This is a genomic window from Mesorhizobium sp. WSM4817, assembly GCF_055811135.1.
This window is the reverse complement of the sequence record NZ_JBVVQQ010000004.1, coordinates 112699-170369: the sequence shown is the minus strand read 5'-3', so window position 1 is coordinate 170369 and position 57671 is coordinate 112699. Positions and strand designations below refer to the sequence as shown.

The 57671-nt window shown below is 63.4% G+C and carries 48 protein-coding genes and 1 pseudogene (2 of these 49 only partly in view); 26 read left to right on the top strand and 23 right to left on the bottom strand.

Annotated elements, in window-relative coordinates; genetic code table 11:
* Nucleotides 1–617 carry the end of a hypothetical protein gene (locus AC0L2K_RS07865; RefSeq protein WP_473531042.1) on the top strand. The gene continues 877 nt to the left of window position 1, outside the view, so the window shows 617 of its 1494 coding nt (coding positions 878–1494); the start codon falls outside the window, past its left edge; the stop codon is at nt 615–617.
* Nucleotides 618–641: 24 nt separating this feature from the next.
* Here the strand turns inward: AC0L2K_RS07865 and AC0L2K_RS07860 are convergent, their stop codons facing one another.
* Nucleotides 642–941 (bottom strand): DUF3572 domain-containing protein, encoded by a 300-nt coding sequence (locus AC0L2K_RS07860; RefSeq protein ID WP_473531041.1) that lies wholly within the window; start codon nt 939–941, stop codon nt 642–644.
* A gap of 249 nt (nt 942–1190) precedes the next feature.
* Between AC0L2K_RS07860 and AC0L2K_RS07855 the strand changes: the two genes are divergently transcribed.
* Entirely contained in the window at nt 1191–1547 is a 357-nt protein-coding gene (locus tag AC0L2K_RS07855; RefSeq protein ID WP_287247952.1) for a response regulator, read from the top strand.
* A gap of 33 nt (nt 1548–1580) precedes the next feature.
* Nucleotides 1581–2954: a PleD family two-component system response regulator gene (locus AC0L2K_RS07850; protein ID WP_023801084.1), complete on the top strand. Its 1374-nt coding sequence runs from the start codon at nt 1581–1583 to the stop codon at nt 2952–2954.
* Between the two features lie 389 nt (nt 2955–3343).
* On the opposite strand, the gene rpmG is transcribed toward AC0L2K_RS07850, so the two are convergent.
* The 7 genes from rpmG to topA all read right to left on the bottom strand — a co-directional run bounded on the left by rpmG (nt 3344) and on the right by topA (nt 11725).
* Nucleotides 3344–3511 (bottom strand): 50S ribosomal protein L33, encoded by a 168-nt coding sequence (rpmG, locus tag AC0L2K_RS07845; protein WP_006201775.1) that lies wholly within the window; start codon nt 3509–3511, stop codon nt 3344–3346.
* A 243-nt stretch (nt 3512–3754) separates the two neighbouring features.
* Entirely contained in the window at nt 3755–4210 is a 456-nt protein-coding gene (locus AC0L2K_RS07840; protein WP_287238068.1) for a hypothetical protein, read from the bottom strand.
* A gap of 105 nt (nt 4211–4315) precedes the next feature.
* Nucleotides 4316–5491 (bottom strand): MFS transporter, encoded by a 1176-nt coding sequence (locus AC0L2K_RS07835; protein WP_287238069.1) that lies wholly within the window; start codon nt 5489–5491, stop codon nt 4316–4318.
* Nucleotides 5492–5512: 21 nt separating this feature from the next.
* Nucleotides 5513–6247: an NUDIX hydrolase gene (locus tag AC0L2K_RS07830; RefSeq protein ID WP_287238070.1), complete on the bottom strand. Its 735-nt coding sequence runs from the start codon at nt 6245–6247 to the stop codon at nt 5513–5515.
* Nucleotides 6248–6320: 73 nt separating this feature from the next.
* Nucleotides 6321–6755, bottom strand: coding sequence for a DUF983 domain-containing protein (locus AC0L2K_RS07825; protein ID WP_473531133.1), 435 nt, complete (start codon nt 6753–6755; stop codon nt 6321–6323).
* Nucleotides 6756–6772: 17 nt separating this feature from the next.
* Nucleotides 6773–9079 carry a ribonuclease R gene (gene rnr / locus AC0L2K_RS07820; RefSeq protein WP_473531040.1) on the bottom strand — a complete coding sequence of 769 codons (2307 nt, stop codon included), beginning with the start codon at nt 9077–9079 and terminating at the stop codon, nt 6773–6775.
* Nucleotides 9080–9085: 6 nt separating this feature from the next.
* Nucleotides 9086–11725: a type I DNA topoisomerase gene (gene topA / locus AC0L2K_RS07815; protein WP_287238072.1), complete on the bottom strand. Its 2640-nt coding sequence runs from the start codon at nt 11723–11725 to the stop codon at nt 9086–9088.
* A gap of 420 nt (nt 11726–12145) precedes the next feature.
* Between topA and AC0L2K_RS07810 the strand changes: the two genes are divergently transcribed.
* From AC0L2K_RS07810 to AC0L2K_RS07795, 4 genes are all read left to right on the top strand, one after another.
* Entirely contained in the window at nt 12146–12892 is a 747-nt protein-coding gene (locus AC0L2K_RS07810) for a cytochrome c biogenesis CcdA family protein (RefSeq protein WP_128172328.1), read from the top strand.
* A gap of 346 nt (nt 12893–13238) precedes the next feature.
* Nucleotides 13239–14600, top strand: coding sequence for a bifunctional UDP-N-acetylglucosamine diphosphorylase/glucosamine-1-phosphate N-acetyltransferase GlmU (gene glmU / locus AC0L2K_RS07805; protein ID WP_473531039.1), 1362 nt, complete (start codon nt 13239–13241; stop codon nt 14598–14600).
* Between the two features lie 157 nt (nt 14601–14757).
* The gene (glmS, locus tag AC0L2K_RS07800) at nt 14758–16581 is read left to right on the top strand and encodes a glutamine--fructose-6-phosphate transaminase (isomerizing) (protein ID WP_027155143.1); all 1824 of its coding nucleotides are present in this window, start codon (nt 14758–14760) and stop codon (nt 16579–16581) included.
* Between the two features lie 79 nt (nt 16582–16660).
* Nucleotides 16661–17419 carry a DUF502 domain-containing protein gene (locus tag AC0L2K_RS07795; RefSeq protein ID WP_236374336.1) on the top strand — a complete coding sequence of 253 codons (759 nt, stop codon included), beginning with the start codon at nt 16661–16663 and terminating at the stop codon, nt 17417–17419.
* On the opposite strand, the gene recG is transcribed toward AC0L2K_RS07795, so the two are convergent.
* A complete protein-coding gene (recG, locus tag AC0L2K_RS07790) occupies nt 17371–19482 on the bottom strand; it encodes an ATP-dependent DNA helicase RecG (protein ID WP_473531038.1) in 2112 nt (703 codons plus the stop codon). The two genes, AC0L2K_RS07795 and recG, sit on opposite strands and share 49 nt — an antisense overlap.
* Nucleotides 19483–19792: 310 nt before the next feature.
* On the opposite strand from recG, the gene AC0L2K_RS07785 reads away from it, so the two are divergent.
* From AC0L2K_RS07785 to AC0L2K_RS07770, 4 genes are all read left to right on the top strand, one after another.
* Nucleotides 19793–20080, top strand: a complete 288-nt coding sequence (locus AC0L2K_RS07785) for an FAD assembly factor SdhE (RefSeq protein ID WP_128172334.1) — start codon at nt 19793–19795, stop codon at nt 20078–20080.
* A gap of 13 nt (nt 20081–20093) precedes the next feature.
* On the top strand, nt 20094–23591 hold the full coding sequence (gene mfd / locus AC0L2K_RS07780) for a transcription-repair coupling factor (protein ID WP_473531037.1): 3498 nt from the start codon (nt 20094–20096) through the stop codon (nt 23589–23591).
* 306 nt (nt 23592–23897) lie between these two features.
* A complete protein-coding gene (locus AC0L2K_RS07775) occupies nt 23898–25271 on the top strand; it encodes a class II 3-deoxy-7-phosphoheptulonate synthase (RefSeq protein ID WP_473531036.1) in 1374 nt (457 codons plus the stop codon).
* Nucleotides 25255–25473, top strand: a complete 219-nt coding sequence (locus AC0L2K_RS07770; protein ID WP_473531035.1) for a dihydrofolate reductase family protein — start codon at nt 25255–25257, stop codon at nt 25471–25473. Before AC0L2K_RS07775 ends, AC0L2K_RS07770 begins: the two co-directional genes overlap by 17 nt.
* Here the strand turns inward: AC0L2K_RS07770 and AC0L2K_RS07765 are convergent.
* Together AC0L2K_RS07765 and AC0L2K_RS07760 are read right to left on the bottom strand one after the other, a co-directional pair.
* Nucleotides 25470–26258: an RES family NAD+ phosphorylase gene (locus tag AC0L2K_RS07765; protein WP_473531034.1), complete on the bottom strand. Its 789-nt coding sequence runs from the start codon at nt 26256–26258 to the stop codon at nt 25470–25472. The genes AC0L2K_RS07770 and AC0L2K_RS07765 overlap by 4 nt on opposite strands.
* Entirely contained in the window at nt 26218–26592 is a 375-nt protein-coding gene (locus AC0L2K_RS07760) for an antitoxin Xre/MbcA/ParS toxin-binding domain-containing protein (protein WP_473531033.1), read from the bottom strand. Before AC0L2K_RS07760 ends, AC0L2K_RS07765 begins: the two co-directional genes overlap by 41 nt.
* Nucleotides 26593–26827: 235 nt before the next feature.
* On the opposite strand from AC0L2K_RS07760, the gene AC0L2K_RS07755 reads away from it, so the two are divergent.
* The 3 genes from AC0L2K_RS07755 to AC0L2K_RS07745 all read left to right on the top strand — a co-directional run bounded on the left by AC0L2K_RS07755 (nt 26828) and on the right by AC0L2K_RS07745 (nt 28380).
* Nucleotides 26828–27247, top strand: a complete 420-nt coding sequence (locus tag AC0L2K_RS07755; protein ID WP_473531032.1) for a GFA family protein — start codon at nt 26828–26830, stop codon at nt 27245–27247.
* 93 nt (nt 27248–27340) lie between these two features.
* On the top strand, nt 27341–27700 hold the full coding sequence (locus AC0L2K_RS07750) for a diacylglycerol kinase (protein ID WP_091593617.1): 360 nt from the start codon (nt 27341–27343) through the stop codon (nt 27698–27700).
* A 98-nt stretch (nt 27701–27798) separates the two neighbouring features.
* Nucleotides 27799–28380: a hemerythrin domain-containing protein gene (locus AC0L2K_RS07745; protein WP_287173985.1), complete on the top strand. Its 582-nt coding sequence runs from the start codon at nt 27799–27801 to the stop codon at nt 28378–28380.
* A 3-nt stretch (nt 28381–28383) separates the two neighbouring features.
* Here AC0L2K_RS07745 and AC0L2K_RS07740 read toward each other — a convergent pair whose 3' ends face one another.
* Both AC0L2K_RS07740 and AC0L2K_RS07735 read right to left on the bottom strand, forming a co-directional pair.
* The gene (locus AC0L2K_RS07740; protein WP_473531031.1) at nt 28384–28971 is read right to left on the bottom strand and encodes a DedA family protein; all 588 of its coding nucleotides are present in this window, start codon (nt 28969–28971) and stop codon (nt 28384–28386) included.
* A complete protein-coding gene (locus tag AC0L2K_RS07735) occupies nt 28968–29531 on the bottom strand; it encodes a DUF1003 domain-containing protein (protein WP_128169008.1) in 564 nt (187 codons plus the stop codon). The genes AC0L2K_RS07740 and AC0L2K_RS07735 overlap by 4 nt, the downstream gene beginning before the upstream one ends.
* 89 nt (nt 29532–29620) lie before the next feature.
* Here AC0L2K_RS07735 and AC0L2K_RS07730 point away from each other — a divergent pair, with 89 nt between their 5' ends.
* The 4 genes and pseudogenes from AC0L2K_RS07730 to gltX all read left to right on the top strand — a co-directional run bounded on the left by AC0L2K_RS07730 (nt 29621) and on the right by gltX (nt 36125).
* On the top strand, nt 29621–30334 hold the full coding sequence (locus tag AC0L2K_RS07730; RefSeq protein WP_473531030.1) for a DNA-3-methyladenine glycosylase I: 714 nt from the start codon (nt 29621–29623) through the stop codon (nt 30332–30334).
* A 145-nt stretch (nt 30335–30479) separates the two neighbouring features.
* Entirely contained in the window at nt 30480–32225 is a 1746-nt protein-coding gene (locus tag AC0L2K_RS07725) for an NAD+ synthase (protein ID WP_473523130.1), read from the top strand.
* Nucleotides 32226–32747: 522 nt separating this feature from the next.
* Nucleotides 32748–34555 (top strand): annotated as a pseudogene (locus tag AC0L2K_RS07720) (ABC transporter ATP-binding protein).
* Between the two features lie 196 nt (nt 34556–34751).
* Entirely contained in the window at nt 34752–36125 is a 1374-nt protein-coding gene (gene gltX, locus AC0L2K_RS07715; RefSeq protein WP_023801111.1) for a glutamate--tRNA ligase, read from the top strand.
* On the opposite strand, the gene AC0L2K_RS07710 is transcribed toward gltX, so the two are convergent.
* The 5 genes from AC0L2K_RS07710 to AC0L2K_RS07690 form a co-directional block, all read right to left on the bottom strand.
* Nucleotides 36043–37197, bottom strand: coding sequence for a DUF2865 domain-containing protein (locus tag AC0L2K_RS07710; protein WP_023801112.1), 1155 nt, complete (start codon nt 37195–37197; stop codon nt 36043–36045). The genes gltX and AC0L2K_RS07710 overlap by 83 nt on opposite strands.
* Nucleotides 37198–37523: 326 nt before the next feature.
* Nucleotides 37524–39866 (bottom strand): NADP-dependent malic enzyme, encoded by a 2343-nt coding sequence (locus AC0L2K_RS07705; RefSeq protein WP_473523132.1) that lies wholly within the window; start codon nt 39864–39866, stop codon nt 37524–37526.
* A 366-nt stretch (nt 39867–40232) separates the two neighbouring features.
* Nucleotides 40233–40607, bottom strand: a complete 375-nt coding sequence (locus AC0L2K_RS07700) for a type II toxin-antitoxin system VapC family toxin (protein ID WP_128172347.1) — start codon at nt 40605–40607, stop codon at nt 40233–40235.
* Nucleotides 40607–40825, bottom strand: a complete 219-nt coding sequence (locus tag AC0L2K_RS07695; protein ID WP_287238085.1) for an AbrB/MazE/SpoVT family DNA-binding domain-containing protein — start codon at nt 40823–40825, stop codon at nt 40607–40609. The genes AC0L2K_RS07700 and AC0L2K_RS07695 overlap by 1 nt, the downstream gene beginning before the upstream one ends.
* 70 nt (nt 40826–40895) lie before the next feature.
* A complete protein-coding gene (locus AC0L2K_RS07690) occupies nt 40896–41051 on the bottom strand; it encodes a hypothetical protein (protein WP_287238086.1) in 156 nt (51 codons plus the stop codon).
* Between AC0L2K_RS07690 and AC0L2K_RS07685 the strand changes: the two genes are divergently transcribed.
* Entirely contained in the window at nt 41050–42003 is a 954-nt protein-coding gene (locus AC0L2K_RS07685) for an alpha/beta hydrolase (protein WP_473531029.1), read from the top strand. The two genes, AC0L2K_RS07690 and AC0L2K_RS07685, sit on opposite strands and share 2 nt — an antisense overlap.
* Nucleotides 42004–42151: 148 nt before the next feature.
* On the opposite strand, the gene AC0L2K_RS07680 is transcribed toward AC0L2K_RS07685, so the two are convergent.
* A complete protein-coding gene (locus AC0L2K_RS07680) occupies nt 42152–43099 on the bottom strand; it encodes a LysR family transcriptional regulator (protein ID WP_287238088.1) in 948 nt (315 codons plus the stop codon).
* A gap of 139 nt (nt 43100–43238) precedes the next feature.
* Here AC0L2K_RS07680 and AC0L2K_RS07675 point away from each other — a divergent pair, with 139 nt between their 5' ends.
* Nucleotides 43239–44207, top strand: coding sequence for an MBL fold metallo-hydrolase (locus AC0L2K_RS07675; RefSeq protein WP_128244837.1), 969 nt, complete (start codon nt 43239–43241; stop codon nt 44205–44207).
* 353 nt (nt 44208–44560) lie between these two features.
* On the opposite strand, the gene AC0L2K_RS07670 is transcribed toward AC0L2K_RS07675, so the two are convergent.
* The gene (locus AC0L2K_RS07670; RefSeq protein ID WP_287238089.1) at nt 44561–45466 is read right to left on the bottom strand and encodes an alpha/beta hydrolase; all 906 of its coding nucleotides are present in this window, start codon (nt 45464–45466) and stop codon (nt 44561–44563) included.
* A 151-nt stretch (nt 45467–45617) separates the two neighbouring features.
* Nucleotides 45618–46397 carry an SDR family oxidoreductase gene (locus AC0L2K_RS07665; protein ID WP_473531028.1) on the bottom strand — a complete coding sequence of 260 codons (780 nt, stop codon included), beginning with the start codon at nt 46395–46397 and terminating at the stop codon, nt 45618–45620.
* Between the two features lie 119 nt (nt 46398–46516).
* Here AC0L2K_RS07665 and AC0L2K_RS07660 point away from each other — a divergent pair, with 119 nt between their 5' ends.
* Together AC0L2K_RS07660 and AC0L2K_RS07655 are read left to right on the top strand one after the other, a co-directional pair.
* Nucleotides 46517–47347 carry a UDP-2,3-diacylglucosamine diphosphatase gene (locus AC0L2K_RS07660; protein WP_023801125.1) on the top strand — a complete coding sequence of 277 codons (831 nt, stop codon included), beginning with the start codon at nt 46517–46519 and terminating at the stop codon, nt 47345–47347.
* A gap of 237 nt (nt 47348–47584) precedes the next feature.
* On the top strand, nt 47585–48802 hold the full coding sequence (locus AC0L2K_RS07655) for an MFS transporter (protein WP_473531027.1): 1218 nt from the start codon (nt 47585–47587) through the stop codon (nt 48800–48802).
* On the opposite strand, the gene dgcA is transcribed toward AC0L2K_RS07655, so the two are convergent.
* Nucleotides 48773–49756 (bottom strand): N-acetyl-D-Glu racemase DgcA, encoded by a 984-nt coding sequence (gene dgcA / locus AC0L2K_RS07650; protein WP_473531026.1) that lies wholly within the window; start codon nt 49754–49756, stop codon nt 48773–48775. The genes AC0L2K_RS07655 and dgcA overlap by 30 nt on opposite strands.
* A 100-nt stretch (nt 49757–49856) precedes the next feature.
* Between dgcA and AC0L2K_RS07645 the strand changes: the two genes are divergently transcribed.
* From AC0L2K_RS07645 to AC0L2K_RS07630, 4 genes are all read left to right on the top strand, one after another.
* The gene (locus AC0L2K_RS07645; RefSeq protein ID WP_023801127.1) at nt 49857–51044 is read left to right on the top strand and encodes an ABC transporter permease; all 1188 of its coding nucleotides are present in this window, start codon (nt 49857–49859) and stop codon (nt 51042–51044) included.
* Between the two features lies 1 nt (nt 51045).
* A complete protein-coding gene (locus AC0L2K_RS07640) occupies nt 51046–51864 on the top strand; it encodes an ABC transporter ATP-binding protein (protein ID WP_023801128.1) in 819 nt (272 codons plus the stop codon).
* A gap of 14 nt (nt 51865–51878) precedes the next feature.
* The gene (locus AC0L2K_RS07635; protein WP_473531025.1) at nt 51879–53252 is read left to right on the top strand and encodes an MlaD family protein; all 1374 of its coding nucleotides are present in this window, start codon (nt 51879–51881) and stop codon (nt 53250–53252) included.
* 115 nt (nt 53253–53367) lie between these two features.
* Complete coding sequence (locus AC0L2K_RS07630) at nt 53368–53982, top strand: ABC-type transport auxiliary lipoprotein family protein (RefSeq protein WP_473523212.1); 615 nt, start codon at nt 53368–53370, stop codon at nt 53980–53982.
* A gap of 157 nt (nt 53983–54139) precedes the next feature.
* On the opposite strand, the gene AC0L2K_RS07625 is transcribed toward AC0L2K_RS07630, so the two are convergent.
* Nucleotides 54140–57671, bottom strand: the 3' end of a protein-coding gene (locus AC0L2K_RS07625) for a kinesin (RefSeq protein ID WP_473531024.1). Its footprint extends 3644 nt past the window's final position; 3532 of the gene's 7176 nt are visible here — the last part of the coding sequence; its start codon lies off the right edge, out of view — the gene reads right to left on this strand; its stop codon occupies nt 54140–54142.

Below are 57671 nucleotides of genomic sequence, written 5' to 3'. Positions count from 1 at the left end.
TCGGGACGGACGGCATCGCCCAGAACGGAGCAATCAACTACTCGATCAGGGCCGCGGGACTGAAGATCCCTGACAATCTCGCGCCCGCCTGGAGCACGGCGCTGCTGCCCACCGATGTCAATCTGAGTTTCGGCGGCGCCAATATCGATCTCGACAGCATGGCGAAGAAGGCGATCGAAGCCTTTGATCTGAACAAGAATCCACCGCTTCCGGCCGACTTCGGCGATACCTTGACCGCTGATTTCATGGCCAGGATGCCGAAATTTGTCATCGGCCACAGCACGGTGAAAAACGGCGATATGGAAATCGCGATGGAAGGCGAGATGACCTTCGCCGGCATGAAGCCGGAGGCCAATGTGACCATCGATGTCGCAGGCTATGACAAGATCGTGGAAAGCCTGCAGGCGGCAGCGAAGTCGGAGCCGGAAGCCGCGCAATATGTGCCGGTGGCGCTTGCGATCAAGGGATTCGGCAAGACGCTGCCGGACGGCCGCATCGAATGGGTCGTCAACGGCAAGCCGGACGGTTCGGTCACCGTCAATGGTGTCATGGTGAAACCGGCCGATCCGGTTGCGGATGCTGACGGCGACGACGGCGAAGAAGAAACGACGCCGTAGGCGTTTTCGCGATCCGGTCGTCGCTTATATCGAATGCTCATGATCGTCGTCGCCAAGCGGCAGCGCCCGCAGCGCCTTGCCGACGGAAGTCGGCGGCGTGCCGGTTTCCGCCGCGAACCGCATGAGCGTCGGCTCGTGGGCGAGGATGAACTGCAGCACGCCGGCCAGGAATCCCGGCTCGCCGGCGGCCTGGCGGATCGAATGCGCCTCGATGCCGGTGATCGCCAGGAAGCGGGGCAGAAGTTCCGGATCGGCGGCGACGAAGCCCAATGCCTTCACGGCAATGGTTTCCGCTTCCTCGCGCATTGACGCTGCGTTTGCCATCTCTACCTTCTTGTGGGTTGAATGAGTCTGTTTTTGGCAGTAATCGCAAGCGTCGCCTGCGGCAAGCCATCTGTCTCTGCAATGCGGAGTTCGCGGTGAAATCCGAAGCTTTTCCGGCAGCCGGTTTCCGTTTCGTCAATTATCTCGCGGTAGAGTTGAGCAGGGTTTGGTGCGTACCGGCGAGGGCGCATGGCGGCATCCTTCGAGCGGAAGGCAGGCCGGGACGGGAATTTGATGCCTAAGAAGGTCATGATCGTCGAGGACAACGAGCTCAACATGAAGCTCTTTCGCGACCTCATTGAAGCGAGCGGTTACGAGACGGTACGCACGCGCAACGGTCTGGAAGCGCTGGATCTGGCGCGACTGCACAAGCCGGACCTCATTTTGATGGACATCCAGCTGCCCGAAGTGTCGGGGCTGGAAGTGACCAAATGGCTGAAGGAGGACGACGACCTCCATGTCATCCCGGTCATTGCCGTCACCGCATTCGCGATGAAAGGCGATGAGGAGCGTATCCGCCAGGGTGGCTGCGAAGCCTATATTTCCAAGCCGATCTCGGTGCCGCGTTTCATCGAAACCATCAAATCCTACCTGGGCGACGCCTGATGCGCCCTTCCAGCCGAGCCGGAGCTTTATGAGATGACTGCACGGATCCTCGTCGTCGACGACATCCCTGCCAATGTCAGGCTGCTCGAGGTCCGGCTGCTTGCCGAATATTTCGAGGTGCTGACCGCCACCAACGGGCCGGACGCGATCGAGACCTGTGAAAACGGCAAGGTCGATGTCGTATTGCTCGACGTGATGATGCCTGACATGGACGGGTTCGAAGTCTGCCGCCGGCTGAAGAGCGATCCGGCGACGTCGCACATCCCGGTCGTTATGATCACCGCGCTCGACCAGGTTTCGGACCGGGTGCGTGGCCTCGAGGCCGGTGCGGACGATTTTCTGACCAAGCCGGTCAACGATCTGCAATTGATGACCCGCGTCAAAAGCCTGGTCCGGCTGAAGACTTTGACCGATGAGCTGCGCCTGCGCGCCTCGACCACGCGCAATATCGGCATCGAGGAGCTGTTGAGCCGCAACTTCGCGTCCGCGGACACCACGCCGAAGGTTCTGCTGATCGACGAGCGCAAATCCTCCATTGAGCGCGTCCAGAAGATGCTGCGCAGCAGTGCCGACTTGGACATCGCCACCGATCCGCATGCGGGCTTCTTCCAGGCCGCCGAGACGCCCTATGAATGCGTGATGATCTCGACGGGTTTTGCCGATTTCGATCCGCTCAGGCTCTGCTCGCAACTGCGTTCGCTCGATCGCACCCGTTTCGTGCCGATCATCCTTCTGGCGGAGCAGGGTGAGGAGGGACGCATCGTCCGCGGCCTCGAGCTTGGCATCAACGATTATCTGATGCGTCCGATCGACCAGCACGAATTGACCGCGCGGCTGCGCACGCAGGTGCGCCGCAAGCGCTACAACGACCAGTTGCGCGCCAGCGTCACCCAGACCATCGAGATGGCGGTGACCGACCCGCTGACGGGATTGCACAATCGCCGTTACCTCGACAGCCATCTGCAGACACTGTTCGACCGCGCCGTGGCGCGGCGGCGGCCGCTGTCGGTGATGATCACCGATCTCGACCGCTTCAAGACCGTCAACGACACGCATGGCCATGACGGCGGCGACGAGGTGCTGCGTGAATTCGCGCGGCGGCTGCGCAAGAATGTGCGCGGCATCGATCTCGCCTGCCGCTTCGGTGGCGAGGAGTTCGTCGTGGTGATGCCGGACACGGACGGCGCCGTCGCCGAAAAAGTGGCGGAGCGGATTCGCGCCGAGATCGCCCAGATGCCGTTTGCCGTCGGTCAGGACGGCAAGACGATCGAGGTTACCGTCAGCGTCGGCGTGTCGTCGGTGCTGAAGGGTGTCGACTCGGTTGCCGGGCTGATGAAGCGGGCCGACCTCGCGCTCTACGAAGCCAAGAGCGCCGGCCGCAACCGGGTCGTCGCCAAGGCGGCGTAAAAGTCTGATTATCCTGTCAATGTGACAGGGTTAGGAATTTACCTTAACGCAAGCGATTCGCCGGGCTTGGTTAAGAAATTGTTGATTTTCACAGGCTGTTGCGCAAATGTGCAGGCCAATGACGGGATCGGCGCCGGGGTAGATCGCCGGATCGATCCGAAGAATACCCCATGATTCAGGTCCGCCGCATCTCCTGGGTCCGTGGGGTCGGCCGGCCGGCGCTGGCACATAGTGGCCTCCTCGTACCGCTGCCAAACGCCGGCCGGCCCCCAAACCTCAAAATGACATCAAGTCTCTGCGCCAAGCATTGGAAATGCTGGACTTTTCGAGCGTTGAAAACAAAAAAGCCGCCCACGGGGCGGCGTTTTTGTCTCAAGCAGGAAAGCAGATTACTTGATCTTGGTTTCCTTGAACTCGACGTGCTTCTTGGCGACCGGATCGTATTTGCGGAACGACAGCTTGTCGGTCTTGGTGCGGCTGTTCTTGCTGGTGACGTAGAAGAAACCGGTGTCGGCGGTCGACAGAAGCTTGATCTTGATGTTTGCGGCTTTGGCCATTGTATCAGTCCATTATGTTCGTGGAGTCTTGGCCGCTGGAGCACGGGAAAACACCCGGACGCGGGAAACTTGGCGCGACACATAAACAACGCGCCCGGAAAGTCAACCCTGTGAGGCGACCTCTTCCTTCTCCCCTTGTGGGAGAAGGTGGATCGGCGCGCAGCGCCGAGACGGAAGAGGGGTGTTGGACGGAGTGCTGTCGGTGCCAAGCCGGAGCACCCCTCATACGGCAGCGTTCCGATTCTACGCATCTTCTTTAACTGGAGCGGCCTTCTTCCAGTCTCCCGTGGTGTTCCACCAGCGGTTCGGGTTCGAGCGGTCGTCCAATCCCTTGGAGCGGCTGGCGAGGATCGGCTGGATGCGGATCACCGGCTCCTGATAGGTGTGGACCTGGAAGATCGCCTCGACGATGCGGGCGGCCAACGCCTGGTCGTCGGGCAGCTCGAACGACACTTCCACCGTGCCATGCCGTCTGAGCAATTCGGTCTCGGCGCCGGCGGCAGCACCATCGAGCGCCCGGTAGCGCTCGATGCCGTGCGCCGACTGGTAGGCATTGCTGTCGTATTTGCCTGTGGTGAGCGGGGCGATCGCGACCACCGCTTCCATGATACGGTCGACATCGGAAGCCGGCGCCTGGAAGGTCACAAGCAGCAGCAATTCCATCCGCAGCGATTTCGTTTCAAACCCGGAGTCGATCATGGCGGCATCCTCAAATTCGTGGCGTGTTGCTGACAATCTACCCAGGTGCTGCTGACACGGTTATGTCAGCAGCCTTGCGCCACCTGAGGCATCGATCGGGTCTTTCTACAGGATTTTTCGGATAAGCCTGGCGCCGACCAGCGCGATATAGAAGGCGAAGAACAAGCCGAGCGCCCAGCCGAAACCGGAGGGGCCGAAAAGGTCCATGCCGATGCCGATCGCCTGCGGGCCGAGCACCATGCCGACACCGTAGCAGAGCACGAAGGCAGCGTTGGCCGAGGCCAGGTCGTGGCCGGAAAGCTGCGAGCCGAGATGGGCCAGGCCGATCGTGTACATGGCCGCGACGACGCCGCCCCAGACGAACAGAAGCGCCGCCATCAGATGCCAGTTCTGCGCGAAGTGCGGCATGAAGATGGTGCCGGCAAGCCCGATGGTTGCACAGGCCAGAAGCAGATAACGGCGGTCGCTGACACGGTCGCTGATCATGCCGAGCGGGATCTGCAACAGCACGTTGCCGAGGCCGATCATGGTGAGCAGGAGGGCGGCATCGGCCTCTGAGTAGCCGATGCGGTTGCCATAGACGGGAAACAGCGCAAAGCCACCGGTCTCGACCGCGCCGAACACCAGCACCGCAGCGGTCGCCGTCGGCACCAGCCAGATGTAGCGCAGGAAGTTGCTGGTTTCGCCGTTGGAGACGATCATCGGGCTCTCGTTGCGTGCCGCCAGAACTGGAATGGCGGCCAGCGTCACCAGCGCCATGATGACGCCGAAGGGCAGGAAGCCGGCGCTGCCGAGTTGGGCGAACAGCCACGGCCCGGCGGCAAAGCCGAGCGACAGCACGGTGGCGTAGATGCCGAGGACGAGACCGCGCCGGTGCGGCGGCGCCGACGTGCTGATCCAGAATTCCGACAGGATGAAAAGCACCGTCAGCGCGATGTGCAGCAGGACGCGCAGCGGAAACCACATCCAGAAGTCCGGTGCGAAATGGAAGCCGACAAAGGCCAGCACTCCGGTGGCGATCATGGCGAGCATCGTCCTGGCGACGCCGAACCGCATCGCCAGCGGGGTGGCGAGCGGTGCGCCGGCGATCGAGGCCAGGCCGGCGACAGCGGTGTTGAAGCCGATCATCGACGCCGAATGGCCACGCGTTTCGAGAATGACGCTGAGCAGCGGCATGCCGAGGCCGATGGCGATGCCGACGACGCTGATCGACGAGATCGCCGCGATCATTGGCAGCCAATGGACGCGTTCTTCGACCTCTTGCTGGGTATCGACTGTCATGGGATGTGAATGCTCTATGTTCTACAGAATTTCGCGAACGAAGCGATTGCCGACAAGCCGGTAGAACGGCACGGAACCACCGGGGCGCAGCAGCGGATCGTCGACGAGCCGCTTTTCCAGCTCCCCCAGGATAGCCCTGGTGATGTCGGGCACATCAGCTTCTCTGGCCTTGGCGAGCGGCAGCCAGACCAGTTCCTCCAACTCATTGGTCGGACCGCCGTCCGGCAGCTCCACCGCAACGTCTTCACGCCAGGCGCTGAAGAAGCGCGTGTCGAAGCGCCGCACCCGGTTCGGCGGGGTGATGGCGCGCGCGATGAAGCGCAGCGCTTCCAGCGACGGCCTTACGCCGTGCTCGGCAAAACCCTGCCAATCGCGCCTGGTCGTGGCGAAGGCGCCCTTCTGGCCGATCAGCAGGCCGGCTTCTTCATAGGTCTCGCGAATCGCCGACAGGGCGATGGCGCGGGCGCGGGCCGGGCTGGTGCGGCCGACGCCGGCGGTCAGCCTCGCCTGCTCCTCAGGGTGCAGCGCTGTGGCAACGGGAATTCGGCTGTCGGCCGGATCGGTACGGCCACCGGGAAAGACGAATTTCCCCGGCATGAAGGCGTGACGGGCGTGGCGCCTGCCCATCAGCACCAGGAACTCGGCGCCCTTGCGGTCGAGCAGGATCAGCGTCGCGGCGTCGCGCGGGCGTATAGGCCTGGCGTCGAGCGCGATCGGCTCAACCTTGTCGACTTCCGCCTTGATCATAACGTCCATGCGCACGACCTAGCGGAATCTTCTTCGATGCGAAAGTGGCGTCCAGCCATGCCGATTTGCGCCAGCCTCGGTTTCAAGCCTCGGGATGCGGCTCGATCAGATCTTCTTCCCCGCCGAAGCCGTGCATATAGAACGCCCATTGCAGGCCGATGACGGCGCCCTTGACCGGCTGCAGCAAGACGATCGCCATGAGGATGGTCAGCGGCACCCAGATGGCAACGTGCTGCCAGGTGGACAGAGTGGAGGTCGCTTCGACACCCATGAAGGCGCCGAGCACGATGTGGCCGACGATGGCCACCACCAGATAGGCCGGCAGGTCGTCGGCGCGGTGGTGATGAAGCGCCTCGCCGCAGTGGTCGCATGTATCGACGGTCTTGACGAAGGCACGAAAAAGCTTTCCCTCGCCGCAATGCGGGCAGCGCCCAAGCGCGCCACGCTTCATCGCCGTCCACAGCGGGCGGGCGATCCGGCCCGAGTGCTGTTGGCCGCCGAAAACCTGTTCGTTCATTTTCAGATCGCTTGGCATTACCGTCTCCTGCCGCGCGAGCCTGGACGCGGTTGCGACGCACGGGCGCGGCCCTTGGCCTTGTGAAACGACCGTTTGGAGCCGGGCAGCGGCTTTGGGTCGGTCAGCATCTCGAAACGCATCGCGCCGGCCATAGGCGCCACCTCGATCAGGCGAACCTCGACGCGGTCGGCAAGCTGATAGCCCTTGCCGGTGCGTTCTCCGAAAAGCGATCGGGCAGTTTCGTCGTATATATAGTAATCGCCGCCCAGACTTGACACCGGAATGAAACCATCTGCGCCATACTGCGGCAATTGGACAAATAGTCCCGATTTGGTGACGCCCGAAATGCGTGCATCGAAGCGATCGTCGACACGCTCTGCCAGATAGGCGGCGATCAGCCGGTCGACCGTGTCGCGCTCGGCGGCCATGGCGCGGCGCTCGGTGGCTGAGATCAGCGCAGAAACTTCTTCCAGCCGCTCCGCTTCATCCTGCGTCAGTCCGCCTGCACCGAAGCCGAGCGCGGCAATCAGCCCGCGATGCACGATCAGGTCGGCATATCTGCGGATCGGCGAGGTGAAGTGCGCATAGCGTTTCAGGTTGAGGCCGAAATGACCGATATTGCTTGGCGAATATTCGGCCTGCATCTGCGTGCGCAGCACCACCTCGTTGACCAGCCCCTCATGGTCGGCGCCGCGGACGCGATCCAGGATGCCGTTGAACTGGTTTGGCCGCATCTGGGCGCCGCGCGCCAGCGAAAGGCCAAGCGTCTGCAGGAATTCACGCAGCGATTCCTGCTTGGCCAGCGAAGGTGCGTCATGGATGCGGTAGACCAGCGCCTGTCGTTTCGCCTCCAGCGTCTCGGCCGCCGCGACATTGGCCTGGATCATGAATTCTTCGATCAGCTTGTGCGCGTCGAGCCGCTCCGGCACGACGACGCGGTCGACGGTGCCATCCTCCTTGAGCAGGATTTTCCGCTCCGGCAGTTCGAGCTCAAGCGGCTGGCGCGTCTCACGACCGCGCTTCACCACGGCATAGGCGTCCCACAGCGGCTTCATCACCGTGTCGAGGATCGGGCCGGTCTTGTCGTCCGGCGCGCCGTCGATCGCGGCCTGCGCCTGGCGATAGGCGAGTTTTGCCGCCGATTTCATCATGATGCGATGGAACGAATGCCTGAGCTTGCGGCCATCGGCCGAGAAGGTCATGCGGACCGCCAGCGCCGGGCGGTCCTGGCCTTCGCGCAGCGAACAAAGGTCGTTGGAGATACGCTCCGGCAGCATCGGCACGACGCGATCCGGGAAATAGACCGAGTTGCCGCGCTTCAGCGCCTCGCGGTCGAGCGCGGTGCCATAGCGCACATAAGCGGCGACATCGGCAATCGCCACGGTAACGACCACGCCGCCGGGGTTCTTCTCGTCCGGATCTGCTGTCGCGAACACGGCGTCGTCATGGTCCTTGGCGTCGGCCGGATCGATGGTGACCAGCGGCAGCTCGCGCCAGTCTTCGCGGCCGGCCAGCGTCGCCGGTTTGACCGCCTCCGCCTCGGCGATGACGTCTGCCGGGAAAATATGCGGAATGTCGTGCGCGTGGATGGCGATCATCGAGACCGCCTTTTCGCTGGTTAGCGAACCCAGCACCGCCAGCACCTTGGCCTTGGGCAGCCCATAGCGGGAGGCCCGCGCCGGCTCGACCTCGACAAGATCGCCGTTCTTGGCGCCGTTCTGGAATTCCTTGTCGACGACCAGCTCCGGCTGGCGTCTTTCGACAGGCTCGATGCGGAAGGTACCGTCCTGCAGCACGCGAAAAACCCCGAGAACTGCATCGGTGCGCTTCTCGAAGATCTTCATCACCCGCCCGGTATAGGCAGGGCCGGTCGAGTCATCGGTTGGAAAGGTCTTGGCCAGCACGCGGTCGCCAATGCCCGGTGTCGGGCCGCCGCCGCCGCGCGAAACGCGTATCGCTATGACAGGAGGCTCGCCGTTGCCCACGGCTTCGGTTGGGTGCGCCAAAAGCACGCCGTCGGCGTCGCGGCCAAAGATGTCGAGCACGGCGACATGGGCGAGGGCGCCGACGCGGGCGAGCCGCTTGCGCTCCTTGGTCAGCAGGCCCTCATCCTGCAAGTCGCGCAATACGTCCTTCAGCCAGATACGGTCCTCGCCGCGCAGCGCGAACGCCTTGGCGATGTCGCGTTTGCCTGAGCGATCCGGATTTTCGGCGATATAGCGCAGGATTTCGTCGCGGGACGGCCGGTAATCATCCTTAACCTTGGCCCGGGTGTCGGCGGTGCGCAGATCGCCATGACTTCTTCCGGATACCCTGCGCGCCACGATGCACTATCCCTTTTTGTTGGCCACTTTCTTGGCCGCCATTTTTTGGGCCGCCGGTTTTTTGGCCGCAGGCTTTTTGGCAGGTGCGGCCGCTTTGCGGAAGGGCTTTCTGCCGCCATTGCCGCCCTTGGCTTCCTTCTCGGCAATCAGCGCCACCGCATCCTCGATCGTCACCGACTGCGGGTCCTTGCCCTTCGGCAGCGTCGCATTGACCTTGCCGAAATTGACATAGGGCCCGTATTTGCCGTCACGCACGACGATCCTGCCGCCGCCCGCCGGATGCTCGCCAAGTTCCTTCAAGGCGGCGGGCGTGCCGCCATTGCGACCGCCGGGGCCCTTCAACTGCTTCTCGGCGATCACCGACACGGCGCGGTTGAGACCGATCGAGAACACGTCCTCGATATTGTCGAGATTGGCGTAGGTGCCGTCATGCAGCACGAACGGGCCGTAGCGCCCCAGCCCGGCCGAGATCATCTTGCCGGATTCCGGATGCTTGCCGACGTCGCGCGGCAGCGACAGCAGGGCGAGGGCTTTTTCGTGGTCGATCGAATCGACGGTCCAGCCTTTGGGCAGGCTGGAGCGCTTGGCTTCCTTGCCGTCGCCGCGCTGGACATAGGGCCCGAAACGACCACTGCGCAGCGTGATTTCCTCCGCCGTGTAGGGGTCCTTGCCCAGCACCTTGGTGCCGTCCTCGCCATTGCCGTTTTCGGCATTGGGGTTGGCGGCGTCGCCGAGCTGGCGGGTGAAGGAGCATTCGGGATAGTTCGAGCAGCCGACAAAGGCGCCGAATTTGCCGAGCTTCAGCGACAGGTTGCCGGTGCCGCATTTCGGGCAGATGCGGGGGTTCGAGCCGTCCTCCCGCGCCGGAAACACCAGCGGCGCCAGTTCCTCGTTGAGGGCGTCGAGCACATCGGTGACGCGCAATTCCTTGATATCGGCGACGGCGCCTGAAAAATCCTTCCAGAAATCGCGCAGCACATCCTTCCAGGCGAGCTTGCCGTCGGAAATCTCGTCGAGTTTTTCCTCGAGCGAGGCGGTGAAATCATATTCGACATAGCGCTCGAAGAAGCTTTCGAGGAAGGCCGACAACAGCCGGCCCTTGGCCTGCGGCAACAGCTTGCGCTTGTCCATGCTGACGTAGTCGCGGTCCTCCAGCGTCTTCAGGATCGCCGTGTAGGTCGACGGCCGGCCGATGCCGAGCTCTTCCAGCTTCTTGATCAGCGAGGCTTCCGAATAGCGCGGCGGCGGTTCGGTGGTGTGCTGGGTGGCGTTGATCGCCTCGCGCTCGAGTTGTTCGCCGGCACGGATCTCGGGTAGACGGCGGTCTTCCTCGTCTTCCGCATCCTCGTCCTTCTGGTCGGTATAGGCGGCAATGAAGCCATCGAAGCGAACGACCGAACCGACGGCGCGAAGCTCCGCGTTGCGGCCGCCGTTGACCGCCTCGATCTCGACCGTGGTACGCTCGATCTCGGCCGGCTGCATCTGGCTGGCGATGGCGCGTTTCCAGACAATCTCGTAAAGCCGCGCCTGGTCGGCATCGAGATATTGCCTGACCGAAGCCGGCGTGCGCATGAAATCGGTCGGGCGGACCGCTTCGTGCGCTTCCTGGGCGTTCTTGGCCTTGGTGGTGTAGTTGCGCGGCTTTTCGGGCAGGTATTTTGGGCCGAACTCTTTTGCGATCGCATCGCGCGCGGCTGATATCGCCTCGGGCGCCATCTGCACGCCGTCGGTTCGCATATAGGTGATCAGGCCGGTGGTCTCGCCGCCGATGTCCATGCCTTCATAGAGCCGCTGCGCCACCTGCATGGTGCGGCTTGCCGAAAAACCGAGGCGCGAGGAGGCGGCCTGCTGCAACGTCGAGGTGGTGAAGGGCGGGCCTGGATTGCGCCTGGTCGGCTTGGCTTCGACCGACAGCGCCTTGAAGGTCGCGCCATCCAGCATCGCCTTGATGTTGTCGGCCTGCGCCTTGTTCGAAATGTCGAGCTTTTGCAGCTTCTTGCGATCGAAGGCAGTCAGCCGCGCCTCGAAATTATCCTTGCGCGGCGTGCCGAGAATGGCGGCGATCTGCCAGTATTCCTCGCGGATGAAGCGCTCGATTTCCAATTCGCGGTCGCAGACGAGGCGCAGCGCCACCGACTGGACGCGGCCGGCAGAGCGGGCGCCCGGCAGCTTGCGCCACAGCACGGGCGACAGCGTGAATCCGACGAGATAGTCGAGCGCGCGGCGGGCGAGATAGGCGTCGACCAGCGGCGCATCGATCTGGCGCGGATTGGCCATCGCTTCCAGCACCGACGATTTGGTGATGGCGTTGAAGACGACGCGGCTGACCGGCTTGTCCTTCAGCGCACGCTTCTGCTTCAGCACTTCAAGGACATGCCAGGAAATGGCTTCGCCCTCGCGGTCCGGATCGGTGGCGAGGATCAGGCCGTCGGCGTCCTTGACCGCCTTGGCGATGTCGGCAAGACGTTTGCTCGAGGCGGTGTCGACAGCCCAGGACATGGCAAAATCCTCGTCCGGACGCACCGAGCCATCCTTGGCCGGCAGATCGCGGACGTGGCCGAACGAGGCCAGGACCTTGTAGTTCTTTCCGAGGTACTTGTTGATTGTCTTCGCTTTGGCCGGCGATTCGACGACGACGACGTCCATGAGGTCTCATATCAGCTGTGGTGCGGCAGAAGAATTCCGCTGCGCGCGACGAAATCTCGTATAATTGTCGCTCACATGGCCGTGCTTTTGCATCCGGTCAAGGGGAGGCGCCCAAAATGCAGTCCTGCATTGAGGGGTGCGTCATGTGATATCCGCAATCCTGGATAGCGAGAGCGGCTGCCCTGATCGTTGGACAAACCGGCAATGAATCCGGGAGAACGGGACAAATACTTCCGCGGATATAAGAGAAACATCGATCACGCGCCAGCCCTGGTTTGAAGAGACGGCCGGCACGATGCGACGTTGACGGGCGAGACAGGCGTGGCGCAAGCGGCCGTCTGCGACTTGCCACGCGATGGTGATTGGCGGATCGGCGTGGTCGCCGCTATATGGCAGCGCAATCCATCAGGAGTTTCGGGAATGGCATTGGATATCGGCTATGTCAGCGCGGTCGGGGCGGGGGCGATCTCGTTCTTGTCGCCTTGCGTGCTGCCGCTGGTGCCGCCCTATCTCTGCTATATGGCCGGCGTGTCGGTCGACGATTTCCGCGGCAATGCCGGCGTCACCGCCAAGGCCGACGCACGCGGGGCGCTGCTTTTTGCCTCGATCGCCTTCGTTCTCGGCTTCTCGACCGTCTTCGTGGCGCTGGGCGCCGGCGCCTCGACCATCGGCCGGCTGCTGCGCGTCTGGCAGGAGCCGCTGGCGATGGCGGCTGGCGTGCTCATCATCCTGATGGGGCTGAATTTTCTCGGCATATTGCGCATCCCGCTGCTGTCGCGTGAGGCGCGCTTCCAGTCGCAGGGCAAGCCGGCCAGTATCGTTGCCGCATACGTCATGGGGCTGGCCTTCGCCTTCGGCTGGACACCCTGTATCGGACCGGTGCTGGGGCCGATCCTGACGCTGGCCGGCGGCCGCGAGACGGTGGGCGAGGGCGCGGCTCTGCTTGCCGCCTATTCGCTCGGCCTCGGCATCCCGTTCCTGGTCGCGGCGCTGTTTTCCGGCGCCTTCATGCGCTTTCTCGCAAAATTCCGCGTCCATCTCGGCCGCGTCGAAAAGGCAATGGGCGCGCTGCTGGTCGTCGCGGGCGTGTTTTTTCTGACCGGCGGCGTGCAGGCTGCATCCTACTGGCTGCTGGAGAATTTCCCGGTGCTGGGGCAGTTGGGATAGGTACAGCGATCGCAACTGGCTTGGCCGGCAGGACAATCGCTTCAGGTCTGCGCTGCCCCTCATTGCCCTGCCGGGCATTTCTCCCCGTATAGTGACGGGGAGAAAGACGCCTTCGCAAAGGATTTCGCCAATCTCCACCGTTGCAGAAAGCGAGCCGAGGTTGCGGCCAGCCCCCTTCGCCCCGTCACTATACGGGGAGAAGGTGCCGGCAGGCGGATAAGGGGCAGCGCCGACTTCGAAAATTGGACCGCCGCACCGTCTCACCGGAATTTAACCGCATTGGTGCAGCATTGCGCCAACACTAGACATGCCTTGATCCCCAACCCTTTTCAAATGGTCGCATTCCATGAGCCAGAGAACCTGCCTGTCCGTCATCCTCGCCGCCGGCGAAGGCACGCGCATGAAAAGCGCTGTGCCAAAAGTGCTGCACCCGATCGCCGGCCTGCCGATGGTCGCCCATGTCGTCAAGGCTGCGGAAGCGGCAGGCAGCGGTGATCTGGCGCTGGTGATCGGCCATGGCGCGGACGAGATGCTCAAGGCCACGCAAAAATTCGCGCCGAAGGCGGAGACCTTCGTCCAGGACAAGCGGCTCGGCACGGCGCATGCCGCGCTGGCGGCTCGCGATGCAATCGCAAAGGGTTACGACGACATCCTCGTCATGTTCGGCGATACGCCGTTGATCGATCCGGAGGTGCTGACGGCTGCGCGCCTGAAGCTGGCTGATGGCGCTGCCGTCGTTGTGGTCGGCTTCCGCACCTCAAATCCGTCCGGCTATGGCCGGCTGATCGAAAAGGGCGGCAAGCTCGTCGCCGTCCGCGAGGAAAAGGACTGCACCGACGAGGAGAAGAAAATCACCTTCTGCAATGGCGGTCTGATGGCGGTTGCAGGCAAGCACGCGCTGCAGCTGCTCGACCAGGTCGGCAACGACAACGCCAAGGGCGAATATTACCTCACCGACATCGTCGAGATCGCGGGCGGGCAAGGCCTTAATGTCATCGCCGCAGAAGCCGGCTTTGAGAATGTGCTCGGCATCAACGACCGCGCCGAACTGGCTGCGGCCGAAGGCATCTGGCAGGCGCGCCGGCGGCGCGAGGCCATGCTCTCCGGGGTTTCGCTGATCGCGCCCGAAACCGTCTTCTTTTCGCACGATACCGAGATCGGCGCCGACACGATCGTCGAGCCCAATGTCTGGTTCGGGCCGGGCGTGACAATCGCCACCGGTGCCAGGATCCATGCCTTCAGCCATATTGAAGGCGCCACGATCGCTTCGAATTGCGCTGTTGGTCCGTTTGCGCGGCTGCGGCCGGGTTCCGATCTCAAGCAAAAAGCCAAGGTCGGCAATTTCTGCGAGGTCAAGCAGGCGACGGTCGAGGAGGGCGCCAAGGTCAATCACCTGACCTATATCGGCGATGCCCGCGTCGGCGCCGGCGCCAATATTGGCGCTGGAACCATCACCTGCAATTATGACGGCTACTCGAAATTCTTCACCGACATCGGCGAAGGCGCCTTCGTCGGCTCGAATTCGTCGCTGGTGGCGCCTGTCACAATCGGCAAGGGCGGCTACGTCGCTTCGGGCAGCGTGATCACCGAAAGCGTGCCCGACGATGCGCTCGCCTTCGGCCGCGCCCGCCAGAGGACGCTGCCTGGCAAAGGCAAGCAATTGCGCGAGCGTTTTGCTGCGGCTGCGGCGGCCCGGAAAAAAGGCTAGCCTGGCTGCTGTAACCGGATTGCAAGAGCGCCCTGTCATGGTGCATTTGTGCAGAACCGTTCCGGCTGATACGGAACGAAGCGCAATGTGATTTTTGCGGCAGCCCGGCCAACCCTAAATGGCGCCGGGTTTTCAGCCGGAATCGAGGGCAACGTCTATGTGCGGTATCGTCGGAATTGTCAGTCACTCGCCGGTCGCGCCGCTCATCGTCGATGCGCTGAAAAGGCTCGAATATCGCGGTTATGATTCGGCCGGCGTCGCCACTGTCGAGCACGGCCAGCTGGCGCGTCGCCGCGCCGAGGGCAAGCTGATCAATCTCGAACGCCGGCTGAAGGACGAACCGCTCGACGGCATGATCGGCATCGGCCACACGCGCTGGGCGACGCACGGCGTGCCCAACGAGACCAATGCGCATCCGCATTTTTCCGACGGCGTCGCCATCGTCCACAACGGCATCATTGAGAATTTCGCCGAATTGCGCGACGAGCTGATGCGCGACGGCTACACATTTTCATCGCAGACCGATACCGAGGTCGTCGCACATCTGGTCGGGCGCGAACTGGCCAGGGGCCTGCAGCCGGTCGAGGCCGCGCACCAGGCGCTGAAGCGGCTGGAAGGCGCCTTTGCGCTGGCCATCATGTTCAGGGGCGACGAGGATCTCATCGTTGGCGCGCGCAACGGCCCACCGCTGGCCGTCGGCCATGGCGATGGCGAGATGTTTTTGGGCTCCGACGCTATCGCGCTTGCCCCCTTCACCAATTCGATCACCTATCTGGAGGATGGCGACTGGGCGGTGGTGCGCCGCAACGACGTCGCCATCTTCGACATGGACGGCAACAAGGTCGACCGCAAGCGCCAGCAGTCGCTCAGCACCAGCTTCATGGTCGACAAGGGCAACCGGCGCCATTTCATGGAGAAGGAAATCCATGAACAGCCCGAGGTGATCTCGCACACGCTGGCGCATTATGTGGATTTCGTTGGCGGCGTCTCGAAGCCGCTCGACCTGCCGTTCGATTTCGCCAAAATCGACCGGCTGGCGATTTCGGCCTGCGGCACTGCCTATCTGGCCGGCCTGATCAGCAAATACTGGTTCGAGCGCTATGCGCGGCTGCCGGTCGACATCGATGTCGCTTCGGAATTCCGTTACCGTGAAATGCCGCTGTCGAAGACAGACGCCGCCTTCTTCATCTCGCAATCGGGCGAGACCGCCGACACGCTGGCCTCGCTGCGCTATTGCCGCAAGGCGGGCATGAAGATCGGCGCGGTCGTCAATGTCCGCGAATCGACGATGGCGCGCGAATCCGACGTCATCCTGCCGACGCTGGCCGGGCCGGAGATCGGCGTCGCCTCGACCAAGGCCTTCACCTGTCAATTGTCGGTGCTGGCCTCGCTTGCCGTGCGGGCGGGCGTGGCGCGCGGAACGATTTCGCAGGAACAGGAGACGACGCTGGTTCGCCAGCTGTCGGAAGCGCCACGCTATGCCAACCAGGTCCTGAAACTCGACGGCCAGATCGAAAAGGTTGCGCGCGACCTCTCGCACTACAAGAACGTGCTTTATCTTGGCCGCGATACCAATTTCCCGCTGGCCATGGAAGGGGCGCTGAAGCTCAAGGAAATCTCCTATATCCATGCCGAGGGCTATGCTGCCGGCGAGCTGAAGCACGGGCCGATCGCGCTGATCGACGAGAACATGCCGGTGATCGTCATTGCCCCGCATGACCGCATTTTTGAAAAAACCGTGTCGAACATGCAAGAAGTGGCGGCGCGCGGCGGCAAGATCATCCTGATCACCGACAGCAAGGGCGCCGCGCACGCCACGGTGAAGACGATGGAGACGATCGTGCTGCCGGACGTGCCGGAAATCATCTCGCCGATCATCTACGCGCTGCCGATCCAGATGCTGGCCTATTTCACCGCGGTGTTCATGGGCACCGACGTCGACCAGCCGCGCAACCTGGCGAAATCGGTGACTGTGGAATAGGCGTGGTTTAAAAAATTCGCAGTTCCAAAGCCGGATGCGGTTCATTAATGTCGCGCCGCAACCAGCGCTGCGGTGAACTATGTCCGATGCTTCCAAGACCTCAGGCATGACCCGGCTGCGGAATTACTTCCTGACAGGCTTTGTCGTCTGCGCGCCGCTGGCGATCACTGCCTACATCGCCTGGTCGTTCATCGGCTGGGTCGATTCCTGGGTGAAACCCTATATTCCGGCGCGTTACAACCCCGATAGCTATCTGCCGGCGCCGGTTCCGGGATTCGGGCTGATCGTCGCCTTGATCCTGATCACCCTGATCGGTTTCCTGACCGCCAATATCGTCGGCCGGGCCATCGTCTTGTTCGGCGAGCGGCTGCTCGGCCGCATGCCGCTGGTGCGCGGCATCTATGGGTCGCTGAAGCAGATCTTCGAGACCGTGCTGTCGAACAAGGGCGACATGTTCCGCCAGGTCGGGCTGGTCGAATACCCGCGCAAGGGCGTCTGGTCGCTGGTGTTCGTTGCCGGCGAGAAGGAGACCGAGATCAACCAGAAGCTCGACCAGGAGGGTGATCCGCTGATCGCGGTGTTCATGCCGTGCACGCCCAACCCGACCACCGGCTTCCTGATGTATGTGCCGAAATCCGATATCGTGCTGCTCGACATGACGATCGAGGACGGTGCCAAGCTGATCGTTTCGGCCGGGCTGGTGGCACCGGCGGTCAAGACGAAAATGGTGACGTTGAACGGGAAGCCGATCGGCGGCCAGATCGGCAATCCGCCTGTGGATGCCGAGCCTCAGCCGGCGCGCAAGAGCCGCACCGCCTCGTCGCGGCCGAACAAATAAAGCAGCATGCGAAGGGCGGCGCCGCGTTCGGATTGCAATTCCGGATCGCGCGACAGGATCAGCCGCGCGTCGTCGCGAGCGGCTTCGAGCAGGTCGGCATGCGCCTCGATGCTCGCCACCTGGAAGCCAGGTGTGCCGGACTGGCGGGTGCCGAGCAACTCGCCTTCGCCACGCAGCTTCAGATCCTCCTCGGCGATGCGAAAGCCGTCCTCGGTCTCGCGCATCACCGACAGCCGGCGCGTTGCCGTCTCGCCGAGCGGGTCCTTGTAGAGCAGCACGCAGGACGACGGTTTTTCGCCGCGCCCGACCCGGCCGCGCAACTGGTGCAACTGGGCGAGGCCGAAGCGCTCGGCATGCTCGATGACCATGATCGTCGCATCCGGCACATCGACGCCGACCTCGATGACCGTGGTGGCGATCAGGATGCGTGTCTCGCCGGTCTTGAAGGCGCGCATCGCCTCGTCTTTTTCGACGCCCTTCATGCGCCCGTGCACCAGGCCGATCCGGCCGCCGAACAGGGGCTTCAAGGAGGCAAAACGGTCCTCCGCCGACATCAGCTTGATCTCTTCGGACTCCTCGACCAGCGGACAGATCCAATAGATCTTCTGGCCGTCGGCGACGGCGTCGCGCATGCGGCCGACCAGTTCGTCGAGCCGCTCGAGCGGCAGGGTGACGGTGCGGATCGGCTGGCGCCCGGCCGGCTTTTCCGTCAGCTTCGACACATCCATGTCGCCGAAGGCGGTCAGCACCAGCGTGCGCGGGATCGGCGTCGCCGTCATCACCAGCATATCGGGCGCATCGCCCTTGGCGGTGATGGCGAGCCGCTGGTGGACGCCAAACCGGTGCTGCTCGTCGATGACGGCAAGGACCAGGTCGTGGAACGTCACCGTTTGCTGGAACAGCGCGTGGGTGCCGACGACGATGTCGATCTCGCCATTGGCCAGACTGGCCAGCGCCTCGGTGCGCTCGCGGCCCTTTTCGCGCCCGGTGAGGATGGCTATGCGCAGGCCTGCTTGTTCGGCCAAAGGCGCAATCGTCGCAAGATGCTGGCGCGCGAGGATTTCGGTCGGCGCCATCAATGCCGCCTGGCCGCCGGCCTCGACAGCGCGCGCCATGGCGAGCAGCGCGACAACCGTCTTGCCTGACCCGACATCACCCTGCAGCAGGCGCAGCATGCGTTCGGGGTCACCGAGATCGGCATTGATTTCGGCAAGCGCCATTTCCTGCGAATTGGTCAGCGAATAGGGAAGCGCGGCGCGCAGCTTTTCGACGAAGCGGCCGTCCCCAACCAGCGGCCGGCCGGACAGGCGGCGGACTTTTGCGCGCACCAGCACCAGCGACACCTGGCCTGCCAGAAACTCGTCATAGGCGAGACGCCGCCAGGCCGCGCCGTCGACGGACACGTCGATCGGGTCGGCGGGATTGTGGATGCGGGCGAGCGCGTCGCCGAAGGCGGGAAAGCTGCGGCGGCGCAGAAACTCATCCTCTAGCCATTCCGGCAGCACCGGCAAGCGAGCGAGCGCCTGGCCGATTGCCCGGCGCAGCACTTTTCCCGAGAGCCCGGCGGTGAGCGGATAGACCGGCTCGACCAGCGGCAGGTTTTCCGCTTCGCTGGCCAGCGCGATGTGGTCGGGATGAACCATGGTCGGGCGGCCGTTGAACCATTCCATGCGGCCGGAGACCACGACATGCTCGCCCACCGGCATCGCCTTTTCGAGATAGGCGGCATGCGCATGGAAGAAGGTCAGCGCGATCTCGCCGGTGTCGTCATGGGCGTAAACCCGGTACGGCACCGATCTGTTGCCGCGCGGCGGCGGCTGGTGGCGATCGATGCGCACTTCCAGGGTGACGATCGCGCCTTCAGCCGAACCGGCGATGCCCGGCCGATTGCGGCGGTCGATCACCGAATGCGGCAGCACGAACAGAAGATCGCCGGCACGTGCGGGGCGGCGATCACCAAGATCGGCCGGCACGATTTTCTCGATCAGTGCGCCGACCTTCGGCCCGACGCCGGCAAGCGAGGTGATCGGGACAAACAGCGGATCGAGGAGGGAAGGTCTCATGGGTGAGAGACCACGCGATGTCGGCGCTCACCCCCCTCTGTCCTGCCGGACATCTCCCCCTCAAGGGGGGAGATCGGCAGCTCTGGCCTCATTGCCCATCCTGCAGCGGTGGAGATTGGCGAAATCAGTCGCGACGGCAAATCTCCCCCCTTGAGGGGGAGATGGCCGGCAGGCCAGAGGGGGGTGCTTGGGCCGATGTTGTCAGGAGTGTATGTCACACCGGGATGTTAGACACCCACCGGACCGTTGCAAGGCTGACACCGCTCTCTATCCACGCTATATGCGCCGCTTCAGGCAAGGATGCTGGACGATGACCGGAACGAGACGATCAAGCGAGGGGCTCGACGCCCGCCGCCGCAAGCTTCTGTTTCGATCCTGGCATCGCGGCATGCGCGAAATGGACCTTATTCTCGGCAGTTTCGCCGACGCCGAGATCGGCGCCTTGACCGGCGACGAACTCGACCAATATGAGAGGCTCCTCGAAATTTCCGATACCGAATTCCTGTCCGTGATCACCGGCCAGCGGCCGATTCCGGCTGACATCGACTGTGCCGTCCTGCAAAAAATCCTGGCGTCGCGCCAGGCGATGACATTCTGAAATACGTGATTTCATGAGCCTGATCCCCACAATCGGCCTGCCGAAAGGCCGCGCCGGCCAGTTCATCGTCGACGGCGTCGCCGACGGTTACGAAGCCTTCGCGCTGGTGCAGGCCGCGCACGAGATCGCGCCCGACAAGCCGGTGCTGTTCGTGGCACGCGACGGCCAGCGCCTGCCTTCGATCGTCGAGGCGCTTTCCTTCGCCGCGCCTGGCCTGCCGGTGCTCGGACTGCCGGCCTGGGATTGTCTGCCCTATGACCGCGTTTCGCCCGGCTCGGATGCAGCCGCGCGGCGGCTGGACGCGCTCACCGCGATGATCGCGTTGGCAAAAAACCCGCACCGCGCCGTCATCCTGACCACCGCCAACGCGCTGCTGCAGCGCATTCCGCCGGCAAGCCTTGTCGAGGCGCAGACATTTCACGCCAAACCCGGCAACCAGATCGACATGAACGCACTGGCGTCGCGGCTGGAGATATCAGGCTTCGAGCGGGTGCCAACCGTGCGCGGCGTCGGCGAGTTCGCCGTGCGCGGCGGCATTCTTGACCTGTTCGCGCCGGGCTGGACGGAAGCGCTGCGGCTCGATTTCTTCGGCGACACGCTGGAATCGATCCGCGTCTTCGACGCCGCCACGCAGCGCACCACCGGCCAGCGCAAGTCGATGGCGCTGCAGGCAATGAGCGAAGTGGCGCTGACGCCGGAGACCATCAGCCGCTTCCGCCGCTCCTACATCGACGCTTTTGGCGCGCCCTCGCGCGACGACGGGTTGTATGCGGCGGTCAGCGAGGGACGGCGTTTCGCCGGCATGGAGCACTGGCTGCCGTTCTTCTACGAGCGGCTGGAGACGGTGTTCGACTATCTGCCGGACACGCCTGTCGTGTTCGATCATCTGGCGCATGAGGCGCTGGCGGAGCGCCATGCGCTGATCCTCGACCATTACGAGGCGCGCAGGAAGCAAGCCGACGGCGCGCTGAAGGACGCCGTCCCCTACAAGCCGGTGCCGCCCGACCTGCTTTATCTGTCGCCGGAAAACCTCATCGCCTCGCTTGGCCCGCGCGAGGCGATCGACTTCACGCCGTTCGACGCGCCCGACGCCGGCGCCAGGAAAATCTTCCATGCCGGGTCGCGGCATGGCCGCAGCTTCGTCGAGGAACGCGCCGACCCCAACGTCAACGTCTTCGACGTCGTTGTAAAACACATCGCCGACGAGCGCGCCGCCCGCCGTCGCGTCGTCGTCGCCGGCTGGACCGAAGGTTCGCTCGACCGGCTCGGCCAGATCCTGGCCGAGCATCATCTCGGCAACCTCGAGCCGGTGGCTACGCTGGCCGAGGCGGAAAAGCTCGAACCGGGGCAGGCCGGACTTGCCGTGCTGCCGCTCGAATCCGGCTTCGAGACCGAGAAACTGGTCGTCGTCGCCGAGCAGGACATTCTGGGCGACCGGCTCATCCGTCGCTCGAAGCGCAAGAAGCGCCCTTCCGATTTCATCGCCGAGGCCTCGGCTTTGTCCTCCGGCGACATCGTCGTCCATAGCGACCACGGTATTGGCCGCTTCATCGGGCTGCGCACCATCGAGGCGATCGGCGCACCGCATGATTGCCTCGAAATCCATTACGCCGGCGACGACCGGCTGTTCCTGCCGGTGGAGAACATCGAGCTTTTGTCGCGCTATGGCTCGGATTCGGCCGAAGCGACATTGGACAAGCTTGGCGGCGGCGCCTGGCAGTCCAGAAAAGCGCGGCTGAAGCGGCGGCTGCTCGACATGGCCGGGCAGTTGATCCGCATCGCCGCCGAGCGGCAGATGCGCGCTGCCCCTTCGCTGGTGCCGGCAGGCGGTCTCTATGACGAATTCGCCGCGCGGTTTCCCTATGAGGAGACCGACGACCAGCAGACGGCGATCGATTCGGTGATGGGCGACCTGGGCGCCGGCAAGCCGATGGATCGGCTGATCTGCGGCGATGTCGGCTTCGGCAAGACCGAGGTCGCACTTCGCGCCGCCTTCATTGCGGCGATGGAAGGCTTTCAGGTCGCGGTGGTGGTGCCGACGACGCTGCTGTCGCGCCAGCATTTCAAGACCTTCTCGCAGCGCTTCTCCGGCCTGCCGATCCGCGTCGCCCAGGCCTCGCGGCTGGTCGGCGCCAAGGAACTGGCAGAGGCCAAGAAAGGCATCGCCGACGGCACCGTCGACATCGTCATCGGCACTCACGCGCTGCTCGGCTCGTCGATCTCGTTCAAGAATCTCGGCCTGTTGATCATCGACGAGGAACAGCATTTTGGCGTCAAGCACAAGGAACGGCTGAAGGATCTGAAGAGCGACGTGCATGTGCTGACGCTGTCGGCAACGCCGATCCCGCGCACGCTGCAACTGGCATTGACCGGGGTGCGCGAACTGTCGCTGATCGCCACGCCGCCGGTCGACCGCCTGGCGGTGCGCACCTTCATCTCGCCCTTCGACCCGCTGGTCATCCGCGAGACCCTGCTGCGGGAACGCTACCGCGGCGGTCATTCCTTCTATGTCGTGCCGCGCATCAGCGATCTGGCGGAAATTCATGATTTCCTTCGTGAATCCGTGCCCGAGCTAAAGGTGGCTGTCGCTCACGGCCAGATGCCGCCCGGCGAGCTCGACGACATCATGAACGCCTTCTACGACGGCCAGTACGATGTGCTGTTGTCGACCACCATCGTCGAATCCGGCCTCGATATCCCGACCGCCAACACGCTGATCGTGCATCGCGCCGACATGTTCGGCCTGTCGCAGCTCTACCAGCTGCGCGGCCGCGTCGGCCGCTCGAAGGTGCGCGCCTATGCGCTGTTCACGCTGCCGGCCAACCGCAAGCTGACCGACACCGCCGAGCGCCGGCTGAAGGTGCTGCAGTCGCTCGACACGCTCGGCGCCGGTTTCCAGCTCGCCAGCCACGATCTCGACATCCGCGGTGCCGGCAATCTTCTCGGCGAGGAGCAGTCCGGCCACATCAAGGAGGTCGGCTTCGAGCTCTACCAGCAGATGCTGGAAGAGGCCGTCGCCGAGGTCAAGGATTCCGGCGAGGTGCAGGATGGCGGCTGGTCGCCGCAGATCGCCGTCGGCACGGCGGTGATGATCCCGGAAAGCTATGTTCCGGACCTGCAACTGCGGCTGGCGCTCTATCGCCGCCTCGGCGATCTCGAAAACACCGAGGAGATCGACGCTTTCGGCGCCGAGCTGATCGACCGCTTCGGACCGCTGCCGGAGGAAGTGAAGCATCTGCTGAAGATCGTCTTCATCAAGGCGCTGTGCCGCAAGGCCAATGTCGAAAAGCTCGATGCCGGACCAAAGGGCGTCGTCATCCATTTCCGCAAGCGCGAGTTTTCCAATCCTGTCGGTTTGGTCACGTTCATCGGCGAGCAGGGCTCGCTGGCCAAGATCCGGCCGGACCACAGCGTCGTTTTCGTCCGCGACTGGCCGACACCTGAAAAGCGGCTGGCCGGTTCAGCGGTCGTCATGACGCAGCTGGCAAGGCTGGTGGAGAAGGCGGCTTAGCGCGGCTCGGCCGGCTCCACCTTCTCCCCTTGTGGGAGAAGGTGGCCGCGAAGCGGTCGGATGAGGAGTGTTCCAGCTTGGCAAAACCGTGCTCCGGCCAACACCCCTCATCCGTCTTGGCGCTGCGCGCCAATCCACCTTCTCCCGCAAGGGGAGAAGGAAAGACAGGCGGCGAGCTTGCGCCATTCGCCACCTCCGAAATTCCGGTCTAGAATAGGAAATCGGCTTCGTGTATGGAGCCGCGATCCCGTATTGGGGCGAAATGGCGGGCTATAACACCCGCTGGAAGGAATTTTGGGTGCAACGATGACGAAATGGTCGCCGAATTCGTGGAGAGCAAAGCCGATCCAGCAGGTTCCTGCCTATCCTGATCTTGCCGCGCTGAAGAACACGGAAGCCCAGCTCGCCACCTTTCCACCGCTGGTTTTCGCAGGTGAGGCACGCAAGCTGAAGAAGCAGCTTGCGACCGTCGCTGCCGGTGACGCATTCCTTCTGCAGGGCGGCGATTGCGCCGAGAGTTTCGCCGAGCATGGCGCGGACAACATCCGCGACTTCTTCCGCGTCTTCCTGCAGATGTCCGTGGTGCTGACCTTCGCCGGCGCGCAGCCGGTGGTGAAGGTCGGCCGTGTTGCCGGCCAGTTCGCCAAGCCGCGCTCGTCCGACAACGAGACCAAGGGCGGCGTGACGCTGCCCAGCTATCGCGGCGACATCATCAACGGCATCGAATTCGACGCCAAGTCGCGCATTCCCGATCCCGCACGCCAGGAAATGGCCTACCGCCAGTCGGCGGCGACGCTCAACCTGTTGCGCGCGTTTGCGCAGGGCGGCTACGCCAGCCTGGAGAACGTGCATCAATGGATGCTGGGCTTCGTGTCCGACAGCCCGCAGGGCGAGAAATACGAGTCGCTCGCCAACCGCATCACCGAGACGATGGACTTCATGAAGGCTGTCGGCATCACCTCGGAGACCAATTACGCGCTGCGCGAGACCGACTTCTACACCAGCCACGAGGCGCTGCTGCTCGGCTACGAGGAGGCGCTGACCCGCGTCGATTCGACCTCGGGCGACTGGTATGCAACCTCCGGCCACATGATCTGGATCGGCGATCGCACCCGCCAGCCCGACCATGCCCATGTCGAATACTGCCGTGGCATCAAGAACCCGCTGGGCCTGAAATGCGGCCCGTCGCTGACGCCGGACGGGTTGCTGCAGCTCATCGACCTGCTCAACCCGGAAAACGAGCCCGGCCGGCTGACGCTGATCGCGCGCTTCGGCTCCGACAAGGTCGCCGAGCATCTGCCGAAGCTGGTGCGCGCGGTGCAGAAGGAAGGCCGCAGCGTGGTGTGGTCGTCGGATCCGATGCATGGCAACACGATCGAGGCCGCCGGCTACAAGACACGGCCATTCGACCGCATCCTGAAGGAAGTGCAGAGCTTCTTCGAGGTGCATCGCGCCGAAGGGACGCATCCGGGCGGCATCCATATCGAGATGACCGGCAAGAACGTCACCGAATGCACCGGTGGCGCCCGCGCCATCACCGCCGAGGAATTGCAGGACCGCTACCACACCCATTGCGACCCGCGCCTCAACGCCGACCAGGCGATCGAACTGGCGTTCCTGGTCTCGGACCTGCTCAAGAAGAGCCACCCGGTTCAGCACAAGCATGCCGTCAACGGCTGATTTCAGTCGCCATCGATCAGATCTTGCCGCGCATCTGGCACGCTCCGGTCTGATCGACGAGTACCGGCTATACATCCACCCGGTCGTGCTTGGCGGCGGCAAGCCGTACTTCCAGTCCGGCCTGTCGCTGACCTTGAAGCCGCTCGGTAAGGAAAGCCTTACCCATGGCGTGACGCTGCTGCGCTACGCACCCGCCGGCTAGCGCCCGCGCTCCCAGCGCAGTCCGTCGAGCCGGGGATCGGCGGCAAACGCCGTCCTCGAAAACTCGATCCGCCTTTGCGGGAACTCGCAGATCGCCTGCACGCCGAAGGCGCCCAGCCTGATGCGCCAGGTATGGGGTTCCAGCGGTTTCGGCTTGGCAAAGCCGCTGCATGCCAGCAGCGCCACGTTAGCGCTTTTCGGGTCGCGCACGGAGCGATAGCGGATCGCCTCCAGCCCGGCTTCGCGCGCGACATCGGCAATATTCTGGCAGGCCGCGTAGTCGGTCGGGTGCGTCCACGCCGCCGCGTCGCGGTCGAGCGGCGGCCGCGTCAGGTCGATCACCTTTGTGCTGCGTATCGCTGCGGCGAAAGCGGTGTATTCGGCGGCGTCGTGCGGCCACGGCGTAGCCGGCGATTCGGCGAAGAACAGCAGGCGGTAAAAAGCCATTTCGGAAACTGCGGTCATCATGGTTTCCGCCGCGTAGTAGACGCCCTTGGTCCTGCCGGCGCGGCGGAAGCGCGAACCGTGCGGGTAGATCGAGCCGTAGCGGAAGGGCGTTGCCAGGAGATAATGCAGATGCCGGCATTCCAAGGGGATTTGCGGCTTGGTTTCCTCGATCAGGTCTTCGAGGACGGGCTGCTCGTCGAGCGTGTCAACGACTTTCAATGTCGAGACGCGGTGCTGCGCCTCGACCATGCGCCAGTATTTGCCGTCGAGCCCATACTTGCCACCTCGTTTGGCGGCTTCAGACGAGAGCGCGTCGGGAGTCCAGATAGGCGATGACATCGACAAGCCCTGATATCGTCACGATTTTTTTGAGCGGGGTGCCATCGAAGGCCGTGTTGGCATTCTTCAGCCATGCCCGGGCGACGGTCTCGTCGCCGCCGACAATGGCGTCGAGCGAGCGGAACAGGCGGACGAACAGCACGGCAAGCTCGAACGGCTTGGTTCCACGCTCCAGCAGGAATTCCTGCCTGCGCATGCGCGAAACCGTGGCTTCCGAAACCCCGATGATGGAGGCCAGCATCCTGGCGGTAATGTCCAGCAGGTCGGCGGCGCGCAGCGTCGCCTTGGTCAGCACTGCATTTTCGGCCGTGTTGGCGGCGAGATTGGGTTGCATTGTCGGCAGCGTCTCCTTTCTGATGAAAAGGTAGCGCACAAAAATTCATATGGAAAGATATTGTTTTAACAATTGGCTGCCCGTCGAGAGGCTGTTGGCGCGGCCTGCCGCTTTCTCCAAACCGTGCTGTGCGGAACACGCCCGTCGAATGTCGCATTCGCTTGAGCACGGCCGCTGCAAAACTGGAATCCTGGCAAGGGACGCCGAGGATCACGGCTGCGTCGGGAGGCCCGAGATGGACAACACACATAGCGGCTCTTGCCTGTGCGGGGCTGTGCGGTTCAAGACGCGAGGGGCCTTGCGCGGCGTCATCTACTGCCACTGCTCGCAATGCCGGAAGCAGAGCGGGCATTTCTACGCTGCAACCAATGTTGCCAACGCAGACATCACGATTATGGGCGCGGAAAGCATCACCTGGTACCAAGCATCGTCGTTTGCCAGGCGCGGTTTCTGCAAGACATGCGGCTCGTTGCTGTTCTGGAAGCCGCAGGATGATGAATATGTTTCGGTTCTCGCCGGACTGTTCGACAAGCCCACCGGACTTCAGGGCCAATGCCACATATTCGTCGGCGACAAGGGCGACTACTACATGATCGACGATGGGCTGCCGCAGTTCGAAAAGTCGACGCCGTCGATCAAGGTCGCCGATGAGTGACAAGCTCGCCGGCAAATGATTTTGCAGCGATCGCCTTATTCCCTTGATCCGGCCATTGCGCTATCCCCTGCCGGTGATTCGGAAAGGTTTGGCATGCAGCGGCTGATCGATGCTTTCTACAATTCAGTGCGGGCATTTCGCAAATTGGCTTCCAGCGAAAAAGCTTTCCAGCAGGAGCTGATGCTGCTCGTGCTGGCGCTGCCGCTCGGCTGGTTTGTTTCGGTGTCGTGGCGCGGCTATGCGCTGCTGATCGGCGCGGTGCTGCTGCTGATCATGGTCGAAGTGCTGAACACCGGCATCGAGGCCGCATGCGATGCGTTCAGCCGGGAGTTCAACGTCGATATCCAGCTCGCCAAGGACTGCGGTTCGCTGGCGGTGCTGATTTCGGTGGTGATCGTTGCCGGCGTCTGGGGCATCGCCATCATCGAGCGAATCATGGGGCTACCGATCTAGCCATCAAACCCCTACATGCCGGTCACCACAACCTGATCCCATGATCTGTTCCGAAACCCGGTATCCACTTTCCGGGATCATGGTCTGAGGAGACCGACATGGCCGCCGATTCCCTGCTGCTCGAACGCGCAGGCCTGCCGGACGATTTGCGCTGGCTGGCTGAAAAATACCCGCGCGAGGTCTGGGAGGGCCACGCCAATATCCATGGCATCGCCACTATGTGGCTGCAGCGGCACGACATGTTCCGCGAGCTCGGCGGCATGCTGACCAACGGCACTGACGACTATCGCGAGGGCCGGCTGACGGCGCCGGAGTTCGCGCGCTGGTTCGCGCCGCGGCTCAATCATTTTCTTGGGCACCTCGACGGCCACCATAATGTCGAGGATATCCATTATTTTCCGGTCTTCGCCAAGGCCGAGACCCGGCTGAAGCGCGGCTTCGAGATTCTCGATGCCGATCATCATACGATCCATGAAGGGCTGGAGCGCAATGCCGAGGCGGCAAACGCTTTCATCCGCACGCTAAGCGAGAGCGAGGACAAGCAGCGCTTTGCCGCCGATGCCTATGCCGACGAGAACAGCCGGCTGATCGCCATGCTGACCCGGCATCTTGCCGACGAGGAAGACCTGATCATCCCGCTGATCCTTGATCGCGGCGACCGGGCGCTCGGCATCGACTGATCCTCACGTCTCCTTGCTGCGCTCCTTCTTGGCAATGGTGTGAGCGATGAACCAGGCGAGGATCGCTGCTGCCAGGCCAATCGCCAGGGCGATCAACAATCGCTCGTGACGGACCAACGCCTGGCCGACGATGCGCTCCGCGCCCAGCCCGAGCACATAGCCGATGGTGGTGAACAATCCGGCCCAGACCATCGATGAAATGGCGTTGAGAATGACAAAGCGCGTCACGGCCATGCCGGACAATCCGGCCGCGATGCCGCCGACAAGGCGCAGGCCATAGATAAAGCGGTTCGTCAGCACGAAAATGTCGGGATGGGTGGAGACAAGACGATAGGCGTGGCTGAAACCCGGGCGGCCCTTCAGTTTGACCACGAATGGATGGTCGGCGAAGCTTCGTCCGAGGATAAAGAAACAGCTGTCGCCGGCAAAGGCGCCGATGGCGGCCGCCAGGAACGCCTGCCACAGGACGAAAACATGCTGATGCGCGAAAAAACCGCCGAGGAGGGCGGCACTTTCGCCCTCGGCGACACAGCCTAGGAAGACGGCAATCAGCCCATATTGCTCGATGAGATTGTGGATGGCATCCGTCATGAAGGCGTCCGCTGCTTCGACAGTATCTCGTCGATCCGCTTCACCTGTTCGGCCAGCTGCGCGATCTCGTCGCGCATGCCAACGATCTGGCTGTGGCGCAGTTCGTCCAGCTTCTCATGCAGCGCCATGATCTCGATCTCGGCCTTGAGATTGACCTCGTAGTCGTGGGCGGCGTCGATGCGGTCGCGCTCGGCCTGGCGGTTCTGCGCCATCATGATCACCGGCGCCTGCAGCGCAGCGACCATCGACAGGATAAGGTTGAGGAAGATGAAGGGATAGGGATCGAAGGCGTCGCGCGACAAAAGCCAGGCATTGCCTGACGTCCACAGGATCAGGAAGGCGATGAAGACCAGGATGAAGGACCACGAACCGCCGATCCGGGCGATGGTATCGGCGAGGCGGTCGCCAAACGTCTGGTGAAAAGCGACGGCCTTGTTGGTGTCCTTCGCGATCGTGGTGCGTTCGAGCGTGCTTTGCAGCACCTGGCTCTCGACCTGGCTTAGGCCATCCGGCCTTCGCCGCAGCCAGCGGTTTGCCAGATCTTCGATCGTCTTGTTCATTGTCGCCTCCGTCGTCAGCGTCCGCATAGACCTAGAGGCTGCCGGTTCGCGCGGGAAGTGGTAGATTGACGCGACAGGGTGAGGAAACAATGATGGATTTTCAGAAAATCCGCGCCCGCGCGGCCAGACGCAAGGGCGGGGAATCGGTGCTGGCATCGCTGCTGGGGCCGATGCCCGACAATGCCGCGGTGGCTGACATTTCCGATGACCGCATCCTGTCGACGATGGCCGAGCGTGTTTTCGCCGCCGGTTTCGTCTGGCGCGTCATCGAGCAGAAATGGCCGGGTTTCGAACAAGCGTTTCTCGGCTTCGAGCCGAAGCGGCTGTTGTTCCAGCCTGACGATTTCTGGCACGAGCTGACGGCCGACGAGCGCATCGTGCGCAATCCGCAGAAGATCAAGGCGGTTCGCGACAACGCGGCTTTCGTCGAGCTTGTGTCGAAGGAGCACGGCGGCTTTGGCAGGTTCCTCGCCGACTGGCCAGAAGACGACCAGGTTGGACTGATGGCCTATCTCGGCAAGCATGGCAGCCGGCTCGGCGGCAATACCGGCCAGTATTTTTTGAGGTGGCTGGAGTGGGACGCCTTCATCATCTCAGGCGACATGGCGGCCGCACTGCGCGACGCCGGCCTGGACATCGCCGAACACCCGACCTCGAAGCGCGATCTCGACAAGATCCAGAACCAGATCAATGCCTGGGCGGCGGACACCGGGCTGCCGCGCCGGCATATTTCGCGCATCCTGGCGATGTCGATCGGCGAAAACCATTCGCCGCAGGCATTGCGCGAATATATGGGCGAATAGGACGCGATCGGTATCCGGCGGTCCGATCGGTCTTACGAATGACATGTGTCATACGGTCTGACACGAATGACCTAGGTCATTCGGTCTGGGGTGGTCCAAGCAAACGCCATTGCCCGGCCAATTCTGTCGCGCTAAGTCAGCAGGCATGACCGACAAGACCGCTTCCGACATATTGCGCATCGCCGTCGCCCAGCTCAATCCAACGGTTGGCGATGTCGCCGGCAATCTCGCCAAGGCGCGCGAGGCGAGGGCGGATGCCGCTCGCCAGGGCGCAGACATCGTGCTGTTCACCGAGCTTTTCCTTGCTGGGTATCCGCCCGAAGACCTGGTGCTGAAACCGGCGTTCCTGAAGGCCTGCGAGCGGGCGGCGCAGGATTTCGCTGGCGACACTGCCGATGGCGGGCCGGGCGTCATCATCGGCACGCCGCTGAAGCGCAAGAGCGGCACGCACAATTCGATCATCTTTGCCGATGGCGGCAAGATCCTTGCCGAGCGCTACAAGCTCGATCTGCCGAACTACGGCGAATTCGATGAGAAGCGCGTCTTCCAGGCCGGCCCTGAAATCCAGGGGCCGGTCAATTTCCGCGGCGTGCGCCTGGGGATCCCGATCTGCGAAGATATTTGGGGCGATGTCGGCGTCTGCGAGACGCTGGCCGAAAGCGGTGCTGAAATCCTGCTGGTGCCGAACGGCTCGCCCTATTATCGCGGCAAGGTCGATGTTCGCCACCAGATTGTCATCCGCCAGGTCATCGAATGCGGATTGCCGATCATCTATGCCAACCAGCTTGGCGGCCAGGACGAGCTGATCTTCGACGGCGCGTCGTTTGCCATCGGCGCCGACAAGACGCTGGCCTTCCAGATGAGCCAGTTCGAGGAAACGGTCAACGTCACCACCTGGAAACGCAACCGCGCCGCCGCAGGCGCGCAAAATAGAAATAACGCCGCCGCAGGCGCGCAACTTGGAAATGGTCCTGATGGCTGGGTCTGCTCCGAAGGACCGATGTCGAAAATCCCGGAAAAGGAGGAGGCCGATTACCGCGCCTGCATGCTGGGCCTGCGCGACTACGTCAACAAGAACGGTTTCAGGAATGTCGTGCTCGGGCTTTCCGGCGGCATCGATTCGGCGATCTGCGCCGCACTTGCCGTCGATGCGCTCGGCGAGGAGCGGCTGCGCGCCGTGATGATGCCCTACCGCTACACTTCTAAGGACTCGCTCAAAGACGCCGAGGATTGCGCCCGCGCGCTCGGCTGCCGTTACGACATCGTGCCGATCTTCGAGCCGGTCGAGGGATTCCTGCATACGCTGACGCAGCTTTTCGAGGGAACAAAGGAAGGCATCACCGAAGAAAACCTGCAGAGCCGCGCGCGCGGCACCATTTTGATGGCGATCTCCAACAAGTTCGGCTCGATGGTGGTCACCACCGGCAACAAGAGCGAGATGTCGGTCGGCTACGCCACGCTCTACGGCGACATGAATGGCGGCTTCAACCCGATAAAAGACCTCTACAAGATGCAGGTCTATGCGCTGGCGCGCTGGCGCAATACGCATGTGCCGCCGGGTGCGCTGGGCCCATCCGGCGAGGTGATCCCGAACAACATCATCGACAAGGCGCCGTCGGCGGAACTGCGCGAGAACCAGACGGATCAGGATTCGCTGCCGCCCTATCCGGTGCTGGACGACATATTGGAGTGTCTGGTCGAGAACGAGATGGGTGTCGACGAAATCGTCACCCGCGGCCACGACCGGGCAACGGTGACGCGCATCGAGCACCTGCTCTACATTGCCGAATACAAGCGCCGGCAGGCAGCGCCGGGCGTGAAGATCACCAAAAAGAATTTCGGCCGCGACCGCCGTTATCCCATCACCAACCGGTTCAGGGACGGCGGCTAGATCGCCGTTTTTTGCTCCTGTGAAAATGGCTGCCGCGAGGAAGTGCACAACCCGCGATTGTTGCAAAATCGCCTCACCAGTTGGACCAGATGCGCTTTCGGCAACCTGCTGGCTTGGCGCGGCGTAGACGCGTCTCTATAACGGCGTCTCCGCGATCCCTACGCATCGGCCTGAAAATCGGAATCGATTTTCAGAAAGCACGATGCGCAGATTCAAGAAGTTAGAGCGTACTTCGTGCGTCCGAATGGACGCACGTCGCTCTAATGGGAGGACCGAATGCCAGGATTTGACATCGTTATGCGAGGCCGCGAAGCCTAGGTCTCAGAGGGCGCGCCGGAAGGTTTTTCAGCTTCACGGCCAGGCAATCTGACAGCAGGCATTCGTCGATGCCGGTCGCCGCCCGTATTCGGGCGAGCCGCCAATATGCCGAACCTCCCGCATTCCTGGGCACTAATTCGCCCAACGCGGTTTTCTCAACTTCGACCTTACCGGGACCGGGCTCGTTTGCGCCCGAATGACATCATGGCTCGTTTTCAGATCGATTTGCGCGCCGGCGCCTTTCGCAGCGTCCTTGGCTTCACGCTCAGTCATTGGCGGCGCCAGCCGTGGCGGCTTTCGCTCATCATGGGCACATTTTCCTGCTGTCGACCTTGGCCGACGTGCTGACGCCGCTCTATTCCGGCCGGCTGGTCGACGCCGTCGCCAGCAGTGCTGCGGCCGACGATGTCGCCTGGGACGCGGCGATGGCGGCCTTTTCGATGCTGGTGGCGCTGGCGCTCACCGGTGTCGTGCTGCGCAACCTCGCCTTCATGGCCATCGTCGAATTGACCCTGAAGATGGTGGCGGATATCGCCGCCGACGCCTTCCACCGGGTCCAGCGTTTCTCCACCGACTGGCACGCCAACAGCTTCGCCGGATCGACCGTGCGCAAGATAACCCGTGGCATGTGGGCGCTCGACCTGCTCAACGACACGATCCTGATCGCGCTGCTGCCGTCCGTCGTCATGCTCGTCGGCTCGACGCTGCTGCTCGGCTGGTTCTGGCCGCTGATGGGTGCTGTCGTCGCCGCAGGCTCGGTGCTGTTCATCGCGGTGACGGCGCTGCTGTCGCTTGGCTATGTCGCGCCCGCGGCAAGGCTTGCCAATGCTTGGGACACGCGCCTTGGCGGCTCTCTGGCCGATGCGGTGAGCTGCAACGCCGTGGTCAAGGGCTTTGGCGCCGAGGAACGCGAGGAAACACGCCTCGCCAAGATCGTCGCCAGATGGCGCGCCCGCACGCGCCGCACCTGGGTGCGCGGCACCATCAACGGCACCACGCAAGGATCGATGCTGCTGCTTCTGCGAACAGCGGTGATCGGATTTTCGCTGCTTTTGTGGGCGTGGGGGCAGGCGAGCGCCGGCGATGTCACCTTCGTGCTGACCTCGTTCTTCGTGCTGCAAGGCTATCTGCGCGATATCGGCACGCACATCCGCAATTTGCAGCGCTCGATCAACGACATGGAGGAACTGGTCGACTTCCAGTTCGAGCCGCTCGGCATCGAGGATGTGCCCGGCGCCAGGCCGATCCGCATCACCGACGGCCGCATCAGCTTCGACAACGTCACCTTCCATTATGGCAGCCACCGACTGCCGCTGTATCGCGACTTTTCGGTGGACATCGCGCCGGGCGAGCGCGTCGGGCTGGTCGGCCATTCGGGTTCGGGCAAGACGACCTTCGTCAAGCTGATCCAGCGGCTTTACGACGTGAACGCGGGAACGATCCTGATCGACGGCCAGGATATTTCCGGGGTGGCGCAGGCGTCGCTGCGCGGGCAGATCGCTATCGTCCAGCAGGAGCCGATCCTGTTCCACCGGTCGCTGGCCGAAAACATCGCCTATGCCCGGCCGAGCGCGACGCAGGCCGAGATTGAGCGTGCCGCACGGCTGGCAAGCGCGCACGACTTCATCATCGATCTGCCGAAAGGCTATGGCACGCTGGTCGGCGAGCGCGGCGTGAAACTATCGGGCGGCGAGCGCCAGCGGGTGGCGATCGCGAGGGCTTTCCTCGCCGATGCGCGGATCCTCATTCTGGACGAGGCGACGTCGAGCCTCGATTCGGAATCGGAGGTGCTGATCCAGCAGGCGATGGAGCGGTTGATGGTCGGCCGCACGACGCTGGTCATCGCGCACCGGCTTTCGACGGTGCGAGCGCTTGACAGGCTTCTGGTGTTCGATCGCGGCCGCATCGTCGAGGAGGGCTCGCATGATCAGCTGATCCGGCTGCAAGGCGGCATCTACCGCCGGCTGTTCGAGCGCCAGGCGCTCGAATTGACCAAGGGGCTGGCGATCTGACGACTTGCAGCGCCGCGCGCGTCCAACAACTTTGAATCTGCGCATCGTGCTTTCCGAAGATCGGTTCCGATTTCGGGCCGATGCGCTAAACGCGCGGCGCTGCCGCCTTTTCATCGCCTTCGTCATGTCTTATGTCTGCGGCCAAGCGCGGGGGGCGTGTCTTGTCAACAGCAAAACCATCCGGTACGCCCCATTCATGACAGTTACCGTCCGTTTCGCCCCATCACCCACCGGCCGCATTCATATCGGCAATGCGCGCACTGCGCTGTTCAACTGGCTGTTCGCCATGAACAACAAGGGCCGCTTCATCCAGCGCTTCGACGACACCGACGTCGCACGCTCGACGCAGGAATTCTCCGACGCCATCCTCTACGACCTGCATTGGCTTGGCATCTTTCCCGACGCCACGGAATACCAGTCACGGCGCTTCGAGATCTACGATGCGGCGGTGGAGAAATTAAAGGCGGCGCGCCTTCTCTATGCCTGCTACGAAACACCGGAAGAGCTTGATCTCAGGCGCAAGGTGCGCCGCACACGCGGCCTGCCGCCGGTCTACGGCCGCGAGGCGCTGACGCTGACGGCCGAGCAGGTCGCCGAATACCAAGCCGATGGCCGCCGGCCGCATTGGCGCTTTCTGCTGCCCAATTTCACCAGCGATCCGCTGCAGCCGGAGCGCACCGAAATCCACTGGAACGATCTGGTGCGCGGCGAGGAAACCGTCGACCTAGCCTCGCTTTCCGACCCGGTTCTCATGCGCGAGGACGGCACCTATCTCTATACTCTGCCTTCGGTGGTCGACGACATCGAGATGGGGATCAGCCATGTCATCCGCGGCGACGACCACGTCACCAATACCGGCGTGCAGTTGGCCTTGTTCCAGGCGCTGGGTGCCGAGCCGCCGGTGTTCGGCCACCACAATCTGTTGACCACCGCATCGGGCGAGGGCCTGTCGAAGCGGAGCGGCGGGCTGTCCATCGAAAGCCTGCGCGAGACCGGCATCGAGCCGATGGCGGTCGCCTCGCTGGCGGTGCTCGTCGGCACCTCGGAAAACGTCGCCGCCGTGCAGACGATGGCTGAGCTTGCCGAGCGATTCGATCCGGCGGCGACATCGAAATCCCCGGCCAAATTCGATCCGGACGAGCTTTTCGTACTCAATCGCACGCTGCTGCACCATATGCCGTTTTCCGAGGCGCGCGACCGGCTGATCGTGCTCGGCATTTCCGGCGAACAGGCGGAGCCGTTCTGGCTGGCGGTGCGCGGCAATCTCGACAGGTTGGCCGACGCCGCAATCTGGTGGCGCACACTTCGCGACGGCCCGCAGGAGCAGCCGGACTTTTCCGACCCCGACCGCGAGTTCCTTCGCCAGGCGTTCGACCTTTTGCCGGAAGACCCCTGGAACGGGTCGGTCTGGAACGAGTGGACCGGCAGGATCAGGGAAGCAACCGGCCGCAAGGGCAAAGCGCTGTTCACGCCGCTCAGGCTGGCGCTTACGGGCCAGCCCTCGGGACCCGAGCTTGCAGATCTGTTGCCGCTGCTGGGTCGGGAAGGAACGTTGGCCCGACGACCCTGACCTTGCGCTGTTCCGGCGGCGGCAAGGTCGTCGGCGAGGGTTTTGCGGCACGGGGCTCGATGGCTTCGAGCCGGCCTTCGCCATTGGCCAAACTCGCGGGGTCGGCGGGGTCAGGCTGTTCCGGGCCTGGCGGGTTGCCGGCAATGATCTCGAAATTTCGCGCGGCGTTGCAGCCGCAGGCCGGCGGACGCGCGGGCTGCTTGTAGAGATAGGCGGTCGGCAGCTCGCTGTAGGGCCTGCCGGTTACCGAAGACGTCATGCCGCCCGAGTCGTCGCCAAAGCCGCGCGCATAAAACACCTGCATCTCGGTGCCGGGGCAACTCGAATCGCAGTTCTTCTGGTCGCGCTCGAAATCGCCCAGCGAGGCGGCGTTCGACATCGGGAAGAAATAGCCGTCGCAGGTGCGCACGCACATGGTGCGGAATTCGCCGTGCGGCTGGCCCATGTCGTCGCCATTATCGAGCATAGTGCGGATGTCGCGCGGACCCATGGCTTGATCGGGCTCTTCAGGCCGGTCGGACGCGCCGGGTCCAATTGCGTCGCTGCCCAAAAGCTGGTCGAGCAAGTTTTTCTCGCCGGTTCCACGGCTGGCGTCGCGGCCCGGTGCCGGCTTTGGCGGCGCCGCATCATCGCGGCAGCCATTGGCGTCGAGCGAAGCCAATATGCGTGCGCGATTGCGGTGCGAGCCGTCGCCGGCGAGTTCAGCGCGCGTGGCTTGCAAGCCGTCGAGATTGGCTGCCATGCGATCGATGGTGGCGTCGAGTGTGGCGCATGCGTTGGCGTTGCGGCGCGACAGCGAAAAGCCGCAGCCGGCGCGGCTGGATTGGCTGACGGCCTTTGAAATCTGCTGGCGCTGCCGCACGATTGCATCGTCATATTTCCTGAGCAGGGCTGGCTTGGTGCCGCCACCGCGCGAAGCGGCCGCGAGATCGGCTTCCAGCTGCCGGCAAACACCGGAGGCGGCCTGCAGTTCGGTGGCGGCAAAGGCTGATAGCGCCAGGGCACCGAGCAGCGCTGCGGCACGCGTCAGTTTTAGCGGTTTCTCGCCCCGGGCGTTGGTGCTGCCCCTCACCTGCCTGCCGGCATCCTCTCCCCGTATAGGGACGGGGAGAGGGGCGCTTTTGTCACCGGTTTCGCTAATCACCAGCGTCGCAGTAAGGAAGCCGAGACTGCGGCCAGCCCCCTTCTCCCCGTTACTATACGGGGAGAAGTACCCGGTCCACCCTCCGCAGCTGCAGCGCAGCTGCTGCGGAGGACGGGCAGGGCGATGAGGGGCGGCGCCGCCTTTGACAGTTGATGCGGCGGCATGCGTCAGCTTCCACCTCGCGCCCATCCGGAACTCCGCTTGCCTCGTCGGTTGCGAAGGTTACCGCGTCTGCGGTTAACTGTTCATTTAGCTTACCGCGAAAGGCCGGTTTCGCCCAGACTTACGACCGCCTGCGCCTTGTGGGCCGCTTCGACCACCGCGAGCGCCGTCATGTTGACGACGCCGCGTGACGTCACCGACGGCGTCAATATATGCGCCGGCCTGTCGGTGCCGAGCAGGATCGGGCCGACATGCAGCGCGTCCATCATCGCGCGCAGCGCAGTGAGCGTGATGTTGGCCGAATCGAGATTGGGGAAGACCAGCAGATTGGCTTCGCCCTTCAGCCGCGAATGCGGATAGACGCGCTGGCGCAGCGGCTCCGACAGAGCCGAGTCGGCATGCATCTCGCCGTCGCATTGCAGGTCCGGCGCGATGCGCGCCAGGATCGCCGCTGCCTGCCGCATCTTGAGCGCGCTTGGCGAATCGCGCGAGCCGAAATCCGAATGCGACAGCAGGGCGGCCTTGGGCTCGATGCCGAAGCGCTGGATTTCCTCGGCCGCCAGCACCGTCATCTCGGCGATCTCCTCGGCGGTCGGATCGACGGTGACATGGGTGTCGGTGAGGAAAATGATGCCGCGCTGCGAGATCAGCATCGAAAGCGTCGACAGGTCGTGATCCTTGATGCCGGCGCGCGGGCCGATGATCAGGGTGACATTGCGCAAATGCCGCTCGAACCGTCCTTCCAGGCCGCAGACCATGGCGTCGGCGTCGCCACGCTTGAGGGCAAGTGCGGCGATCACCGTGTTGTCGGTGCGCACCATGGTGCGCGCGGCCTCCGTCGTCACGCCACGCCGGCCGGCGAGCTCGATCAAAAGGTCGACATAGTGGCGATAACGCGGATCGTCCTCGGGATTGATCAGGCCGAAATCGACGCCCGGCTTGATGCGCAGCCCGTAGCGTTTCAGCCTGACTTCGATGACATGCGGACGGCCGATCAGGATCGGCTCGGCGATGCCTTCCTCCAGCACTACCTGGGCGGCGCGCAGCACGCGCTCGTCCTCGCCGTCGGCATAGATGACGCGCTTGGCGCTCGACGTCTTGGCCATCGTGAACACCGGCTTCATGACCAGGCCGGAGCGGAAGACGAAGCGGTTGAGCGTGTCGATATAGGCGGCAAAATCGGTGATCGGCCGTGTCGCGACGCCGGTGTCGCAGGCTGCCCTGGCCACCGCCGGCGCGATGCGCAGGATCAGCCTGGGATCGAACGGCGAGGGGATCAGGAAATCGGGCCCGAAGATCGGCGTTTCGCCGGAATAGGCGCGGGCGGCGACGTCAGACGGTTCCTCGCGGGCAAGGGCTGCGATCGCCCGCACCGCAGCCATCTTCATCTCTTCGTTGATGGCGCTGGCGCCGCAGTCCAGGGCGCCGCGGAAAATGTAAGGAAAACAAAGCACGTTGTTGACCTGGTTGGGAAAATCGGAACGGCCGGTGCAGATCATGGCGTCTGGTCGCGCCGCCCGCGCCGCTTCCGGCATTATCTCGGGGTTGGGGTTGGCCAAGGCCAGGATCAGCGGTTTTGGCGCCATGTGCTGGAGCAATTCCGGTTTCAGCACGCCGGCGGCCGAAAGGCCCAGGAACACGTCGGCGCCCGGCAGCACATCGGCCAGCGTGCGCGCCTCGGTGTCCTTCACATAGGGGTCCTTCCAGCGGTCCATTTCGTCGACGCGGCCCTTGTAGGCGACGCCGAAACGGTCGGTGACCCAGATGTTTTCGATGCGCGCGCCGAGCAAAACCAGCAAGTTGAGGCAGGCGAGGGCCGCTGCCCCGGCGCCGGAGGTGACGATCTTGATGTCGGAGATCGTCTTGCCGGCAAATTCCAGCCCGTTGAGCACGGCGGCGGCGACGATGATCGCGGTGCCGTGCTGGTCGTCGTGGAAGACCGGTATGGCCATGCGCGCCTTCAGCCGTTCCTCGACCTCAAAGCATTCGGGCGCCTTGATGTCCTCGAGGTTGATGCCGCCGAAGGTCGGCTCCAGCGCCGAGATCGTCTCGACCATCCGCTCGATGTCAGGCGCGTCGATCTCGATGTCGAAGACGTCGATGCCGGCGAATTTCTTGAACAGCACCGCCTTGCCTTCCATCACCGGCTTGGAGGCCAGCGGGCCGATATTGCCAAGGCCGAGCACCGCCGTACCATTGGAGACGACGCCAACCAGATTGGCCCGCGCCGTGTAGTCGGCGGCGGCTGCCGGATTGTCGCGGATTTCCAGACAGGGCGCCGCGACGCCCGGCGAATAGGCAAGCGCCAGATCGCGCTGGTTGCCGAGCGGCTTTGTCGCCTGGATTTCCAGCTTTCCAGGGCGTGGATGCTTGTGGAAATAGAGTGCGGCTTCGTCGAGGTCCGACCGGGCTGCTTTTTTGTTTTCGCCTTGCATGCCGGCCGCTCCTCAGTCCAGTCCGTTTGCTGTTTTGAGTCTCTTAGCATGCAGCCGAGGCTTTTCGAGAGGTGATATGTCGCAAAGTGCGGCCTTTGGCTTCGCATAGCGTCCCGCTGCGTGGTCCCATCGAAATGCTGGACGCGGGGCGGCGCGGTGCGGCGAGCTACGCCGACATCCCAGTTTGAATGTCTGCAACGGGTGGAAAACGACCTTCACGCGCGAGCCGCATCGAATACGAGCGCGCTTCTGTTCGCTTGGGCGGAGGAGAAAATTCTACGTCTTGACCGACGTGCCGAGTTTTCACACGCCCTCGGTCGTGAACTGCCGGAGCCGACATCACCCCGCGGCCCAACAATGTCAGCGTTAGATCATTTCGATGAGGGTGACGACTGGCAGGCTCTCGAAATGCTTGTCGCAAGTCAGGAGCGTCGCGTCATGCGCCCGAGCGGTCGCGAAAATGATCGCATCTGCGGTCGCCAATTTGTGCTTCCGGCAGGCTTCGGCGGCCGCTAGGGCGATTTCCGTGTCAAGCGGGACCACCGTACAGACCTGCGTAAAGGCGATGGTCTGATCGGCTTTGTCTTCGCCTACTTCGCGAGTGAGCCATTTTGCGAGTTCCAACTGCACAATGGTCGGAACGAGCCAGTCGGCTCGCTCGGGCAGATGCTCTGCCACCTGCTCTCCAGTCGGAGAGCCTATCAGCCATTCGATCCAAGCCGAGGTATCGACGAGCACCATCAGAAACGGTCCGACCGGTCGCGAAATTCCGTCGCCGAAGCGCCCTTCGCCAGCCCCTTCAGCGCTTCCCGCTTCGGCACAGGGACGAGTAGCACGCCCGTTCCCTTCGGGATGAAGGCCAAGGTCAAACCCGCTTCCCAATGCTGGGCGGTCCGGATCGCCTTGGGGATCGATATCTGGAACTTCGAGGACAGGGTTGCAGTCTCGGGCATTATCATACCCTCACTTGATCGATGCGCCAAACGTAAGACGCAATGAGGGCCAATGCAAGGAGCTTACGGCAGCCGTCTAGTCTCGGATTTCGAGACAGGGCACCGCCACGCCGGGCGAATAGGCGAGCGCCAGGTCGCGCTGGTTGCCGAGCGGCTTTGTCGCCTGGATTTCAAGCTTTCCAGGGCGTGGATGCTTATGGAAATAAAGGGCGGCTGCGTCGAGGTTTAGCATGCAGCGCTGGTTTTTCACGATGCCAAATGACGCAACCGCCAGTTTGGGGGGATGGATCGTGGAAAACCATACCATGTCAGATTGTTGCGCTGAAATCCTCACCTGCCTCGTCGCGGCCGGCGCGGATGTCATCGAGCGCGTCGCGCGGCCGGGCGTGTCCAGTCGCGGGCGGTCACTCACGTCTGAACGAGCCTCAAGCAGTTTCCAGACGCTATCGACAATCGTGGCGGGTATTTCCGCAGCGGTCGACGGCATCGCGAAATGGAGCGACGTTTCGAGGATCAGCCTCGTCGGCTGGGCCACCGGCGGGCATTGGGCCGGCGCCTATGCCAGCCGGTTTCCGCAGACGGTCGATCGGCTCATCCTCTACAACACCCTGTATGGAGGCTCAGACCAGCATCCCACTCTTGGCACCGGCTCGCTGCTCGAAAATCCGGATCGGCCCGGGACGTTCAATGTCCATGCGTTCGGCGGTTATCGGCTGAATACACGTCCGAGCCTGTTCACCGCCTGGGACGACAGCATCCCGGTCGCGGACAAGGCTCAGTGGCGCGATCCCGCGGTGGCCGCGGCCTATGGTGATGCGGCACTCGCCTCCGACGAGACGGCGTCGACGCGCCAGCCGCCGAGTTTCCGGTCACCGAGCGGCGCCATGGCCGACAGCTTCGAACTCGCGTTCGATCGCCGGCAATGGTCGGCGGCGGCGCTCACCATGCCGGTGCTCGTCATCCGTTCCGGACGGGATTTCTGGAGCCGACCGGAGGATGCGATGGCAATTGTGGACGAAGCACCAAAAGCGGAACGCCTGAACATCCCGGACGCTAACCCACTTCGTGCATCTCGACCGCGAGGCCGCAGGGCGCGGTGTGTTCCTCGGCGCCGTGAAGCGGTTTCTCGATCGGCAGGAGGAATGACCATGAAGGGCAGTTCATGTGTCCTGCGGGAGCAGTAGCCGCAACGGTCGACCGCCTCCAGGCTTTGCGGCTGCCGTCCACCCGACAGCTACTCACTGCGCGGTTGCGGGGCTACGCCTATCTCCGCCGCGCCACATCTCGACTCCCCCGTCTCCGCCATTTCCCTGCGCGTACAAACGTCAGACTTCACTGGGCCGGCGCCGTTTCCTTGGATGTACATGCTTTTTTGTCATCGATGAACGCACCCATCGCGGCGAGGTGATCGGCGAAGCCGGCAACGAACCGCCTGACCTTCAACGGAATGAAGCGGTTCGATGGATAGACCGCATGCACATGGTGCGGCGCATAGTGCCAGTCCGGCAGCACATGTTCGAGCAAGCCTTCGGCGATGAGCGGATCGAGTATCACCCTGTGCCCGAGGCCGATGCCGACGCCGGACAGCAACGCCTGATGATTGAGCAGCGAATTGTCGGAGCGCATGGCCGGCCGGATTCGCACCTCGGCCTTTTCGCCGCCCGGGCCGGTGAGCGGCACGACATCGCGCTTCCTGATGTGGGCGTAAAGCAGATAATCATGGTCGGCGAGATCTTCCGGGCGTCGCGGCCGGCCCCTGCGGTCGAGATACTCTGGCGTCGCCGCAAGGCAGCGCCCGATCACGCCGAGCTTGCGCACGATCAGCCGGTCGTCATCGATGGTCCCCATACGGATCGCCACGTCGAGCCCCTCTGCGATCACATCGACGAAACTGTCGGTCAGCGCCACGTCGAGCAACAGTTCCGGATAGGCGCGCTTGAACTCGATCAAGTAGCTGCCAAGCACACCTGCGCCGAAGCTGGCCGGCGCGCCGACGGCAAGACGTCCGCACATCTTCGATTCGAGGCAGCCGACGCTGCGGTCCGCCTCCTCGAGGCGCTCGATGATGTCGCGGGCGCGCTCCAGATAACGCCGGCCGGCTTCCGTCGGCGAAACATGACGAGTCGTACGGTCAAAGAGCCGGACCCCTAGACGCTTTTCCAGTGCGCGGATCTGCTGGCTGACGGCCGGCTGGCTCAAGCCCAACTCGCGCGCTGCCGCCGAGAAGCTGGCGGTATCGCAGGCGCGTACGAAGCTGGTCAGCTCGGTCAAGCGGTCCATGATGGCAACTCTCCGTCGTGATTAATAAACAAGAGTAATAAGACATATAAGGAATCGGCAAGTTCAAAAAGCTGAGCCTATGACATAGACCCGCCTTGCTCCGCCTGGAGCTCTAGATCCCCAAACTGGAGACGATGCAATGCCGCTTTCCCGCCGTCATTTTCTCGCCGGTGCCGGCCTAACCGGCGGCACTCTCCTAGCCAATGTATCCGTTCCGGCGGTGGCCCGAGCGCCGCTGGTCGACGCCGCAACGCTTGGCGCGCTGCGCCGCAACGTGGGATCGGTCCAAGTTACGGCGCTACTAGATGGCTATATCGACATTGGTTCCGAGCTGGTCATCGGGCTCGCTGAGGCCGATGCGGAGCGGCTGGCTGAGGCCAGCTTCCAGAAGCCCGGACCGCGCCGCGCACCGGTCAATGCCTATCTCATCAATCTGGGCGACCGTCTGGTGCTCGTCGACGCCGGTACGTCGGACAGCATGGGCCCGTCACTCGGCCGACTCCCGGCCGCTATCGAGGCGGCCGGCGTCTCTCCGGACCAGATCGATACATTGCTGATTACCCACATGCATCCCGACCATATCAACGGCGTGCTGACTCCCGCCGGCCAGGCGCTGTTTCCCAATGCCGAACTCGTCGTCACCGCCACCGACTACGCCTTCTGGCACGACGATGCGAACATGAACCAGGCGCCGGACGAAGCGAAGCCGTTCTTCATCGGGGCACGCAAGGCTGCCGCCGCTTATGCGGATCGCCTGCGGCAAGTGGACGGCGAGCGCGAGGCGCTCGGCTCGATCCGCACCGTGCCGCTGCCCGGCCACACTCCGGGCCATGCCGGCTTCATCGTGGAATCGGACGGTGAGGCGCTGTTCATCTGGGGCGATGTCGTGCACATGGCGACCTACCAGTTCGCGCGCCCGGATTGGAGCATCGCCTTCGATGTCGATTCCAAGCTGGCTGCCGAAACGCGCAAGCGGACCCTCGACCGGGTCGCTGCCGACCGGATGCTGATCGCCGGCATGCATTTGCCGTTCCCCGGCATCGGCCATGTGGCGCGCGATGGCGACGCTTATCGCTTCGTGCCGGACGAATGGCCCTATGCACTGTAGCGGCGGCCGGCGCGGGAAGGGGCCATCATAGCCCCGCTGCTCAACACCACACCCGCCCCCTCGCCAGCGCAGCCGATGTCTTTGAGACTTCGGACGATAAATCGGCTCCTTATGGTCTGGCACGGCACCTGCAACGCCTGCGTTCAGAGCCGTCACTTCCTGACAAGAACGGCCGAGATGGATCGCCTCCCGGCGTTCCCAGCGGGTACCAAGCGTTAGGTACCAAAACGCGCTGACGTAGAGGCCGCCACCGCCCAGTGTGATGTCTACAACGGGTGCAGCCTGCGGAATGCTGTCATTCGTCTCGTCGATTGGGCACGAGAAAGTGGCGCCAGCAGATGCCTCACCCAGGGTTATAAATATTCGCGCACAAACACACCCGCGCTGTGAAGAGTGCGGCGTCCGGCACTCAATCCTGCATTCCAAACCGGCCAAGCGTGAATCATATACGGCCAAATTTCGAGACGTACTTTGACGTCAGCCGCGCCAGCGGCTTCCGCGAGCCGAGTTGCGTCCGACAACAGCGCCTCGGCCGAACCGACTTGTATCAGCATTGGGGGAAATCCGCCCAGATCGGCGAACAACGGCGAGATCAGGGGATCGCGCCGACCAACGCCATGGGGAACATAGGCGGTGGCCAGTTCCTCCAAATACGCCCGGTGGATGATAGGGTCGATCGCGTCCTTAGTTGATAGTGTCGCGCCGGACATCGAAAGGTCCGTCCAGGGCGAGACCAGCCAAAGACATCGCGGCAACCGCTCCCCTGCCGCGCGCAATATATTGACCAAGCACAGGGTGAGGTTGCCGCCCGCACTGTCTCCGCCAACCACGATGCGGTCCGGCGCGATCCCTTGCCGGCTCAGAAAGCGCCATGCGGTAAGTGCGTCTTCATGTTGCGCAGGGAAAGGATGTTCCGGTGCGCGTCGATAGTCGATCGCGAGGGTGCGCATTCCCATTGCTCGACCTGCCTCGGTGACCATTCGACGATGACTTTGGAGAGAGCCGGAGCAGTAGCCACCACCGTGGAAGAAGAGCAGAACCTTATCCCTGTCACTCTCAGGCGCTAGCGACCACTCTCCCTCAAGGCCGTCGAGAACCGCATCCTCGCATCGGATGTCGTCCGCAATCGGCCACACCGAACCAACCTCGTCGAGCCGCGCCCGGCGTTCGTCCCAGTCCACCGGTCGTGGCTTTGACGCCAACAACCTGCGGACGGCGTTGATCTCCGTCAGATCGAGGTGTTCGTCCACATCGCTCATTTTGCTTCCCTAGCCTCATCAAGCCTAGAAAACCGGCGGACAGCAACAGCCAAACGTCATCCATAAAGTGCCAATGCCAGCGCTTGGAATTTTTCGTTAGAATCAGAAAAACACCCTTTTTCTCGCAGTTGCCAGCGGGAAGCGTTAGGCGCTAAAACGCGCTGAGGTAGAGGCCGCCATCGACCGGGATGTTCTGCCCGGTCAGGTAGCCGGCGTGAACCGAGCACAGGAAGGCGCAAATCTGGCCGAATTCCTCCGGCGTGCCGAGCCGCTTGGCCGGAACGTTGACTGCTGCCTGGGTCTTGCGTGCGGCGGCGGCTGCCGGATCTTCCGGGGTGCCGGCTTCATGCGGGGGACGCAGCCGGTCGGTGTCGAGCTTGCCCGGCAGCATGTTGTTGATCGTCACATTGCGGTCGATCACCGTCCGCGCGACGCCGGCCAGGAACGAAGTCAGTCCGGCGCGCGCGCCGGACGACAGATCGAGGCCTGGAATGGGAACATAGACCGACAGCGAGGTGATGTTGACGATGCGGCCGAAGCCGCGCTCGGCCATGCCGTCGATGACAGCCTGAACCAGTTCGACCGGGGTCACCATGTTCTGGGTGACGCCTTCGAGGATCTTTTCGCGGTCGAGCTCGCGGAAATCGCGAAGCGGCGGTCCGCCATTGTTGTTGACGAGGATATCGGGATCGGGGCAGGCGGCAAGCAGCGCCTTCTGCACCTCGGGCTTCGACACGTCGCCGACGATCTCGGTCACCTCAACGCCGAATCTTTCGCGCAGTTCGGCGGCGGTCTTGGCCAGTTGGTCGGCGTTGCGCCCGTTGACGACCAGATCACAGCCCGCTTCGGCCAGCGCCATGGCGCAACCGCGCCCAAGGCCTTTGCTCGAAGCACAGACGATGGCCTTTTTTCCGCGAATACCGAGATCCATGGCGATTTCTCCTCTGATTTGGGTCGCAACCTACTCTTGGGGCTGGACCAATCGCAACCGTCATACGGTTGTTGCATGAATCGAGGCATAGCCTGTTCGGAAGCAACGGTGAGAATCCAATGCCTGGCGCAGAGCCCCGCACATTCCGCAGCATGTTCATCTCCGACGTCCATCTCGGATCGAAGGCGGCGAAGGCCGAGTTCCTGATCGATTTCCTGCGCCATCACGACGCCGATATCATCTATCTCGTCGGCGACATCGTCGACGGCTGGCGGCTCAGACGGAACTGGCACTGGCCGCAAAGCCACAATGACGTCGTCCAGAAATTGCTGCGCAAGGCGCGCAAGGGCGCCAGCATCACCTACATCGCCGGCAATCACGACGAATTCGCGCGCCAGTTCCAGGGCGTGCATTTCGGCGGCATCGTCGTCGCCGACCGCGTCGTCCACGAGACTGCCAACGGCAAACGCTTTCTCGTCATCCATGGCGACCAGTTCGACACCGTCGTCCACAATGCGCGCTGGCTGGCCTATCTCGGCGACTACGCCTATGATGCGGCGATGCTGGTCAACCGCGTGGTGACGCGGCTTCGCCAGCTGCTTGGCCTGCCTTACTGGTCGTTTTCGTCCTGGGCCAAGGTCAACGTCAAGAAGGCGGTGAATTTCATCGGCTCGTTCCAGACCATGCTGACCGAGGAAGCGCGCCGCTCGCATGTCGACGGCGTGATCTGCGGCCACATCCACCATGCCGCGATCGAAAATTATGAGGACGTGCAATACATCAACACCGGTGACTGGGTGGAGAGCTGCACCGCAGTGGTCGAGCATTTCGACGGCCAGATGGAGATCCTGCACTGGGCGCACGTCCTGCCGGAGGCTCCGGTCGGCGGCGAAGTGCTGGTGCCGATCGACATCGTCGCCATCAAGGGCAGGGCAGTCCAGGCTGCCTGACGCGATGATGCGTTCATGCATGTCGCGCAAAAGCATGCCCTCGGGCCTGACACGAGGGTGTGCAGCGGTTTTGCGATAACGACATACATAAAACAAGAACCTAAAGCGCGTCGCATGAGGCGGTCAAACGCGACGCGCTTTAGCGCAGCGGTTTCATCGCTTTTTTTGCCATGTTATGGGATCGGCGTGCGTTGGCTGGCCGGCCGGTCGAATGCTGCGCCGACGGATTGCCTGCTGATGTCCTCCCTGCCGCCGCTTTTACTCGAACAACTCGTCAAGCCGCGTCAGTTCGAGCTGCGCATGGGCCTGATCTTCTTCACGCTTTTCGTGCCGCTCGGGATACATTTGCCGTACTTTACGCTGTGGCTGCAGGCAAACGGTTTTGATGCCGAGCAGATAGCGATCATTCTCGCGGCACCGATGTTCCTGCGCGTGGTGACGACGCCATGGCTTACGGCACTGGCCGACAGGGCGAGCGACCGCGCCCATGTCTATGTCGCGCTGACGGCCGCATCGCTGGCGCTGTCCGCCGGGTATTTCCTGACGCCGACCTATGCCATGGTGCTGGCCGTTTCGCTGGCGCTCACCGTCGCCTGGACGCCGCATTCGCCGATCGCCGATTCGCTGGCGCTGTCGGGGGTGCGCCGCTTCGGCTCGAATTATGCCAACATGCGCAAATGGGGATCGATCTCCTATCTGTGCGCAAATCTTGCCGGCGGTTTTATCCTGTCGGCGACCGGCGCCCAGGCAGTTCCGGTGATCATCTTCGTGGCGTTTGGCGCCGCACTTGTCGTCGCACTGATCGCGCCGCGGCTCGGCCGTCCCCGCCGTGCCTCGCCGCTTTCGGCTGCCGACATCCAGCAGTCGGCGCCAAAACTCCTCAACGGCTATTTCCTGTATTTCTCCGTCGGCGTCGGCGTCATCACCGCCAGCCACGCGTTTTTCTACGGCTTCGTCTCGATCTACTGGAAATCGATCGGCATCGGCGACTCTGTGGTCGGGCTGCTTTGGGGTTGGGGTGTCCTGGCCGAGATCGGCATGTTCATGATCTTTACTCGGGTTTTCGGTTCCTTCTCGGTCGTATCGATCATGGTGATGGCGGGAATAGGCGCGATCGTGCGCTGGATAGCCTTTCCCTTGATCTGGCCGCTTGGCCTTGGCGTAGGTGGGTTTTTCGCAGTCCAGACGCTGCACGCGGTCTCGGTGGCGCTGGTGCTGATCGGCCTGCAGAAAATGATCGGTGAGACGGTCGCGGAGGAACGCACCGGGGCCGCGCAAGGCATCGCCTATTTCTCCAACGGCTTTTTCACCGCTGTGGTGACACTCCTGTGCGGCCCGCTTTACGACCGCTTCGGCGTCGACGGCTTTTTTGCCATGATCCCGATCGCCCTGGTCGGCCTTGTGCTGATCGGGCTTGCGGCGCGTTCAGCCCCACAGCACCGGATCGGGCGGTGACACCAGCGAACCTTGGTAGACAAGGCCAGGCGCACGGTCGCGGGCCAGCAGCAGTGGACCGTCGAGATCGACGAAATCGGCATCCTGGGCCAACAGCACCGCCGGCGCCATGGCCAATGACGTGCCGACCATGCAGCCGACCATGACGCCAAAACCCAGTTCGCGGGCGCGATCGCGAAGGACGAGGGCAGCGGTCAAGCCGCCCGACTTGTCGAGCTTGATGTTGACCGCATCGTAAAGGCCGACAAGCCAGGCAAGGTCTTTAGCCTCATGCAGGCTTTCATCGGCGCAGATCGGCACCGGATGGGCGATGTTGCGAAGGATGCCATCACGGCCCGCCGGCAGCGGCTGTTCGATCAGCGCGATGCCGTGCTCGGCGGCAAAGGCCAGGTTTGCAACGATGTTGTCGTCGCTCCAGCCCTCATTGGCGTCCAGGATGATGCGACTCGCCGGTGCCGCCTCCCTGACCGCGCGGATGCGGGCCATGTCGTTGTCGCCGCCGATCTTGACCTTGAGAAGCGGGCGCAGGGCATTGGCGCGGGCCTGGGCTGCCATGGCTTCGGGCTCGCCGAGCGACAGCGTGTAAGCCGTTTCGAGCGCCCTCGGCGGCGCCGTGCAGATGCTGGAAGCCACCGGCTTGCCTGCGATCTTCGCCTCCAGGTCCCATAGCGCGCAGTCGACGGCGTTGCGCGCCGCGCCCGCCGGCATGGCGTCGAGCAGCGCGGCCCGGCTGATGCCGTCTTGAACCTGCTCCCGCATCGCCTCGATCGCATCGCGCACAGCCTCGATGGTTTCGCCATAGCGTTTGTAGGGGACGCATTCGCCGCGCCCGCTCTGGCCGTCCTCGCTGATCGTCACTGTGACGACCTCGGCTTCGGTTTTCGAACCGCGCGAGATGGTGAAGATCCCGGCGATGGCAAAGCGCTCGGACTCGACCGAAATGACACGCGCCATATTTTTCTGCTCCGGCTGTGCGACAACAAGCTTGTCGGCAAATCGACAGGTGGGTTCTGTCAGGTTAAAAAGATCGGCCCGTCAGGCTAAACAGGACGCCATGTTGACGATCCGCAAACGCGACGCAAGCGGCACGACCGCCAAGGAGGCCGACCACCAGCCGCGCGTTGTGGTCGGCGAGGACGGCGGCGTCCTCGGCTGCGCTTTCTCCGGCACCTGGACGACACGCACCGTGGCGCTCGTCGATGCCGAGATGCGCAAGATCGAGCAACGCAGCGGCTTTCAGACGCTGGCGCTCGACCTCTCGCATATCGAGAAAATGGATACCGCCGGGGCCTGGGTGATCGACCGTCTGGTCAGCGCCTTCGAAAAGCAGGGTGTGAAAATCACGATGCAGGGGCAAAGCGAGGTTGCCTCGATCCTGCTCGGCGCCGTCGGTGACGCCGTTCGACGCGAACCTGATTCCGGCACCGTTGGGCCGCCGAACATCGTCATTCGCGCGCTCGAGGCGGTTGGCCGGCGCGTCTATGAGATGCGTGACGATTTCCTGGCCGCGATGAACATACTGGGCGCCACGATACGCGGCGCGCAGATGAAGCTTGGCCGCGGCCATGCGGTCAATCCGGCGGCGATCTTCAACCAGATGGACCGCATGGGCGTCGGCGCCATCCCGGTGGTTGTGCTGATGTCGGCCATCGTCGGGGCGATCGTCGCCCAGCAAGGCGCCTATCAGCTCAGCTATTTCGGCGCCGATATCTTCGTCGTCGACCTTGTCGGCGTGCTGATCCTGCGCGAGCTCGGCGTGCTGATGACTGCGATCATGATCGCCGGCCGTTCGGGCAGCGCCATCACGGCTGAAATCGGCTCGATGAAAATGCGCGAGGAGGTCGACGCGCTGAAGGTCATCGGGCTCAATCCGATCGGCGTTCTGGTGTTTCCGCGGCTGGTCGCGCTGGTGATCGCACTGCCTTGCCTGACGATCATTGCCAATTTCGCCGCACTCGGCGGCGGCATACTGGCGGCATGGCTCTACTCCGACATCGCACCGGCCGCCTTCATCGACCGGCTGCGCGTTGCCATCGATCTCAGCACCATCTTTGCCGGGCTGATCAAGGCGCCGTTCATGGCCATGATCATCGGCACGATCGCCTCGGTCGAAGGCATGAAGGTCGGCGGCAGCGCCGAATCGCTCGGGCAGCACGTGACTGCTTCAGTGGTGAAGTCGATCTTCGTGGTGATCATCCTCGACGGGCTTTTCGCCATGTTCTACGCAGCGATCGAGTTCTGACATGGCGCTGCTTGGCACAAAGCCGACCACGACTACGCAAAGGGCCGACGAGGACGAGATCGTGCTTTCTGCGCACGACGTCACCGTCTCCTTCGGCGACAAGGTCATTCTCGACAAATTGTCGCTCCATATCCGGCGTGGCGAAATTCTCGGCTTCGTCGGCGCCTCCGGCGCCGGCAAGTCGGTTCTGCTGCGCACCATTCTCGGCCTGGTGCACAAGCAGTCGGGAACGATCAAGCTGTTCGGCGTCGATGTCGAAAAGGCGAGCGAGAGGGAGCGCCTTCGCATCGACATGCGCCTTGGCGTCCTCTTTCAGCACGGCGCGCTGTTTTCGGCGCTCACGGTGCTCGAAAACGTGCAGGTGCCGATGCGCGAATATCTCGATCTGCCGAAAAAGCTGATGGACGAGCTGGCGATGCTCAAGGTCGAACTGGTCGGGTTGCCGCCGGATGCGGCGCAGAAATTCCCGTCCGAGCTTTCCGGCGGCATGATCAAGCGTGCGGCGCTGGCGCGCGCGCTGGCGCTCGACCCCGACATCGTGTTCCTGGACGAGCCGACATCCGGCCTCGATCCGATCAGCGCGGCTGAGTTCGACGAACTGGTCGTCAAGCTGCGCGATACCATGGATCTGACCGTATACATGGTCACGCACGATCTCGACACGCTGTTCACCGCTTGTGATCGGGTGGCCGTGCTCGGCAACAAGAAAGTGCTGGTCGAAGGCACGATCGACGACATGCTCAAGAGCGAGGAACCCTGGGTGAAATCCTATTTTCGCGGAAAACGTGCGCGGCAACTTGATCTTGCGGCCCGCGCGTAGCCATAAGTGGATAAATGGAAACCAGAGCCAACTACGTCATTGTCGGCATTTTCACGCTAGCCGCGATCCTGGCGGCATTCGCGTTCGTCTATTGGACGGCCGCGATCGGCGACAGGGGTGAGACGGCGATGCTGCGGGTGCGCATTCCGGGATCGGCTTCCGGCCTCGGCCGCGGCAGTTTCGTGCTGTTCAACGGCGTCAGGGTTGGGGATGTCAGGCGCGTCTATATCGACCCCGCCAATCCGAACGACGCCATAGCCGAAGCCGAAGTGGGCCGCACGACGCCGATCACCAAATCGACGCAGGCCGATATCGGGATCGTCAGCCTCGCCGGCCAAGCGAGTATCGAGCTCAGGGGCGCTGACCCCAAGGAGGTCAACCTTCTCGACCAGGCGGAGCAGGAGGGCCGCGTCGCCGAGATCGTCGCCAACCCGTCGGCGGTCACCAACCTGTTGCAGACGGCGCAGAACATCTTCACCCGCGCCGATACGGTTCTCTCCCAGCTCGAAGGCTTCACCAGCGACGTTCGCGGGCCGCTGACGCAGACCGTCAACAATGTGCAGACCTTCTCCGACGCGCTGGCCAAGAACTCCGACGGCATCGACAAATTCCTCGCCAACGTCAGTTCGCTGTCGGAGGAACTGAGGGGCGTCTCGGGCAAGCTTGACGGCACGCTGAAGGCGGCGGAAGGGCTGCTCAACGCCGTCGACAAGGATCAGATCAAGAGTATTGTCGCCAACGTCGATACGGTGACCGAGAACCTGAAGGAAACCAGCAAGCAGTTCGACACGGTCGTCAGGAATGTCGACACCGCAGTGGGGTCGATCAACGATTTCGCCCAAAGGACGCAAGGCACGCTGGCCAAGGTCGACGGCGTTCTCGACGGCATCGATCCGGCACAGGTCCGCACCGCGCTGGCCAACATCCAGAAGGCCAGCGAAAACGCCAACGAGGCTGCCGCCGACATCGCCAAGGTGACCAACAAATTCGCCAACCGGGCCGACGATATCGACCAGACGATCAAGGACGCGCAGCAGCTCGCGGAGCGCCTCAACGACGCTTCGGTGCGTGTCGACAGCATCCTCGTCAAGGTCGATACATTGCTCGGCTCAGGCCAGGCCGACGGCATGATAGCCGATGCAAGGAATACCCTGAAATCGTTCAAGCAGGTCGCCGACACGCTGAACGCCCGCCTCGGCACCATCACCGACAATCTGGCGCGATTCTCCGGCCAGGGCCTGCAGGACGTCGAAGCGCTGGTCCAAGACAGCCGTCGCTCGATCAACCGCATCGAAGAGGCGGTAACGGATCTCAGCCGCAATCCGCAGCGAATCCTGTCAGGCGGCGAAGGTGAGGTTCGGCAATTCGATGGCAGGGTGCGGCGTTGACTTCGGCTTTCGCCGGCCCCAAGAACGGCAGGCAAGTACGCTGCGGGTGCGATTTGCTCATTCGATTCGGGGACGACGGGGATCGCGTGTGAAGTCGGTCGTGCTTAAATTGGGCGTGCTTAGATTGGGCGGGGTCAAAGCGGGCGGGCCCACTGCGGGTGTGGCATTGCTTGCGCTTTCGCTGGCCGGCTGCGCGTTTTTGCCGGGCGGCGGGCCGGCGCCCCTGGACACATTCGAACTGTCGGCGCCGTCGCTCGATGCGCGCGGCCGCGGCCGCCAACAAATCCTCATCGCCCAGCCTTCCGCGCTCAAGGCGCTGGACAGCCAGAACATCGTCATCAAGCCGTCGGTGCGCTCGATCCAGTACCTCAAGGGAGCGCAATGGGCCGACCGGCTGCCGCTGATCGTGCAGGCGCGGCTGGCCGAGACATTCCAGCGCTCGGGCAGTTTCGCCGGCGTCGGCAAGCCGGGCGAGGGCCTGGCGATCGACTATCAGGTGATCGTCGAGGTCCGTTCCTTCGAAGTCCGCGTCGACGGCGGCCAACACGCCGAGGTCGAGCTGTTCGTGCGGATACTGAACGACCGCAATGGCGAGGTGCGCGCCTCCAAGAGCTTCAACTCGACCGCGCCCGTCTCCGGCAGCGGCAACCAGGCCTATGTCGACGCGCTCGACAGGGCGTTCGGCGATGCCGCCAAGGACATCGTCCGCTGGACCGATTCGGTGATCTGACCACAGCCGGAACGGCCGGGCACTCAATTGTCGCTGCCGGCGCCGGTAACGATGTGAATGTCGCTGCCGGCGCCGGTAACGATGTGAAATTCAAACCCGAAGCGATTGCTCTAAAAGGCGGGAATTTCCCGCCTTTTTCCGTTCGCTTATCGTCTGATCAATGCAGGCGGCCACTGGCGTGGGCTAGCATCGTATAGACCTTGCCGGTGTCCGACGTCAGGTAGGTCTGCGCCATCATGTTGTCGCGGTCGTTGCGCGAGACGTCCTTGAGCAGCTTTTCGAAGTCGTCGCAGTAACGGTCGACGGCGGCGCGGAATTCCGCCTCCATCTGATATTTGCGTCGGATCTCGTCGAACGTCTGCTGTCCCTTCAGCGTGTAGAGACGCCGGGTGAACACGTCACGCTCGCCGCTCCGGTAGCGGTTCCACAGTTCGATCGAGGCGTCGTGATCGATAGCGCGGGCGATGTCGACGGAAAGCGAGTTGAGCGACTCAACGACATGAAGCGGCGAACGCTGGGCAGGGGCTGCCGAGCGTGGCGCTTCCGAAGGTGCTGCTGGCTTGGCGGCCTCTTCGCGCGATGCCCCGCTCAAGAGATCGCGCACCCAGCCGCCCTGCGGCGCGCGGCCATTAGGGTCGCGCTGGCGCGGCGCCGTCTCCGGCGGGCGTTCCAGGTCGCCGCGCAGTGTGGTGTCACCCGACGGCGCCTGCGGGGCAAGGGGTTCCGGGGCCGGAGGGCGGCGCAGCGGCTCAGTGGCGCGCGGGGCAGGCGCCTGCTGTGCCGGGCGCAGGTTGCGCGGCTCCGAGGAGTCGGTGCTGCGGCCAGATTTCGCAACGATATCAGAGAGTTCCTTCAGGGCGCTGATCTGCTCGGAAACGGCACGGCGGATGGCCGTGGTCGATTCCTTTGCCTCTTCCGGCATCTCGATGACACCCTTCTTGAGCTCGGCGCGGGTAAGGTCGAGCTCGCTCTTGATCGAGCTGGCGGTGCGTCGCATCTCCTCGGTCGCGTCGGCAAAGCGCTTGGTTGCCGAATCGACGACGTCGGCAATGGAGGTACGGATCTTGTCCGCCGACTCCAGCGTCTTGCCTTCGGCGTTCTGCAACGTCTGGCCGACCAGATCCTCGAACGAGCGCATGACTTTTTCGAGATCCTCCGACTTCTTGACCAAGCCGACGGCGAGGTCCTCCAGCGACGACTGCCTTTCCAGCGTGTGTTCGAGGTTGCTCTGGGCCGAGCTCAACAGGTCCGAAGCACTCGACAGCAATCGGCTGTGCTCGTCGAACTTGGTGGCGATCGAGGCAACCTCGCGCAAGGTCGAGGACGACAGCTCGGTAAGCCGTGTCGTATTCGAATCGACCAGACGCGCCGAGCTGGCGAAAGTCTGCGCGGCTTTTTCCGTTGTCGCCGCAAAGCTTTGCGTGCTGCCAGTCAGGCGTTCGTCGACCTGGCCGAGATTGGCCGCCGCCTGTTCGATCAGCTGGCCGAGCTGTGCGCTCGAGGTGCTCATGCGGCCGATGAGGTCGGCGACGCTGTCGGCGAGCGTCGAGCGCGCCCCTTCAACGGCCGACAATGTTTCGGCCGTGCGGCTGGCGAGCGCGTCGACCAAAGCGGCGTTTTCGCTGCGCAGCTTTTCGGTGGCGCGTTCGGTCACCTCTTCCATGCTCTTTTGCAGTTCCGAACCGCCCAGGGCGAAGCGCTCGACCAGAGGCCGTGCCGTTTCGTCGAGGATTTTCGAGATCTCGGCCGAACGTGCCGCAAGCATGGTGTTGAGTTCGCGGGTGTTGGTGCCGATGGTCTTGGCGGCGTCGTTGGTGCTCTGGCCGATATGCTGGCCGACCGCCGTGAAGGTTTCGGCGATCGAGTTGGCGCGCGAAATCAGCTGCGCCTCGGCGGTCGAAACCTGCTCGTTGAGCTTCTGGCCTATCGTTTCGGTGGTGTTGACCAGACGGTTTTCGACGCCGGCAACCTGTTCCTCGACGCGAGCCGCCGCGGCCGCCGCGCTGGAGGCCAGGCGCGCGTCGGCGCCGGCGAGCGCCTGCTCGATGTCACGGGCGTGAACGGCCAGGTCCTGCCCGGTCTGCCTTGCACGTTCGGCAACCCGCTGCTCGGTGCTGGCGAAGGCCCCGACGATGTTGTCGGCATGTTCTCCGATCGTGGACGTGCTGTCGGCGATACGCGACACCAGGCGGTGATCCGCCTCATCGAAGATGCGGCCGATCTCGGACGCGCGGGCCGACAGCGCTTCCGAACCTTCGGCGATGCGCGAGATCAGCTGCTGGTCGGCAGCATCGAAAATGCGGCCAAGGTCCGATGCACGCGCTGCGAGCGCTTCGGCCGATTCGCCGATGCGCACGCTGAGCCGTTCGTCGGCACCTTCGAAATTGCGCAGGATGTCGCCGGCGCGTTCCGCCAGCGACTGTGCCGTTTCGACCGCGCGGGCAACCAGCTTCTGGTCCGCCGCATCGAATGTACCGGCGATCTCGCTGGCACGTGCAGCCAGCTGGTCGGCCGTTTCCTGGGCGCGCGCCAGCAACGAGTTCGAGGTGTCGTCGACGCGGGCCATGATTGCGCTCGATGCACCCTCCGCCCGGGCAACGAGCGCGCTCGACGTGTCTTCGGCACGTGCGGCGAGGCGGCGATCCGCTTCCTCGAAGGTGCGTGCGATATCCTCCGCCCTGGCAAGCAGGGCAGCAGAGGTCTGCTCCGCCCGTTCGGCGATCTTGGAATCGGCGTCACTGAAAGCCGCGCCTGCCTGCTCATGCAGTGCGCTGGTGACTTCCATGACCTTTTCGCGCAGCGCTCCGGCAACGAAGACGGCGCTCTTTTCGAGCACGTTGCGGACGTTGTCGACGCCGGTCGACAGCGCGCGCTCCATGGTCCCGGCGCGCTCCTCGATGATGCCGGTCTGGCGGCTGAACGCCTGCTCGATCTTTTCGACGTCGGCGGCAATGGCGTCCGAGATGTCGGTGCTCCTGGCGGCGATCTGGTCGATATGGCCGGACAGGGAACGGTCGACTTCCTTGCGCGTGTCGGCGAGCCTGGAGAGGTCGTCCTCCAGCGCACGGGTCAGCGCGTCGCGGCCTTCGGCCAGCTTGCCGACGTGCCCGGCGATGATGTCGTCTATGTCGCCGCGGCTCGCCGCAATTTTCTGCAGGTCTGCTTCCAGCGCACGTCTGAGGATGTCGCGGCCTTCGGCCAGCTTCTCGACCTGGCCGGAAACCAGCCCGTCGATGCTCGACCGGCTTTCCGCCAGCTTGGCGAGATCGTCTTCGAGCGCCTTGGACAGGATCGAGCGGTCCTGGATGAGCTTCTCGGCGTGGCTGTTCACAAATCCGTTGACGCTGCCGAGGTCGGCCTCCAGCGCCCGCGCAAACTCTGCGCGATTGTCGGTCAGCTGCTGAGACTGGTCGGCGACGACACCCTTGATGGTGTTGAGGTCTGCTTCCAGCGCACGTCTGAGGATGTCCCGGCCTTCGGCCAGCTTCTCGACCTGGCCGGAAACCAGCCCGTCGATGCTCGACCGGCTTTCCGCCAATTTGGCGAGATCGTCTTCGAGCGCCTTGGACAGGATTGAGCGGTCCTGGATGAGCTTCTCGGCGTGGCTGTTTACAAGACCATTGACACCGCCGAGATCGGCCTCCAGCGCCCGCGCGAACTCTGCGCGATTGTCGGTCAGCTGCTGAGAC

Coding starts and splice junctions, on each gene's coding strand:
- AC0L2K_RS07700 (WP_128172347.1), bottom strand. CDS start 40,607: ATGGTGCTCGTCGATACCTCGGCTTGGATCGAATGGCTGATAGGCTCT.
- AC0L2K_RS07740 (WP_473531031.1), bottom strand. CDS start 28,971: ATGACGGATGCCATCCACAATCTCATCGAGCAATATGGGCTGATTGCC.
- AC0L2K_RS07785 (WP_128172334.1), top strand. CDS start 19,793: ATGACCGGAACGAGACGATCAAGCGAGGGGCTCGACGCCCGCCGCCGC.
- AC0L2K_RS07670 (WP_287238089.1), bottom strand. CDS start 45,466: ATGAGCGATGTGGACGAACACCTCGATCTGACGGAGATCAACGCCGTC.
- AC0L2K_RS07690 (WP_287238086.1), bottom strand. CDS start 41,051: ATGCTAAACCTCGACGCAGCCGCCCTTTATTTCCATAAGCATCCACGC.
- AC0L2K_RS07755 (WP_473531032.1), top strand. CDS start 26,828: ATGGACAACACACATAGCGGCTCTTGCCTGTGCGGGGCTGTGCGGTTC.
- AC0L2K_RS07675 (WP_128244837.1), top strand. CDS start 43,239: ATGCCGCTTTCCCGCCGTCATTTTCTCGCCGGTGCCGGCCTAACCGGC.
- AC0L2K_RS07695 (WP_287238085.1), bottom strand. CDS start 40,825: ATGATAATGCCCGAGACTGCAACCCTGTCCTCGAAGTTCCAGATATCG.
- AC0L2K_RS07775 (WP_473531036.1), top strand. CDS start 23,898: ATGACGAAATGGTCGCCGAATTCGTGGAGAGCAAAGCCGATCCAGCAG.
- glmS (WP_027155143.1), top strand. CDS start 14,758: ATGTGCGGTATCGTCGGAATTGTCAGTCACTCGCCGGTCGCGCCGCTC.
- recG (WP_473531038.1), bottom strand. CDS start 19,482: ATGAGACCTTCCCTCCTCGATCCGCTGTTTGTCCCGATCACCTCGCTT.
- AC0L2K_RS07770 (WP_473531035.1), top strand. CDS start 25,255: ATGCCGTCAACGGCTGATTTCAGTCGCCATCGATCAGATCTTGCCGCG.
- AC0L2K_RS07750 (WP_091593617.1), top strand. CDS start 27,341: ATGCAGCGGCTGATCGATGCTTTCTACAATTCAGTGCGGGCATTTCGC.
- AC0L2K_RS07850 (WP_023801084.1), top strand. CDS start 1,581: ATGACTGCACGGATCCTCGTCGTCGACGACATCCCTGCCAATGTCAGG.
- mfd (WP_473531037.1), top strand. CDS start 20,094: ATGAGCCTGATCCCCACAATCGGCCTGCCGAAAGGCCGCGCCGGCCAG.
- dgcA (WP_473531026.1), bottom strand. CDS start 49,756: ATGGCGCGTGTCATTTCGGTCGAGTCCGAGCGCTTTGCCATCGCCGGG.
- AC0L2K_RS07830 (WP_287238070.1), bottom strand. CDS start 6,247: ATGGACGTTATGATCAAGGCGGAAGTCGACAAGGTTGAGCCGATCGCG.
- AC0L2K_RS07725 (WP_473523130.1), top strand. CDS start 30,480: ATGACCGACAAGACCGCTTCCGACATATTGCGCATCGCCGTCGCCCAG.
- AC0L2K_RS07645 (WP_023801127.1), top strand. CDS start 49,857: ATGTTGACGATCCGCAAACGCGACGCAAGCGGCACGACCGCCAAGGAG.
- AC0L2K_RS07705 (WP_473523132.1), bottom strand. CDS start 39,866: ATGCAAGGCGAAAACAAAAAAGCAGCCCGGTCGGACCTCGACGAAGCC.
- AC0L2K_RS07765 (WP_473531034.1), bottom strand. CDS start 26,258: ATGTCATCGCCTATCTGGACTCCCGACGCGCTCTCGTCTGAAGCCGCC.
- AC0L2K_RS07810 (WP_128172328.1), top strand. CDS start 12,146: ATGGCATTGGATATCGGCTATGTCAGCGCGGTCGGGGCGGGGGCGATC.
- AC0L2K_RS07860 (WP_473531041.1), bottom strand. CDS start 941: ATGGCAAACGCAGCGTCAATGCGCGAGGAAGCGGAAACCATTGCCGTG.
- AC0L2K_RS07635 (WP_473531025.1), top strand. CDS start 51,879: ATGGAAACCAGAGCCAACTACGTCATTGTCGGCATTTTCACGCTAGCC.
- AC0L2K_RS07735 (WP_128169008.1), bottom strand. CDS start 29,531: ATGAACAAGACGATCGAAGATCTGGCAAACCGCTGGCTGCGGCGAAGG.
- AC0L2K_RS07795 (WP_236374336.1), top strand. CDS start 16,661: ATGTCCGATGCTTCCAAGACCTCAGGCATGACCCGGCTGCGGAATTAC.
- AC0L2K_RS07730 (WP_473531030.1), top strand. CDS start 29,621: ATGATGGATTTTCAGAAAATCCGCGCCCGCGCGGCCAGACGCAAGGGC.
- AC0L2K_RS07640 (WP_023801128.1), top strand. CDS start 51,046: ATGGCGCTGCTTGGCACAAAGCCGACCACGACTACGCAAAGGGCCGAC.
- gltX (WP_023801111.1), top strand. CDS start 34,752: ATGACAGTTACCGTCCGTTTCGCCCCATCACCCACCGGCCGCATTCAT.
- AC0L2K_RS07840 (WP_287238068.1), bottom strand. CDS start 4,210: ATGATCGACTCCGGGTTTGAAACGAAATCGCTGCGGATGGAATTGCTG.
- AC0L2K_RS07760 (WP_473531033.1), bottom strand. CDS start 26,592: ATGCAACCCAATCTCGCCGCCAACACGGCCGAAAATGCAGTGCTGACC.
- topA (WP_287238072.1), bottom strand. CDS start 11,725: ATGGACGTCGTCGTCGTCGAATCGCCGGCCAAAGCGAAGACAATCAAC.
- AC0L2K_RS07825 (WP_473531133.1), bottom strand. CDS start 6,755: ATGAACGAACAGGTTTTCGGCGGCCAACAGCACTCGGGCCGGATCGCC.
- glmU (WP_473531039.1), top strand. CDS start 13,239: ATGAGCCAGAGAACCTGCCTGTCCGTCATCCTCGCCGCCGGCGAAGGC.
- AC0L2K_RS07660 (WP_023801125.1), top strand. CDS start 46,517: ATGCCTGGCGCAGAGCCCCGCACATTCCGCAGCATGTTCATCTCCGAC.
- AC0L2K_RS07835 (WP_287238069.1), bottom strand. CDS start 5,491: ATGACAGTCGATACCCAGCAAGAGGTCGAAGAACGCGTCCATTGGCTG.
- AC0L2K_RS07855 (WP_287247952.1), top strand. CDS start 1,191: ATGATCGTCGAGGACAACGAGCTCAACATGAAGCTCTTTCGCGACCTC.
- rpmG (WP_006201775.1), bottom strand. CDS start 3,511: ATGGCCAAAGCCGCAAACATCAAGATCAAGCTTCTGTCGACCGCCGAC.
- AC0L2K_RS07680 (WP_287238088.1), bottom strand. CDS start 43,099: ATGGACCGCTTGACCGAGCTGACCAGCTTCGTACGCGCCTGCGATACC.
- AC0L2K_RS07745 (WP_287173985.1), top strand. CDS start 27,799: ATGGCCGCCGATTCCCTGCTGCTCGAACGCGCAGGCCTGCCGGACGAT.
- AC0L2K_RS07655 (WP_473531027.1), top strand. CDS start 47,585: ATGTCCTCCCTGCCGCCGCTTTTACTCGAACAACTCGTCAAGCCGCGT.
- AC0L2K_RS07665 (WP_473531028.1), bottom strand. CDS start 46,397: ATGGATCTCGGTATTCGCGGAAAAAAGGCCATCGTCTGTGCTTCGAGC.
- AC0L2K_RS07685 (WP_473531029.1), top strand. CDS start 41,050: ATGCAGCGCTGGTTTTTCACGATGCCAAATGACGCAACCGCCAGTTTG.